Source organism: Acinetobacter sp. 1294596, from assembly GCF_000582925.1.
Taxonomy (GTDB): domain Bacteria; phylum Pseudomonadota; class Gammaproteobacteria; order Pseudomonadales; family Moraxellaceae; genus Acinetobacter; species Acinetobacter radioresistens.
The window spans coordinates 1-52,533 of record NZ_JFCC01000018.1; the positions used below are offsets into that span (position 1 = coordinate 1).

General features: G+C 41.6%; 46 protein-coding genes, 1 other RNA gene and 3 pseudogenes. 30 read left to right on the top strand and 20 right to left on the bottom strand.

Annotated features, from left to right (window positions below; all coding sequences use genetic code 11):
- Window positions 1-397: 397 nt before the first annotated feature.
- Entirely contained in the window at window positions 398-787 is a 390-nt protein-coding gene (locus J502_RS08285) for a hypothetical protein (protein ID WP_005405446.1), read from the top strand.
- Window positions 788-1,127: 340 nt separating this feature from the next.
- Here the strand turns inward: J502_RS08285 and brnQ are convergent, their stop codons facing one another.
- On the bottom strand, window positions 1,128-2,429 hold the full coding sequence (gene brnQ / locus J502_RS08290) for a branched-chain amino acid transport system II carrier protein (RefSeq protein WP_034683790.1): 1,302 nt from the start codon (window positions 2,427-2,429) through the stop codon (window positions 1,128-1,130).
- Window positions 2,430-2,818: 389 nt separating this feature from the next.
- Here brnQ and map point away from each other — a divergent pair, with 389 nt between their 5' ends.
- On the top strand, window positions 2,819-3,613 hold the full coding sequence (map, locus tag J502_RS08295) for a type I methionyl aminopeptidase (RefSeq protein WP_005405579.1): 795 nt from the start codon (window positions 2,819-2,821) through the stop codon (window positions 3,611-3,613).
- 385 nt (window positions 3,614-3,998) lie between these two features.
- Here map and J502_RS08300 read toward each other — a convergent pair whose 3' ends face one another.
- Complete coding sequence (locus tag J502_RS08300; protein ID WP_005014656.1) at window positions 3,999-4,901, bottom strand: LysR family transcriptional regulator; 903 nt, start codon at window positions 4,899-4,901, stop codon at window positions 3,999-4,001.
- A 287-nt stretch (window positions 4,902-5,188) separates the two neighbouring features.
- Here J502_RS08300 and J502_RS08305 point away from each other — a divergent pair, with 287 nt between their 5' ends.
- Window positions 5,189-5,515: a hypothetical protein gene (locus tag J502_RS08305; protein WP_005404183.1), complete on the top strand. Its 327-nt coding sequence runs from the start codon at window positions 5,189-5,191 to the stop codon at window positions 5,513-5,515.
- Between the two features lie 14 nt (window positions 5,516-5,529).
- Here J502_RS08305 and J502_RS08310 read toward each other — a convergent pair whose 3' ends face one another.
- Window positions 5,530-6,465 (bottom strand): LysR substrate-binding domain-containing protein, encoded by a 936-nt coding sequence (locus J502_RS08310; RefSeq protein ID WP_034683794.1) that lies wholly within the window; start codon window positions 6,463-6,465, stop codon window positions 5,530-5,532.
- 230 nt (window positions 6,466-6,695) lie between these two features.
- Between J502_RS08310 and J502_RS08315 the strand changes: the two genes are divergently transcribed.
- The 3 genes from J502_RS08315 to J502_RS08325 all read left to right on the top strand — a co-directional run bounded on the left by J502_RS08315 (window position 6,696) and on the right by J502_RS08325 (window position 10,714).
- Window positions 6,696-7,919, top strand: a complete 1,224-nt coding sequence (locus J502_RS08315) for an acyl-CoA dehydrogenase (RefSeq protein ID WP_005014653.1) — start codon at window positions 6,696-6,698, stop codon at window positions 7,917-7,919.
- 214 nt (window positions 7,920-8,133) lie between these two features.
- Window positions 8,134-9,447, top strand: coding sequence for an MFS transporter (locus J502_RS08320; RefSeq protein WP_005014652.1), 1,314 nt, complete (start codon window positions 8,134-8,136; stop codon window positions 9,445-9,447).
- A gap of 37 nt (window positions 9,448-9,484) precedes the next feature.
- Window positions 9,485-10,714 carry a CaiB/BaiF CoA transferase family protein gene (locus J502_RS08325; protein ID WP_034683797.1) on the top strand — a complete coding sequence of 410 codons (1,230 nt, stop codon included), beginning with the start codon at window positions 9,485-9,487 and terminating at the stop codon, window positions 10,712-10,714.
- 65 nt (window positions 10,715-10,779) lie between these two features.
- Here J502_RS08325 and J502_RS08330 read toward each other — a convergent pair whose 3' ends face one another.
- From J502_RS08330 to J502_RS08340, 3 genes are read right to left on the bottom strand one after another with little or no spacing between them, the layout of a single operon-like run.
- Window positions 10,780-11,391: an OB-fold-containig protein gene (locus J502_RS08330; RefSeq protein WP_005014650.1), complete on the bottom strand. Its 612-nt coding sequence runs from the start codon at window positions 11,389-11,391 to the stop codon at window positions 10,780-10,782.
- A 14-nt stretch (window positions 11,392-11,405) separates the two neighbouring features.
- Complete coding sequence (locus tag J502_RS08335) at window positions 11,406-11,714, bottom strand: Rieske (2Fe-2S) protein (protein ID WP_005404182.1); 309 nt, start codon at window positions 11,712-11,714, stop codon at window positions 11,406-11,408.
- 16 nt (window positions 11,715-11,730) lie between these two features.
- Window positions 11,731-12,735, bottom strand: coding sequence for an adenosine kinase (locus J502_RS08340; RefSeq protein ID WP_005014648.1), 1,005 nt, complete (start codon window positions 12,733-12,735; stop codon window positions 11,731-11,733).
- Between the two features lie 346 nt (window positions 12,736-13,081).
- Here J502_RS08340 and J502_RS08345 point away from each other — a divergent pair, with 346 nt between their 5' ends.
- Both J502_RS08345 and J502_RS08350 read left to right on the top strand, forming a co-directional pair.
- Entirely contained in the window at window positions 13,082-16,021 is a 2,940-nt protein-coding gene (locus J502_RS08345) for an insulinase family protein (protein ID WP_005014647.1), read from the top strand.
- A gap of 25 nt (window positions 16,022-16,046) precedes the next feature.
- Window positions 16,047-17,120 (top strand): phospholipase A, encoded by a 1,074-nt coding sequence (locus J502_RS08350; RefSeq protein ID WP_034672309.1) that lies wholly within the window; start codon window positions 16,047-16,049, stop codon window positions 17,118-17,120.
- A 43-nt stretch (window positions 17,121-17,163) separates the two neighbouring features.
- On the opposite strand, the gene J502_RS08355 is transcribed toward J502_RS08350, so the two are convergent.
- The 3 genes from J502_RS08355 to ilvA all read right to left on the bottom strand — a co-directional run bounded on the left by J502_RS08355 (window position 17,164) and on the right by ilvA (window position 20,947).
- Complete coding sequence (locus J502_RS08355; RefSeq protein ID WP_005014643.1) at window positions 17,164-18,510, bottom strand: TrkH family potassium uptake protein; 1,347 nt, start codon at window positions 18,508-18,510, stop codon at window positions 17,164-17,166.
- 1 nt (window position 18,511) lies between these two features.
- Window positions 18,512-19,162 (bottom strand): potassium channel family protein, encoded by a 651-nt coding sequence (locus J502_RS08360; RefSeq protein ID WP_005014642.1) that lies wholly within the window; start codon window positions 19,160-19,162, stop codon window positions 18,512-18,514.
- Window positions 19,163-19,408: 246 nt separating this feature from the next.
- On the bottom strand, window positions 19,409-20,947 hold the full coding sequence (gene ilvA, locus J502_RS08365) for a threonine ammonia-lyase, biosynthetic (RefSeq protein ID WP_034683800.1): 1,539 nt from the start codon (window positions 20,945-20,947) through the stop codon (window positions 19,409-19,411).
- Between the two features lie 105 nt (window positions 20,948-21,052).
- On the opposite strand from ilvA, the gene rpiA reads away from it, so the two are divergent.
- The 7 genes from rpiA (at window position 21,053) to J502_RS08400 (ending at window position 27,485) form a co-directional block, all read left to right on the top strand.
- A complete protein-coding gene (rpiA, locus tag J502_RS08370; RefSeq protein ID WP_005014640.1) occupies window positions 21,053-21,724 on the top strand; it encodes a ribose-5-phosphate isomerase RpiA in 672 nt (223 codons plus the stop codon).
- The gene (locus J502_RS08375) at window positions 21,724-22,398 is read left to right on the top strand and encodes a M48 family metallopeptidase (RefSeq protein ID WP_034683802.1); all 675 of its coding nucleotides are present in this window, start codon (window positions 21,724-21,726) and stop codon (window positions 22,396-22,398) included. The genes rpiA and J502_RS08375 overlap by 1 nt, the downstream gene beginning before the upstream one ends.
- 80 nt (window positions 22,399-22,478) lie before the next feature.
- Window positions 22,479-23,534 (top strand): N-acetyl-gamma-glutamyl-phosphate reductase, encoded by a 1,056-nt coding sequence (gene argC / locus J502_RS08380; protein WP_171053870.1) that lies wholly within the window; start codon window positions 22,479-22,481, stop codon window positions 23,532-23,534.
- A gap of 76 nt (window positions 23,535-23,610) precedes the next feature.
- Window positions 23,611-24,360, top strand: a complete 750-nt coding sequence (locus J502_RS08385) for a DUF6776 family protein (protein ID WP_005404179.1) — start codon at window positions 23,611-23,613, stop codon at window positions 24,358-24,360.
- Window positions 24,361-24,376: 16 nt separating this feature from the next.
- Complete coding sequence (clpS, locus tag J502_RS08390) at window positions 24,377-24,790, top strand: ATP-dependent Clp protease adapter ClpS (protein WP_034683804.1); 414 nt, start codon at window positions 24,377-24,379, stop codon at window positions 24,788-24,790.
- Window positions 24,791-24,799: 9 nt separating this feature from the next.
- A complete protein-coding gene (gene clpA / locus J502_RS08395; RefSeq protein ID WP_034683805.1) occupies window positions 24,800-27,076 on the top strand; it encodes an ATP-dependent Clp protease ATP-binding subunit ClpA in 2,277 nt (758 codons plus the stop codon).
- A gap of 55 nt (window positions 27,077-27,131) precedes the next feature.
- On the top strand, window positions 27,132-27,485 hold the full coding sequence (locus J502_RS08400; RefSeq protein ID WP_005014632.1) for a YnfA family protein: 354 nt from the start codon (window positions 27,132-27,134) through the stop codon (window positions 27,483-27,485).
- 35 nt (window positions 27,486-27,520) lie between these two features.
- Here the strand turns inward: J502_RS08400 and J502_RS08405 are convergent, their stop codons facing one another.
- The 3 genes and pseudogenes from J502_RS08405 to J502_RS08415 all read right to left on the bottom strand — a co-directional run bounded on the left by J502_RS08405 (window position 27,521) and on the right by J502_RS08415 (window position 29,748).
- The gene (locus tag J502_RS08405) at window positions 27,521-27,988 is read right to left on the bottom strand and encodes a hypothetical protein (RefSeq protein ID WP_005014630.1); all 468 of its coding nucleotides are present in this window, start codon (window positions 27,986-27,988) and stop codon (window positions 27,521-27,523) included.
- 94 nt (window positions 27,989-28,082) lie between these two features.
- Window positions 28,083-29,003 carry an ornithine carbamoyltransferase gene (argF, locus tag J502_RS08410; protein ID WP_005014629.1) on the bottom strand — a complete coding sequence of 307 codons (921 nt, stop codon included), beginning with the start codon at window positions 29,001-29,003 and terminating at the stop codon, window positions 28,083-28,085.
- Window positions 29,004-29,106: 103 nt separating this feature from the next.
- Window positions 29,107-29,748 (bottom strand): annotated as a pseudogene (locus tag J502_RS08415) (TetR/AcrR family transcriptional regulator).
- Window positions 29,749-30,014: 266 nt separating this feature from the next.
- On the opposite strand from J502_RS08415, the pseudogene prpB reads away from it, so the two are divergent.
- Window positions 30,015-30,898: pseudogene (prpB, locus tag J502_RS08420) on the top strand (methylisocitrate lyase).
- Between the two features lie 4 nt (window positions 30,899-30,902).
- Window positions 30,903-32,045, top strand: coding sequence for a bifunctional 2-methylcitrate synthase/citrate synthase (prpC, locus tag J502_RS08425; protein ID WP_034683807.1), 1,143 nt, complete (start codon window positions 30,903-30,905; stop codon window positions 32,043-32,045).
- 62 nt (window positions 32,046-32,107) lie between these two features.
- Here the strand turns inward: prpC and J502_RS08430 are convergent, their stop codons facing one another.
- From J502_RS08430 to glnL, 3 genes are all read right to left on the bottom strand, one after another.
- Complete coding sequence (locus tag J502_RS08430; RefSeq protein ID WP_034683809.1) at window positions 32,108-32,743, bottom strand: hypothetical protein; 636 nt, start codon at window positions 32,741-32,743, stop codon at window positions 32,108-32,110.
- Window positions 32,744-32,942: 199 nt separating this feature from the next.
- Window positions 32,943-34,418 carry a nitrogen regulation protein NR(I) gene (gene glnG, locus J502_RS08435; protein ID WP_034679903.1) on the bottom strand — a complete coding sequence of 492 codons (1,476 nt, stop codon included), beginning with the start codon at window positions 34,416-34,418 and terminating at the stop codon, window positions 32,943-32,945.
- Window positions 34,405-35,514, bottom strand: a complete 1,110-nt coding sequence (gene glnL / locus J502_RS08440; protein WP_005014623.1) for a nitrogen regulation protein NR(II) — start codon at window positions 35,512-35,514, stop codon at window positions 34,405-34,407. Before glnL ends, glnG begins: the two co-directional genes overlap by 14 nt.
- A gap of 366 nt (window positions 35,515-35,880) precedes the next feature.
- Here glnL and rimO point away from each other — a divergent pair, with 366 nt between their 5' ends.
- From rimO to lpxA, 12 genes and pseudogenes are all read left to right on the top strand, one after another.
- Complete coding sequence (rimO, locus tag J502_RS08445; protein WP_034683811.1) at window positions 35,881-37,224, top strand: 30S ribosomal protein S12 methylthiotransferase RimO; 1,344 nt, start codon at window positions 35,881-35,883, stop codon at window positions 37,222-37,224.
- Between the two features lie 58 nt (window positions 37,225-37,282).
- The gene (gene pyrH / locus J502_RS08450; RefSeq protein WP_005014620.1) at window positions 37,283-38,011 is read left to right on the top strand and encodes a UMP kinase; all 729 of its coding nucleotides are present in this window, start codon (window positions 37,283-37,285) and stop codon (window positions 38,009-38,011) included.
- Window positions 38,012-38,088: 77 nt separating this feature from the next.
- Window positions 38,089-38,643 (top strand): ribosome recycling factor, encoded by a 555-nt coding sequence (frr, locus tag J502_RS08455; protein WP_005014619.1) that lies wholly within the window; start codon window positions 38,089-38,091, stop codon window positions 38,641-38,643.
- Window positions 38,644-38,646: 3 nt separating this feature from the next.
- Window positions 38,647-39,396 carry a polyprenyl diphosphate synthase gene (uppS, locus tag J502_RS08460; protein WP_005014617.1) on the top strand — a complete coding sequence of 250 codons (750 nt, stop codon included), beginning with the start codon at window positions 38,647-38,649 and terminating at the stop codon, window positions 39,394-39,396.
- Between the two features lie 3 nt (window positions 39,397-39,399).
- Window positions 39,400-40,224 carry a phosphatidate cytidylyltransferase gene (locus tag J502_RS08465; RefSeq protein ID WP_005014616.1) on the top strand — a complete coding sequence of 275 codons (825 nt, stop codon included), beginning with the start codon at window positions 39,400-39,402 and terminating at the stop codon, window positions 40,222-40,224.
- The gene (gene ispC / locus J502_RS08470) at window positions 40,225-41,421 is read left to right on the top strand and encodes a 1-deoxy-D-xylulose-5-phosphate reductoisomerase (RefSeq protein ID WP_005014615.1); all 1,197 of its coding nucleotides are present in this window, start codon (window positions 40,225-40,227) and stop codon (window positions 41,419-41,421) included.
- A gap of 2 nt (window positions 41,422-41,423) precedes the next feature.
- A complete protein-coding gene (rseP, locus tag J502_RS08475; RefSeq protein ID WP_005404177.1) occupies window positions 41,424-42,779 on the top strand; it encodes an RIP metalloprotease RseP in 1,356 nt (451 codons plus the stop codon).
- Window positions 42,780-42,803: 24 nt separating this feature from the next.
- Window positions 42,804-45,308: an outer membrane protein assembly factor BamA gene (gene bamA / locus J502_RS08480; RefSeq protein WP_005014612.1), complete on the top strand. Its 2,505-nt coding sequence runs from the start codon at window positions 42,804-42,806 to the stop codon at window positions 45,306-45,308.
- 46 nt (window positions 45,309-45,354) lie between these two features.
- A pseudogene (locus J502_RS08485) lies at window positions 45,355-45,852 on the top strand (OmpH/Skp family outer membrane protein).
- 3 nt (window positions 45,853-45,855) lie between these two features.
- Window positions 45,856-46,926, top strand: a complete 1,071-nt coding sequence (gene lpxD, locus J502_RS08490; protein WP_005014609.1) for a UDP-3-O-(3-hydroxymyristoyl)glucosamine N-acyltransferase — start codon at window positions 45,856-45,858, stop codon at window positions 46,924-46,926.
- Between the two features lie 6 nt (window positions 46,927-46,932).
- Window positions 46,933-47,409: a 3-hydroxyacyl-ACP dehydratase FabZ gene (gene fabZ, locus J502_RS08495; RefSeq protein WP_005405310.1), complete on the top strand. Its 477-nt coding sequence runs from the start codon at window positions 46,933-46,935 to the stop codon at window positions 47,407-47,409.
- Window positions 47,410-47,416: 7 nt separating this feature from the next.
- A complete protein-coding gene (gene lpxA, locus J502_RS08500) occupies window positions 47,417-48,205 on the top strand; it encodes an acyl-ACP--UDP-N-acetylglucosamine O-acyltransferase (RefSeq protein ID WP_034683812.1) in 789 nt (262 codons plus the stop codon).
- 80 nt (window positions 48,206-48,285) lie between these two features.
- On the opposite strand, the gene J502_RS08505 is transcribed toward lpxA, so the two are convergent.
- Window positions 48,286-49,113 (bottom strand): YbgF trimerization domain-containing protein, encoded by an 828-nt coding sequence (locus J502_RS08505; protein ID WP_228127189.1) that lies wholly within the window; start codon window positions 49,111-49,113, stop codon window positions 48,286-48,288.
- Between the two features lie 335 nt (window positions 49,114-49,448).
- On the opposite strand from J502_RS08505, the gene ffs reads away from it, so the two are divergent.
- An RNA gene (gene ffs / locus J502_RS16430) (signal recognition particle sRNA small type) lies at window positions 49,449-49,545 on the top strand.
- Window positions 49,546-49,554: 9 nt separating this feature from the next.
- On the opposite strand, the gene J502_RS08510 is transcribed toward ffs, so the two are convergent.
- From J502_RS08510 to J502_RS08525, 4 genes are all read right to left on the bottom strand, one after another.
- Complete coding sequence (locus J502_RS08510) at window positions 49,555-50,040, bottom strand: regulatory protein RecX (RefSeq protein WP_005014602.1); 486 nt, start codon at window positions 50,038-50,040, stop codon at window positions 49,555-49,557.
- 53 nt (window positions 50,041-50,093) lie between these two features.
- A complete protein-coding gene (gene recA / locus J502_RS08515; protein ID WP_034683813.1) occupies window positions 50,094-51,140 on the bottom strand; it encodes a recombinase RecA in 1,047 nt (348 codons plus the stop codon).
- A 148-nt stretch (window positions 51,141-51,288) separates the two neighbouring features.
- The gene (locus J502_RS08520) at window positions 51,289-51,729 is read right to left on the bottom strand and encodes an RNA-binding S4 domain-containing protein (protein ID WP_005014594.1); all 441 of its coding nucleotides are present in this window, start codon (window positions 51,727-51,729) and stop codon (window positions 51,289-51,291) included.
- On the bottom strand, window positions 51,713-52,399 hold the full coding sequence (locus tag J502_RS08525) for an HAD-IA family hydrolase (RefSeq protein WP_005014592.1): 687 nt from the start codon (window positions 52,397-52,399) through the stop codon (window positions 51,713-51,715). The genes J502_RS08520 and J502_RS08525 overlap by 17 nt, the downstream gene beginning before the upstream one ends.
- Window positions 52,400-52,533 lie beyond the last annotated feature (134 nt).

Sequence of the window (52,533 nt, forward strand, 5' to 3'; positions counted from 1 at the left end):
TTTTAATTAAAATTTAGATAAAACAAAAAGTTATAATAAATTCAATTTCTAATGTACTATAAGAAAAATAATTTTAAATTGGCATTTTGAAAATTAATTTAGCTCAACTGATCTTAAGTAAAATCTGAATATAAATCTGACTTTTTAATTTAAAATGTTTAAACGATTCTTAAGATTGTATATTTTATATACTTTAAGTAATAAAATATTTCAAGTCATGAGGTAAAATTTTAGTTTCTATTGTAGCTACTACAATTAGCTGCGTTATTTAAGGACTATTATATAGCGTTCTTAATAGCTGATTTTATTACAAGTTTTTAACAATTAATAATTTTTTTCCTGAAAAAAATATGCTTAGATCAAAAGTATCTGAAGACAAGAGAAAAGGATAAATAATATGAATAAGTTAATGGCAGCTATGGGCTTAATTGCCGTATTTGGAATCACAGGATGTGATAACCGTGAAACAGGAGCGACTGCTGGAGAACATTTAGGTAAAGCGGCCGAGCAGGCGGGGTCAGATATTAAAGATGCAACTTTAGCAGCAGGCGCTGAAGCAAAAGAAGCTGCTGACGATGCAGCAGTCAAGATGGATGCGGCGGCAGAAAAAGCTGAAGTTGAAGCTCGTGAGGCAACCGCAGATGCTCGTGAAGCAACCGCAGAAGCTGCAGACCGAGCGGAACAGAAAGCTTCAGAGGTGGAAGCAGATGCCCGTAAAGCCACAGCAGATGCTGCTGACTCTGTAGAAAAGACAGCTTCACGTGTGGAAGCAGATGCCCGTAACTAAAATTTTTTTGCTATGCAAAAGCCAGCACTGTCTGGCTTTTTTATATTTTTAAAATTGCAGAATACTCAGAGTTTATGAGACAGGTGATAGATCAGAGATAGAGAAAATTTTTATTAAAATTAAATAGATAAAGAAAGGTAGAAATAAAAAAATAACAGACTTTATGATAATTCTTAAAGGTTAAAATAGCATAAGCCAAGTTTCTGTATATAAAAATAAAACTATAAGCATTCAATTCTAATAAGAGGCGTAAACAAAAAATGCCAGTTGGGTAAACTCGGCATTTCTGATCACCAGTAAAATCAGCTCTGGGTAAGAATTGATTTTAACGACTCATAAGTTAACTGTTTGAATGTTTAACCCGGTCGACAATAATAGAAATGGCTAGAACAATTAATGACGGGATAAGCCATGCAAGATTTTGTTCATTGAGTGGTAAATGTTGAACCGCATCTGGTAACAGATCAGAGAATCCAGCTACCTTGATTCCATCGATTATTCCAAAAATGAAAGCCATTGCTGCTACAGGCGTAATTACATAGCCCGGTTTTTTCCAAAATTTCCAGAAAAAGCTCAGCATGATCACTACAATTGCAGGTGGATAAATAGCACTCAAAACAGGAACAGAAACAGCAATCAGCTTAGTTAGTCCAAGGTTTGAAATTAAAACCGAAAATAGAACTAAAATAAGCACCAGAATCTTATAAGGAATCTTGGTAAGTTGAGTAAAGTATTCTGCACAGGCACAGGTCAAACCAATTGCCGTAACTATACAAGCTAGAAAAATGAGCAGACTCAGAAAGAGTGAACCTAAATCACCAAAAGCATGCTGTACATAAGCATGTAGAATCTGTGCCCCATTGGCTGCGTTAGGGGCTGCTTCATGACTTCCTAACCCCAATTTGAACAGGCTGAGATAAACTAGGGTCAGACCTACACCAGAGATCAGACTTGCAATCACTGCATATTTGGTCACGAGTTTACTATCGGTTACACCACGTGAGTGGATCGCCTGAATAATCACAATACCAAAAACTAAAGCACCCAGCGTATCCATGGTCAGATAGCCATTAACAAAGCCTTCAGACACTGGGCTATTGATATAATGGTTAATAGGAGCGGGAATAAAACCTGCCGGTATACAGAACGCAGCAATTCCAAGAACTGCTAACGCAGCAATTTTCATAGGAGCAAGAACATGACCTATCGTATCGAGTAATTTATTTGGATATAGCGAGACCAGTCCTACTATCGCAAAATAAATTAGACTGTAGATCAGTAAACTGCTACTTGAAGTGCCGAAATAAGATGAAAAGCCAATTTCATAAGACACTGTCGCTGTACGCGGTGTTGCAAACAGAGGTCCTACTGACAAATAGCACACCACAGTTAAAACCAAACTGGCTATACGGCCAAGCGGTGAACTCAATATTTCAATTGACCCTTGCACACGCGATAGTGCAATAATGGTAATTACAGGCAAACCGACTGCTGTAATGAGAAACCCGAGGGCTGCCCACCAGACATGTTCACCTGCCTGCTGTGCAACAATGGGTGGAAAAATGATATTACCGGCGCCAATAAAAAGCGCGAAGGTCATAAAACCTAGAGCAATAATATCCCGAGTACGAAGATTATTCATATCATATAAAGGGAGAGGGACTGTAAAAGAAGCAGCGATTCTAATTTAAAAAATAAATTTTGTGTAATTTCTCTAATATAAATTATGAAAAAAGCTGATGATAAAAATTTTTCAAAAATATAGTTTATTTCCAATGTTATAATTAATTATTTGAAAACAATTGTCTTATATAAAATAATCAGATAAAAATTTCTAAGGGTACAAATTTTTTATATCAGAAAAAAATAATTAAGAGAGTGATTTTTATGGATAAAAAACAGCCATTCTAAAAATTTTATAAACAGAATAATCAATTGTTATCGTTTCTGGTGACTTGAAATGCCAGTCTTAATCAGGAAATTTTATATAAAAAACGTTATACTTGAGTCACTAACAGAGAGGATAGGTCAATGAGAGCTTCAGCTGTAACTATCAAGACAGAACAGGATATTGAAAAATTACGTATATCCGGGCGTTTGGCTGCACAAGTTTTGGAAATGATAGGGCAGTATGTCAAGCCAGGCGTTTCGACCGAATATCTCGATGATATTTGCTATGACTATATCGTAAATACTCTAAAAGTCATTCCTGCAAATGTGGGCTATCATGGTTTTACTAAAACCACCTGTATTTCACCAAATGAAGTGGTCTGTCATGGTATTCCTTCAGCGCGGACTATTTTAAAAGATGGCGATATTATCAATATTGATGTAGCAGTAATTAAAGATGGCTATTATGGAGATACCAGCCGAATGTATTATGTAGGGCAAGTCAGCCCTCAAGCTAAACATTTGGTAGAAACAACCTATGAAGCAATGGTAGCAGGAATTCATACAGTCAGACCCGGTGCCACATTGGGTGATATTGGCTATGCGATTCAAAAAGTCGCCCAGCGCGAGGGCTATACCATCGTACGTGAGTATTGCGGTCATGGAATTGGAAAAACTTATCATGAGCAACCTAATGTACTGCACTATGGTCAACCTGGACAAGGGTTGATACTGCGTAAAGGTATGGTGTTTACCATTGAGCCTATGGTGAATGCAGGTAAGGCACGTGTCAAAGAATTGAATGATGGCTGGACTGTGATTACAAGTGATAGGTCGCTTTCTGCGCAGTGGGAACATATGGTGGCGGTAACTGATAATGGATTCGAACTCTTAACACCATGGCCAGAAGGGACAGGTTCATATCCCAAAATTTAATTTTGTTTAAAAAGTAATCAAACAGTTTAATTTTATGGAAATTTAGATAAAAATTTCCATAAATTTTTATCTATTTATTTGAATTATTATTGTATTTATTTGTAATTTTTTAAAAATATATTATATATACAACAACATAAATATAACAATTGATAGAAAATAAGTAACTTTTAAGATGTTTTATGTATTTGTTTTTAATTGGTTATTTGTATATTATTGTTTTTAGATTCTATCGCTGTAGTTTCTTTTTAGTTGTTCGTTTTTATAAGCTTACCTTTCTACAGGGTAAGCTTTTTTTTATCCATAAAATTTATTTCAATATTCAGCCGGACGACGCATAACAAAAATTTTGTCTCTTGAGTGTATTGAGCTCACAGATAGCTAGTTAATGGGCTTTGTATAAATGCTCAACCAAATACTCAATAAAAACCCTAACTGAAGGAAGCTGACCACGACGTGATGGGTAAACAGCATGGAAAACTCCATGGGGTGTGTTCCAGTCAGGAAGAACGCGAACAAGTTCTCCGTGTCTAACCAGATCAGCAGTTACACTGTCGGGGAGTAAAGCGATACCGCAGCCCTGACGTGCCAGTTGTGCCAGCATCATCAGGTCTGAACCCATGACGACAGGATTAATTTTAAATTTTCGCGATTTATTTTCCCGGTCATGCAGGGTGAGCTGCTGGTCCAGGTGATCATCAATCATGCTCAGGATTCTATGTTCTGCTAACTGGTCAGGATGGGTTAAATTGCCATATTCGTTGAGGTAAGCCTGACTGGCAACCAAATGCTGTTCAATTCGTTGAAACTGGCGAATAATCAGATTAGGGTCATTGTCCAGATTAAAACGTACCCTTAGAGCAACATCAATCCCTTCATTAATCACATCAATGCGGCGATTAGTGACACTAAGCTGAACCTTGATCTCTGGATACTGTTTTAGAAAGTCGGGTAGAATCTTCGCAATTTCATTTTGGGCTATACTGACCGGTAAACTGACTTTAATCACTCCACGCGGTTTACTGCTTAAATGATCTATCAGGTCATGGGCAGCCTGTGCTGCATTCATCATGTCCTGTGCATGCTGATAGATATCCATACCAATATCAGTGACAGCAAAATGTCGTGAGCTTCGTTGAATGAGGCGCACGCCAAGACGTTCTTCCAGATTATATACCCGCCGGCTGAGTTTGGATTTGGGAATATCAGTTGCGCGCTCAGCTGCACTAAAACCTCCATGCTCGACAACTAAGGCAAAGCAGTAAAAATCATCCAGATCAGTCAGCATGCAGATTTCCGTTAAAGATTATGAAAAGATATCGTTGTAGCCCGCTGTATTTTATAGCGGATTTACTTCAAGAGTTCTATTTTAAATTGCAGGTTTACTGCCATTTCAAGTTATATCTAAATAGTTAATTTAAAGGAGCTTATCAGGCTATCTGTTATCAAATTAAATTTTTTCATTTTAAACACATAATAAAATTCTACTATTTGTATCGCTATCCTCTTGATGCCCTCTATATATTGTTCTTTAAAATCTTTTACAATAGTTAAAACACACACCTGATGAACGCAATGACCTATCAATTAATTCAACTTGATGACCCGATGCAGAATGTTAGCTGCCCTTATTGCCAGCAGCATATTATTGACTGGCAGCAGGAACAATATATACAGCCTTGTCAACACACTTTATTTATAGCGATGGATTTGGGCTTTGAGTTTATTGCTGATCATTTTGAAGCCAAAATGTCTCGAACAGTAGATATAATTCATGAAGACCCAGAAATGAATATCTTTCAGGAAATTACTGCTACGGACTGGCCTGATTTAATCGTTTATAAAGCTGATCTTGGTGTAGAGGGGCTTTACCGTTATATTGGTTTATCTCAAGTGGCTTAAATAAAGCTAACGGTTTAATCTGTCCGGGTTTCCTGTTCAAGCCATTGAATAAATTTATGAATTAATGGGTTAGGCTGCTGCTGGGAATATACAAAATAATAGGATCGGGCACCTTTGAGTTTAATATCAGAAGCAATAACCAGCTCACCCGAACCGAATTCTTTTTCTAGTAGCATCTGTGGAATTAACGCAACGCCCATATGATGAGACGCCGCTACAGCCAGCATTGAAAATAGTTCATGTCGCTGACCTTCCATAGCATAAGGATAATCTGCTCCAGCAACTTCAAACCATTCTTTCCAGATGTATGGCCGGGTTGTCTGTTGCAACAGGTGCAGGCTGGCAATTTGCTTGACGGAAAGTGTGCCTTGAAATGGGCCGGATACAGGCTTGAGTTCTGGGAAATTCCGATAAATCAGGTCTGGTGAACATACTGCAACTACATCTTCATGCATCAGGTAATGCGCTTGTGTACCCGGCCAGTTTTGTACCTGTGTTTCGGTTCCTGCATAAATAGCAGCATCAAAAATATGGTCACTAAATAAAAATGGTTTGGTACTGGTTTCCAGATGTACATTAATTTCAGGATAAAGAGTATTAAAGCGATGTAGGCGAGGTACCAGCCAGCGTGTAGCAAACGTTGGTACAACTCCTAGTTTGAGTGTTCCGCCTAAGCCTTTATGCGACATCAGGTCCAGAGTACTTTGTTCCAGACTGAGTAGATGAGTGCGGATATCTTTATAGTACTGTTCACCTGCATGCGTTAACTCAACTCCATGTCTTGTCCGGTTAAATAATGGAAGATCCAGATATTCTTCAAGTTGCTGGATCTGACGTGAAACTGCACTCTGCGTGACAGAAAGTTCTTGTGCAGCATGAGTATAACTACGATGCTTGGCTGCTGCTTCAAAGCAGATGAGTGTCTGTAATGAAGGAATCATTCTGCGCATAAAATTCTCCCGAAGAGCGAGATAAAATAAAAAGTTCCTAGCCAGTCTGTAATTTTTGCCAAGACTTGAGCTATCAGGGTAATTACTCTTCTTATCTGTAAAAAAAACTTATAACACGATACAAGATATGCGTAAAAGGAATATCTGAATGAAAAATTATCGTTTGAAGCCTGTTCTGAACAGGAATAGCATGAAATCAATATAAGATATTCAGCAAGGCAAAGGACGCAATGAATCAGATGATCAACACTGAAAAAAAAGCTAAAGTTCATTTTAACTGGCAAGATCCGTTTTTATTAGAACAGCAACTGAATGAAGAAGAACGTATGGTTCGCGATACAGCTGCTGCATATTGCCAAGATAAGCTTATGCCACGTGTTTTGGAACAGTTTCGTCATGAAAAAACCGATCCTGCTATTTTTCGTGAAATGGGTGAGCTAGGACTACTCGGGCCAACTATTCCTGAACAGTACGGTGGTGCCGGTTTAAATTATGTCAGTTACGGTCTGATTGCACGTGAGATTGAGCGAGTGGATTCAGGCTATCGTTCTATGGCCAGTGTACAAAGTTCATTGGTGATGGTGCCAATTAATGAATTTGGCAGTGAAGAACAAAAACAGAAGTACTTACCAAAACTGGCTACAGGTGAATTCATTGGCTGTTTTGGTCTGACTGAACCGGACCATGGTTCTGACCCGGGCAGCATGTCAACTCGTGCTAAAAAGGTAGAAGGTGGATATCGCCTCTCAGGCGCAAAAATGTGGATTACCAATAGCCCGATTGCTGATGTATTTGTTGTGTGGGCAAAAGAAGTTTCTACTGACGGAAATGTTGGCCCAATTCGCGGTTTTATTCTAGAAAAAGGTTGGGAAGGGTTATCTGCACCGGCGATACATGGCAAGGTAGGCTTGCGTGCATCGATTACTGGCGAAATTGTTATGGATAATGTGTTCGTACCAGAAGAAAATGCATTTCCAGAAGTACAGGGACTACGCGGCCCATTTACCTGCCTGAATAGTGCCCGTTACGGCATTGCCTGGGGGGCCATGGGAGCTGCTGAATTTTGCTGGCATACGGCGCATCAGTATACGATGGACCGTAAACAATTTGGCCGCCCGCTTGCGGCTAACCAGCTGATCCAGAAAAAACTGGCAGATATGCAAACTGAGATTGCCCTTGGTTTACAGGTAGCTTTACGTTTTGGTCGTATGAAAGATGAGGGGATTGCTTCAGTTGAAGGCACTTCATTGATTAAGCGTAATAACTGCGGTAAGGCACTTGATATTGCCCGTTTGGCACGTGACATGCTGGGTGGTAACGGTATCAGTGATGAGTTTGGGGTAGCGCGTCATCTGGTTAACCTGGAAGTTGTAAACACCTATGAAGGTACTCATGATGTACACGCCTTGATTTTGGGTCGTGCCCAAACTGGTATAGCTGCTTTTTCAAACTAAACCATTCCAAGAAATTTGCTGAAGATGCCTGAGTGCATCTTCATGGCGAAGCTTTGCCTGAAAATGAACCTGACACGGACTTAAGGATTCATCATGAGCTTCTCTTGGCAAGGATTCCATACACGGATATGTACTTAAAGAAAAATAATAAAAGTCTTCAATGGAACACAAGATAAGACATCGATGACTCATTTGAGAAAATGAGGAATATTAAATGAATAATGAAGTACAAGTAGCGATCAAGCCTATAAAAGGAAATCTACCGTCTAATCTGGGTACTTATGAAAAAATAGGACCGCATACCTGGAAATTTGCACTGTTATTTACTTATTTTGCCATGGTGGTCGATGGTATCGATATTATGTTGCTCTCTTACAGTTTGACCAGTCTGAGAGCTGATTTTGGTCTGAGCGCTTTTCAGGCAGGAGCCTTAGGTAGCGCATCACTCGCTGGTATGGGGGTTGGTGGTGTGTTAGGTGGATGGGCCTGTGATAAATTTGGTCGGGTACGTACCATTGCTCATTCAGTGACCTTCTTTTCAGTTGCTACCTGTTTGCTCGGATTTACTCAAACCTTTGAACAGTTTATGGTATTGCGTTTTATCGGTGCTCTCGGGATAGGCGCATTATATATGGCTTGCAATACCCTGATGGCTGAGTATGTGCCAACAACTTACCGTACCACCGTACTCGGAACATTACAGACCGGGCAAACTGTGGGCTATATCGTAGCCACTTTATTGGCCGGCTCTATTATTCCTGAACATGGCTGGCGGGTTTTATTTTTTATTACCGTTATTCCGGCATTTATCAATATTTTCTTGCAGCGTTTCGTGCCTGAACCTAAATCATGGCAACTCAATAAAATTGCAGTGCTACAGGGAACTGCTCAAGTCCAGGATCAAGAAGTAGCACCAAAAAGCGGCAGTATCTATAAACAGATTTTTAGAAATTTTAAACATCGAAAAATGTTTTTACTGTGGATGACGACAGCATTTTTTCTGCAATTTGGCTATTACGGTATTAATAACTGGATGCCTAGCTATCTGGAAACTGAAGTTCATATGAATTTTAAAAACCTGACCAGCTATATGGTGGGTTCGTACACTGCAATGATTCTTGGGAAAATTCTGGCAGGCTTCTTGGCTGACAAGTTTAACCGTCGGTCAGTTTTCGTATTCGGTACTATTGCCAGTGCAATCTTCCTGCCGGTCATTATTTTCTTTAATACCCCAGATAATATTTTATATCTGCTTATTACCTTTGGCTTTCTTTATGGCATTCCGTATGGAGTCAATGCGACCTATATGGCGGAGTCGTTCTCAACGGATGTGCGTGGTACAGCCATTGGTGGTGCCTATAACATTGGACGTGTTGGGGCAGCAATTGCACCTGCAACGATTGGTTTCTTAGCCTCGGGCGGTACTTTTACGATGGCATTTATTGTCATGGGAGCAGCTTATTTTATTGCAGGCGTATTACCGGGACTGTTTATTCGTGACCGACAATATGATCCACAACAACAGTAAAAGGCAAGCATAAATTCTTTGATATAAGGAGACAAACATGGGTGCATTGCAGGGAATAAGGGTTCTGGACCTGAGCCGTGTACTGGCCGGACCATGGTGTGGACAGATTTTGGCAGATCTGGGAGCAGAAGTAATTAAGGTTGAACGACCAGGTACAGGTGATGATACTCGTATGTGGGGGCCACCCTGGATGCCTGATCAAAACGGAGAACAAACTCGTGAATCGGGATATTTCCAGTGTACCAACCGTAATAAACACTCAGTCGCTATTGATATGGCCACTCATGAAGGCCAGGAGCTGATCCGGGAGATGGCTAAAACAGCCGATGTAGTAATTGAAAATTATAAGGCAGGTTCACTGGTACGTTATGGACTGGATTATGACAGCCTTAAGGTTTTAAATCCTCAACTTGTATATTGTTCAATCACTGGTTTTGGTCAGGATGGACCACGAGCTGCTGAACCTGGCTATGATTTTATTATACAGGGTATGGCCGGCCTGATGAGTATTACTGGGGAACCAGACAGTATACCAGGTGGTGGTGCACAGAAGGTAGGCGTTGCAGTGGTAGATCTTCAAACCGGGTTATATGCCACAATTGCGATTCAGGCTGCATTACTGGCGCGTCAGCACACTGGACGGGGACAATACATTGATATGTCTTTACTGGATGTGCAGATTGCCGGTCTGGCAAATCAGGGGATGAATTACCTGAGTTCAGGTAAAGCGCCCCAGCGTATGGGAAATACACATCCAAATATTGTTCCCTATCAGACTTTCAGGGCGAAAGATAAAGAGTTTATTGTAGCCTGTGGAAATGATAGGCAATTCAGGGAACTATGTATTGCTATTGACCGGAAGGATTTATTAGGGCGCTCTGAGTTTTTAACCAACCAGATCCGGGTAAAACACCGGCATGAACTGGTGGGTATACTTTCAGATTATTTTCTGCAAGAAAATGCCCAGTATTGGGTAGAGCGAATCCATGCAGTGAAAGTACCAGTCGGTATGATAAATTCGATAGAAGAGGCATTTGCCGAGCCGCAAGTGCAGGCAAGACAGATGCTGGTCAAGCTGCCCCATGTGCTTAATCCTGCATTCAGAGTTATAGGCTCGCCAATCAAATTATCAGATACACCAGTAGAATACTGGCAAGCACCACCACGACTGGGTGAGCATACTGGCCAGATTCTCCGAGAGTTTAAAACCGAAGAGCAATTACAGCTTTTGCGTGAGAATAAGGTCATTGATGGACTGGACTTGTAATTTTATTACCATGCAGTGGTAGAAGAATTATATATATTTTACTTTTTAAATGGTTTATCAGGACTCTATAATTCCGGATTGAACAGGCGGTTTGATTCGGAAATTTTCTTGGCCATATAATGTGATTTTTTAAACCGAATCAAGATTACTTGTGACTGAAATTCCAATTCACCAAATTCTGGCTCAACCTGTACATAATGTAGCTGTCCAAACTCATCTCTGACTCTGGCCTGGGCTGAGAACCCTGGTCTTGCGCTACCACTAGAGATCGTTGCCAGTCGTCCCAGCAGGCTGGTATTTTTTTGGTTCAGCTTGGGTTTAATCACCTGATCCAGGCAATGGATCATGAACATGGTAAAGAAAATTGCAATAATCAGAGCAGGTAAAATAATATAAAAAGGTGAAATCAGCTGCTGTTGATTGGCGAAGTAAACGAACTGCAAAAAATACCCTGCAAAGCTAAAGTTCATGAGCAAAAATACAAAGATCAAAACCTTAGAAAACTTTACATCGAAGAGGGGGGAGTTCGAGATCCAAACCGGTATAAAGCGTTTGAGTAAATCGCTGGGCCGAAAACCGAACTGCATGCCGATAGTTTCTGCCATGCTGAGCAACACTAAAGCCAATAAACTGACATTAAATGGCATCAAATAATAATTAAGCAGCAGCGCAGCCATGACAGAACCTTTAATTAATCTTCTAGATAAATGCCGCCGTCAGAATGGACCTTAATGGCAACTTTCTCAAGCGACTGACCCTGACAAGGACCAGAAATACACTCTCCTGTCTCGACCAGGAACAATGCACCATGAGTCGAGCATTCTATGAATTCCTGATCACGGTCGAGAAACTGGTTCTCTAAAAATTCAAGCTCGGTTTGCAGATGCGGACAAAGATTCTGGTAAGCATAAAAACATCCATCGCGCTGGGTGATAAAAATATTATCACCATTAGCCGTTTCATAGCTGCGGGCTTCACGTTCTGGTATATCTTCAGTCAAGCATATTCTTTCCATATTATGGAGTTTCCTGTTTAAATTTTTGCAAGAGCTGACGGTATTGCTCCAGAGTTAACCGGGGGCCAAAATTTGCAACCACCTCACTAGAAATTAAAATAGCCAGCTCTGCCGCAGTTTTTATATCCATACCTGCATTCATAGCATAAAGTAGAGCGCCAGCAAATGCATCACCTGCGCCATTGGCATCTACAGCGATTACGCTACGACCTGGTACCTGCAAGTGCTGTTCGGCTGTAGCAAGTATTGCACCCTGTGCGCTGCGGGTAATAACAACATACCGACTTTTAAATTTCAATTTTTCTAAGGCCTGCTCTGCAGTTGAGGCGCCGGTATACATCATGGCTTCATGCTCATTACAGAATAGCAGGTCTACACCGTCATCAATCATTTCGTCCAGTCCTTCACGTGCATACTGCACCATAGCCGGATCAGATAAAGTCAGCGCAATTTTTACCCCATGTGTACGGGCAATACGACGTGCTTCACGTACAGCGGCACGTGCAGTGGGGCTGGTTGACAGATAACCCTCAATATATAACCACTTTGCAGTTTGAAGAGGCGAGAAATCAATCTGGGTTTCCGAGAGTTCAGCAGTAATCCCAAGATAGGTTTGCATGGTACGTTCAGAATCTTCACTGATGAGTACCATGCAAGTACCGGTTACACCATCACTAATTGACTTGGCACTGGTTTTTACATCGGCTGCATTTAAACCGTTAAGATAGACTAGGCCAAGCTCATCATTACCTACACGACAGGCATAAAATGCTTTACCGCCTAGGGCGCTAAATGCCACCGTTGTATTGGCTGCTGAGCCACCGCTTGCCTGACCTTTATAAACTTGGGTTGCTTTCAGATTCTCATATAAGGCTGACTGAACATCACCTTCGGCCAGTTGCATGGTACCTTTTTGCAGATTCTGCTGAGTGAGGAATTCATCAGTAACTCTAAATTCTTGGTCAATTAATGCATTGCCAATTGCAAAAAGGTCAACAGTCGCCATGTTTCTTGCCATTTATCATATAAAAAAACAAGTTTACCTTAATGCTTATGTTTCTTATAGATTAATGAATAAAATTCAATACGTTTATTAAAAGAAGGGGTGCGTTCTTCATTCCTCCCTATTGAAATAGAGGGTTAGCAACTATTTTACTTTAGCTGAACTGGAATTAGGACCATACTGAATCTAGCCATCTTGAAACCTACTGTTTATTTGAGACAAGGTTGAAAAAACCGATCATGCCATCATTAAAAATCTATTGTTTTAGTCAGGTTTAAAACGTGAATTGTGACTAAAACTATAGGTATAATGCAATTTATTGAATATTTTAAAAGTATGAGGAGATCACATGACTGTCGATGTCACTGAAACCATTAATCAAACTGTTCATCCCGCGTTTCAGTTGGTACGTCAACACCATGTCGAGGCCCTAGACATTTTAGTGTCTGAATACAAACACAAGGTTACAGGGGCGGTGCATTACCATCTAGCCACTGACTATGATGAAAACGTATTCTTGGTAGCTTTTCGTACCCAGCCCATGGATTCAAAAGGTACTGCTCATATTTTGGAGCATACTGCTTTATGTGGCTCAGAAAAATTTCCGGTCCGTGATCCATTCTTTTTAATGATCCGCCGTTCATTAAATACTTTCATGAATGCTTTTACAGCGGCAGACTGGACAGCCTATCCGTTTGCGACCCAAAACAAGAAAGATTTTCAGAACCTGTTATCTGTTTATCTCGATGCAGCCTTTGCTGCAAACCTGAATCCTCTGGATTTTGCTCAGGAAGGTATTCGGGTAGAGCTCGAAGATGACCAGCCTGTCTATAAAGGCGTGGTTTTTAATGAAATGAAGGGGGCGATGAGTTCACCTTCAGATCAGTTGTATCATCAGCTGGCAGAACATTTATTCCCACAAACCACTTATCATTATAATTCAGGTGGTGATCCTAAAGACATTCCTGATCTGACTTATGAGCAGCTAGTCGATTTTTATAAGTCGCATTATCATCCAAGTAATGCAGTCTTTATGACTTTTGGTAATCTTTCGGCGTATGAGTTGCAGGAACAGTTTGAAACACTGGCTTTAAACAAGTTTAAACCTGGAAAAACACTCTATTCTACTCCGGAAAAACGCCTGTCAGCCCCTATAGAGGTTACTGAAACTTATGCAGTAGATGGCGATGAGCTAACAGATAAAACTTATCACGTATTGGGCTGGTTGTTACCTCAGGCTAGTGACATCAAATTGCGTTTAGGTATGCGTCTGGTTGAAGGCATATTACTGGAAGACTCGGCTTCACCCTTACGGCATTATCTGGAAACCTGTGGATATGCACAGTCTACAGGCCCGTTTATGGGAGTAGATGACAGCAACTTTGAGATGACTTTTTATTGTGCAGTGCAAGGTTCTAATCCGGAGCATGCACAGACATTTAAGGAAGGCGTACTTAATATCTTGCAGGAAGTGGCATCAAAACCTGTAGAGTCAAAACTGATTGAAGCAATTTTGCATCAGATCGAACTGCATCAGCGTGAAATTGGTGGTGATGGTACACCTTATGGCCTCAGTCTAATCTTGAATGGTTTGAGTAGTGCTATTCATCACAATGACCCAATTCATGTATGGGATGTCGACAGCGCGATTGAACAGGTAAGAGAAGAACTAAAAGATCCAATGTGGCTGTCTAGCCTGATCCAGACTTATCTGCTTGATAACCCGCATCGTGTTCAACTGACGCTGGTTCCTGATGCTGAAAAGTCTCTAAAGGATGAGCAGGCTGAAAAAGCTCGTCTGGCTAAACTCGCTGAGACATTGTCTGAAGCAGACCGTAAACAGATTCTGGAAAATACAGAAGCATTGAAGCAACGTCAGAATATGGAAGATGATCTGGACCTGTTACCTAAAGTAGGTTTGGAGGATGTGCCTGAAGAGCTGCACATTGTACAGGGTCAGCTGCGTGAAATTATCTGTAATAATCTGGATACCCCTTTAAATCTTTACCATGCTGGAACAAATGGTATTTATTATCAGCAGGTGCTGATCCAGATTCCTGACGAGATAATAAATTCACCTTACTTTAACTTGCTGTCAGTCCTGATGGGTGAGGTGGGTGCAGGAGAGTATGGCTATCTTGAACTGCAACAGCTGCAAACTGCAGTGAGTGGTGGGTTAGGCATGGGTGCTTCATTACGCAGCAAAGTTAATGATAAAGGTCGTATAAGTGCCTGGCTGACATTAACCACTAAGTCACTGGTTAATAAATTTGATGCGATCCATCTACTTAAGCTAGCTTTTGAGCAGCTTCGTTTTGATGAAAAAAGCCGTATCATAGAACTTCTGCAACAGCGTAAAACCCGTTGGCATTCACGGATTTCCGGCTCAGGACATAGTTATGCGATGCAAACAGCGTCACGTAACATGAGTGCACTGGCTCGTCGTGATTACCATACGACAGGACTGGGTGCGCTCAACTGGATGACAGATCTGGTCAGCAAGATTGAAAAAGATGAGGCAGAGTATCATCGCCTTATTGATGAGTTGAAGTTAATTCATCGCAAATTATTACAGGCTCCTAAACAGTTTTTACTGGTGTGTGAAGAACACCAGACTGAACGCTTGTTGGAAGAAATCCAGGAAGTATGGAATAAACTGGCTGTAGATCAAACTCAAGCTGAGCTGACTCAGGTTAAATTCGAAGATAATAACGCGGATGAAGCCTGGTTAATCCAGTCTAATGTTCAGTTCTGTGCCTCAGCTTATCAGGCTGTTGAAGTCTCCCACCCGGATGCTGCACCGTTAATGGTATTGGCTGCATACTTGCGTAACGGCTTTTTGCATAGCGCTATTCGTGAAAAAGGTGGGGCTTATGGTGGAGGAGCCAGCTATGATGGTAATGCTTGCAGTTTCCGTTTCTATAGTTATCGCGATCCACGTCTTGCAGAAACTTTCAACGACTTTGATTCAAGCTTGAACTGGTTATTTAATGCTGAACAAAAACCACACCAGTTAGAAGAAGCTATTCTTGGTTTGGTCGCCAGTATGGATAAGCCGGGTTCTCCAGCGGGTGAAGCTATTACAGCATGTTATGCATTACTGCATGAACGTACGCCAGCCTTTAGAAAAATCTTGCGTCAGCGTATATTACAGACTACTTTTGATGATCTGAAACGGGTTGTAAATATTTATCTGACCGGTCAGAAACCGGTTAGAGCGGTGGTTGCACCATTTGCAAAGCGTGATGAATTAGTACAACTCGGTTTTGAAATTAAACAAGTCAAATAAATAAAACTGAAAACTGGAGAATAAAATGTCGTTCAAAGCCTTTGAACGGCCCTCACTTCAGCTGGGTATCCTTGCGATACTTGGCGTGGTGGTGGTGTCTACAAGCCATGCGGAAGATCCTGCGGCGGCTAAACCTGCGAGTGCACAAGCGTGTGTAGGACTTGCTTCCAATGCAGATCGTCTGGCCTGTTATGATGCATTGTTTGTGGTACCCGAAGCAGAAAAACCCTTAGTGGTGGCTCAACGCAAAGCAGTAGAAGATCCGAAAATTGATCCGAATGTTTCATTGCTGGACCGCCGTTGGGAGCTTTCTCCAGAAAGCAAGCTCGGTACATGGAATATTCGTGCGCCCCAGCCAGTCTATTTGCTGCCAGCTTATTGGACCAGCGATAAAAATGAAACACCTTCGAGTCCAAATCCTGAAAATACAGTCTCTGCAGAAGATGCACAGGACCTTAAGTCAATTGAAGCCAAGTTCCAGATTTCCTTTAAAACCAAAGCGGCAGAAAATATATTTGGTGATAATGGCGACCTATGGTTAGGTTATACCCAGTCGTCACGCTGGCAGGTATATAACGAAGATGAATCCCGTCCGTTTCGGGAAACTAATTATGAGCCTGAAGTCAGCCTGATGTTCCGCACGAATTATAATTTGCTAGGTTTAAACGGCCGGTTACTGGGTTTGACTTTTAATCACCAGTCTAACGGCCGTGCAGATCCTTTATCGCGTAGCTGGAATCGTATCATTATGAATGTCGGGCTTGAGCATGAAAATTTTGCTCTTATGCTGCGGCCTTGGTACCGTATTGAGGAAAATGCAAGTGATGACAACAATGCAGATATTGATGACTATATCGGCCGTGGAGATTTAACGGCCTTCTATCGCTGGAAAGATCACGATTTCTCTTTGATGTTGCGGCACTCTCTAAAAGGAGGCGATGACTCACATGGTGCTGCCCAATTTGACTGGGCATTCCCGATTAGCGGCAAATTGCGTGGACATTTTCAATTGTTTGATGGTTATGGCGAGAGCTTGATTGATTATAATCACCGTGCTACCTATGTGGGTCTGGGTGTTTCACTCATGAACTGGTACTAGAGCCCTACTGTAAAAAACCACTCTCAAGAGTGGTTTTTTTAATTTAACCGATCTGGATATCGGTTGGCGGGTGCTTAAGCCGGCTCTTCTTTGGAGTTGCAATCAGATATGCTAATGTTAAAGGACCAAGCCGTCCGGCATACATCAGGAAAATAAGGATCATTAAGCTGCCAGGACTCAGTTCACTGGTAATCCCGCGCGATAAACCTACAGTACATGCAGCAGAGACAATTTCGAATAGCAGATCCAAAAAGTTTTGCCGGGGTTCCAGCAGAAGAATCAGGAAAAATCCTCCAAAGATTAAAATGCAGGTAATCATGGCGACGGCCAGTGCCTTCACTGTGGTTTCCTGTGAGATTGAATGGTTAAAAGCACGGACTTCCTCATTACGGCGCAAGAAAGAAATTACGCTGAGCAGTAAGACTACAAATGTACCTACTTTAATACCCCCCGCCGTGCTGAGAGAGCCACCTCCAATAAACATCAATAACATCACCACTAACGTCGAAGTACTCGTCATTGAACCTGTATCAATGGTATTTAGGCCAGAGGAACGTGGCGCAGTGGCCTGAAACCAAGCATGTACAGCCTGTTCACCCAGATTTAGCTGACCGAGCGTCTGATAATTGGTTGCTTCTAACATCCAGATCACTATAAAAGCCAACAGATTGATAATGGCAATGGAACTCAATACCAACTTGCTGTTGGCGCTAAGTTTGCTCCAGCTTTTGGAGCGTTTTATATCCATGAGTACAATAAAACCGATTCCCCCAATGATATAGAGCAGGCTAATAACCAAGTAAACCAGATATTGCCCTTCAAAGCTCATCAGGCTATCGCCAAAAATAGAAAAACCGGCATTGTTAAATGAAGAAATACTGTAAAAAATTGCATAATGCAGGCTAGTTGGAAAGCCGTATTCAGGCGTAAATAATACCGTTAATATGACTGTGCCGATGAGCTCAAAAAATAAAGTATAGAAAAAAACGCCTTTGGCTACAAAAGTGACCTTAGACAGATTGGTTTGTCCGGTAGCAGTTTGTGCCATCATCTGCTGTCTGAGACGTACTTTAGGAGAAAGGCTCAGTGCTGCCAGAATGGCAAAGGTCATAAAACCTAGGCCCCCGCTCTGAATAAGGAGCAAGAGTACTGTCTGGCCAAAACCTGTTAGAGAGTCATGAACACTGATGGTGGATAAACCAGTAATCGTGACTGCCGATGTAGCAGTAAATAATGCATCCATCCAGCTCAAATGGCCGTGGTGAGAGATAGGCAGGCGCAACAACAGGGTTCCAACCAGAATGAAACTTAAAAATCCTAAAGCCAGAAGTGTAGGAGGGCTCAGGTTAACAGTTCGTTGTGTGAGATGTCTAAAATTAGGAAAATGCATATTAGAGAAAACGCATTGAAAGTCTTTGGAGCTGCTCCAGAGAGCCTTCTATGATTAAAATATCTCCATACTTTAAAGTGAAATCTGGAGCAGGCTCATAAAAAATTTCTTTGCCGCGCTTTAAAAGCAGCAGATGAACTTTTGCGACCTGGTTAATCAGGCCAAACAGATGCACACCTTCAAGTTTATTTTCAATATTGATCCGAACTATAAAATGATCATCCTCAAGTGCCATGTAACGGCTGACCATAGGATAATTTAAAGCTTGGGCGACCCTGACCCCCATATCTTCTTCAGGGTGAATGATCTTGTCGATGCCTAAATGACTCAGAATCATATGATGTGCCTTGGTCTTGGCTTTCACCCAGATCTTGTTTACCCCCATGTTTTTCAGGTGTAGAACACATAAAATACTGGCTTCAATATCCTCACCAATTGCCACTACGACAGCATCACAATCCTGAATATTAAGCTCTTCGAGCACATGTTCATCAGTCGCATCGGCAATCACTGCATGTGATAACTGGTCACCAATATTTTCAACGTGACGTTTAACCAGATCTATACCAATCACGTCATGCTTGAGGCGGGTAAGTTCGGTAGCGACAGTAGCTCCAAAGCTACCCAGACCAATTACGGTAAATAAAGCCATTCAGAAAACCTGCTATCTTTCTTCTAAAGTCTGCACTGTAAAGAGTACAAAGCTTAATCTATTATACAGCGTGATAATATCACTTTAGTTTTAATTATTTTGAGGTTGCTGTGTTACAAAAAATACAGGGTATTACCTTAATAAAAAAGAAAATTTTAAAGTGTTTTAAAACCCCAAACGGATAGGTTTAAATAAAATGATATAAAATAAAAAACCGGCTCTAGGCCGGTTTCTATTTACCAGAAACTATTTAAGAAAACGCTTATAGCCAATATTATGAGTTATTTCTTCATACGGATAAGTGATTGTTTTCAAGGTTTCAATTATTCCATCCGGATTCTGCTTGGCATCTGTCGCTTCCATACCCACCAGAACCCGTCCTTCAGCTGCGCCATGGTTGCGGTAGTGGAACAGGGTAATATTATGAGTCGGGCCAAGGCGTTCAAGGAACGTCAGCAGGGCACCTGGACGTTCCGGAAACTCTACCCGGAACAGGCGCTCATTTTCAATATTGGCATGGCCACCAATCAAATAGCGGATGTGCAGCTTGGCAACTTCATCATAGGACAGGTCATCCACCTCGTAACTTTCTTTTAGCAGGTTATGGATTTCATGGCGTTCTGCTTCACCACCTTTTAAACTGATGCCCACAAAAACCTGTGCCGAGTCACTTTCACTGGCGCGGTAGTTAAATTCAGTAATATTACGACCTTGCAGGGTCCGGCAAAATTGTAAAAAGGCACCTTTCTGCTCAGGAATGGTTACAGCATAGATTGCTTCACGACGTTCACCCAGTTCTGTACGTTCAGCGATATAGCGTAATCGGTCAAAGTTCATGTTTGCACCGCAAACAATAGACACAATATTTTTACCAGTCAGTTTATGCTGTTCAATATACTTTTTAATACCTGCCAATGCCATTGCACCAGAAGGTTCGACAATACTGCGGTTTTCATCAAATGTTTCTTTAATTGCTGCACAAATTTCGTCTGTATTTACCAGAACAACCTCAGGCTCAACAATCGGGCCCGAATTATCAGATTTCTGCAAGCGGATTACTTCAAAAGGCTTTTCACCAATCTGTGCTACTGCTGTACCATCTGCAAACAGGCCTACCGATGGCAAAATTACACGCTCACCAGATTCTAGGGCTGCCTTTAAACAGGCTGATTCATCATATTCGACAGGAATCACTTTTACATGTGGCGCAACATCACCTAAATAGGCAGCTATACCTGCTATCAGGCCACCGCCACCTACTGCAACAAATACATATTCTACATCACGCCACTGGCGCAAAATTTCATTGGCGATGGTCCCTTGTCCGGCCATAACCAGTTCATCGTCATAAGGCGGGATAAAAGTCATACCTTCTTCTGATGCACGTTGAATTGCATATTTGTTGGCAATATCAAAAGAATCGCCGTGTAGAACCACTTCACCACCAAGGCGTTTTACAGCCTGAATTTTAATATCTGGTGTGGTTTTTGGCATAACAATAATGGCACGAATTCCCAGTTTCTTTCCAGACAGGGCAACACCTTGGGCATGGTTACCTGCTGAAGCTGTAATTACGCCACGTTCTAGCTGAGTTTTGGGTAATTGGCTAATGCGGTTATAAGCACCGCGCAGCTTAAATGAAAAAACTGGCTGTAAGTCTTCACGTTTAAAGCGAATATTGTTGTTTAGTTTTTCACTAATTCGTGGCGCTGCTTCGAGTGGGGTTTCGATTGCAACATCATAAACCGTTGCTTGTAAAATTTGTCGAACCAAACGAGACAGCATGTTAATCTTCCATCTAACAGTTTAAAATAGGGGCTTATTGTAACAAACCCCTGTACATTTGCGCCGTTTAATTGGCCAATTTGCTAAAAATAGTTGAGTGAAGTCATGAGTCTGTATACCACCCAAGATGAAAAAAAACAGGCAGCTGCCAAAGCGGCGCTAAAACATTTGCCTCGAGGCGGTATTTTGGGCGTAGGCACAGGGAGCACGGTTAATTTCCTGATCGAGTTATTGCCAGAGCTGCAACTTGAAGCAGCAGTGGCCAGTTCTAATGCAACAGCAGAGCGACTGAAAAAACTGGGCATTGAAGTGGTTGACATGAACCATGTTGGCGGTTTGGATGCCTACGTCGATGGTGCAGATGAAATCGACCGTCATATGCATATGATTAAAGGGGGCGGTGCAGCACTGACTCGTGAAAAGATTGTTGCTTCAATTGCTAAGAAATTTGTTTGTATTGTAGATGACTCGAAGTGGGTAGAACAGCTGGGCCGTGATTTTCCTTTGCCTGTAGAAGTCATTCCTATGGCACGTTCTGCGGTAGCACGTAAACTGGTAAGTCTGGGCGGCGATCCGGTATATCGTGAAGGGGTGATTACAGATAATGGTAATGTGATTCTGGATGTCTATAATCTGAATATCTTGAATGCACTCGAACTTGAAAAAACCATCAATAATATTCCGGGAGTAGTAACCAACGGTATATTTGCGATCAACAAAGCTGATATTGCAATTGTGGCTACCAATAATGGCATTGAAGAACGTACAGCCATTTAATGCAGCAGGCTGAATTACCTGAAATCAGAATTGTTCGGCATGCAACAGCAAAACGCTTGCGCTTGCGTGTCGAACCACAAGGGGTGCGGCTCACTGTACCTCTGCGTTGTACTAAGAAACAGATAGAACAGTTTTTATCTCAGGCAGAGAACTGGTTATTAGAGACATGGCATAAACAGCAGAGCCAGATACCAGATCTGTTTTCTATTCCAGAGTCTATAAAATTTTTTAATTGCCCTGCCGAGCTTGCAATAAAGCAATGTGCGCAAAAAAACTCTTTTATTTTAAATATAGAGCAGCAGATTCTTATTAATCAGAATCACCCTGAACATAGCTTAAAAGCCTGTGTAATAGATCAGGCAAAGCAGCTTCTACCTGATTATCTCGAATCCATAAGTCAGGAAATTGGGTTGCCTTATAAAACATGCAGTATTCGCCAGCCCAAGACCCGTTGGGGGAGTTGCAGCAGCGTACATGATATTATGCTGCATGCAGGCGCGATATTAATGCCAGAGCAACTGGTGCGCTACCTGTGTATTCATGAACTGGCACATACCCGGCATTTTAATCATAGTCCTCTGTTTTGGGCAGAAGTGGCGCGGCATGATCCAGATTATCTGGTGCACCGTCAGCAGCTTAAGAGTTATAAGTTACCTGGCTGGTGGTATGTATAGACTGTGATCCGATGCAGTTGCACATTGTAGAAAATGAGATGAACTGCCATACTAGCCGGGTTTAGGTAAACCTTGAGGAAATAAGAGTGATTTCTGTCGGAATTGTGGGTGGTACAGGTTATACAGGCGTTGAATTGCTACGTCTTTTATTACGGCATCCCGATGTTCAAGTCAGTGTACTCACCTCACGTACAGAAGCAGGCAAGCGTGTAGATGACATGTTCCCAAGTCTGCGCGGCCATACCGATCTTCAGTTTTCAGATCTGGATATGAATGTCCTGAAACATTGTGATGTGGTGTTTTTTGCTACACCGCACGGTGTTGCCATGAAGCACGCTGCCGAGCTGGTTGCTGCTAATACCAAAGTGATTGATCTGGCAGCTGACTTCCGTTTACAGAACTTGCAGCAGTTCGAGAAATGGTATGGTCTGGAACATAGCTGTCCGGATATATTGACTGAATCAGTTTACGGTTTAACCGAACTTAACCGTGAAAAAATCAAGCAGGCTAAGGTAGTAGGAAATCCGGGCTGTTATCCAACTACGGTTCAACTTGGTCTGGCGCCACTATTTAAATCTGAACAAGAGCTGGTTAAACCAGCCAGTATTATTATTGATGCTAAGTCTGGCGTTTCAGGGGCGGGTCGTAAAGCCAGTCTTGGCATGATTTACAGCGAAAATGCCGATAATTTTAAAGCTTATGGTGTTGCCGGTCACCGTCATCATCCAGAGATAGTAGAGGCGTTAGAGAACATTTCTGGCCAGAGCGGTGTATTTGACCAGATTCTGTTTATTCCACATCTGGTACCGATGATTCGCGGTATGTTCAGTACTATTTATGTTGATTTAACTGAACAGGGACAAAATACTGATCTACAGTCACTTTATGAAATCTTTTATGCCGATGAACAGTTTGTTGATGTAATGCCATCCAGTAGCTCACCTGAAACTCGTAGTGTACGTGGTGCCAACCAGTTACGTATTGCCCTGTATAAGCCACAGCCAACAAAACTGGTTATTTTAGTGGTTCAGGACAATCTTGTTAAAGGTGCAGCGGGTCAAGCGGTACAAAATATGAACCTAATGTTTGGTTTTGCTGAAAATGCTGGTCTGACCGGTATTGGCTTATTACCATAAAAAACGCTTTTGAACTTCACACATATTTATTTTTAGATTTAAATGTGTGCTTTGAAAAAATTTTTGTATTTTAGAGATGACGATGCAAAACACAGAACCTAATACCACGTCACATAAAGTGAAGAAGCCATTTTTGCAAACCAATATACCATTGGTTATGGGAGGAGCACTTCTGACATTAGGAAGCCTGGCATTAGGATATTCAGTTGGCCATCGTCAAGGCTTGTCAGTGGTCGGTTATGATGCAGATGCCGAGCAACTGGTTGAAGTGGTCCAGAAGCAGAAAACTGCTCTAAATGCCTTAAACAAGAGCTTGAATGCAGCAATTCAGGAGCGCGATGTGGCGGTAAGCAATTCTAACGATTTGTATACTGCATTAAATGAAGCCCGTGCCAAGCAGTCTCAGGTTGAGGGTATGAGCCTGATCTATCGTGAAGTACTACGTGACCGTGGTGGCCTGAGTCTGACTATACAAAATTTGGGAATTAAACCGCTTCCTGAAAATGCTTATGAGTACCAGCTTGATCTGGTACAGGTCAGCCCCAATAAACGTCGTGCTTCAGGTTCGGTTGAGCTGCGCCTGATTCAGGGCACAGAGGTGCTGGTTGTACCTCTTGAAGACAATAAATTTAATTTCGAAGACTTTGAGCGTCTGACCGGGCGCTGGACTATGCCAAAAGGCTTTACACCTCAATTTATTGAGGTCCGTTTAACTGGAGCAGGCACGCCAGTCATCAAGCGTTTCAGCTGGCAACGTGGAAAACCTGTTGAAAATTCATCAGCATTTATTTCTGAAATTCCTCAAGCAGAAGCAAATGCACAGTAAGTGAAATAAAGATTGTATGCGAGCTACTAAGCGTAAAATAACCTTAAACGAAGTGAAAGCCTCTTTTTGTCAGACCGGCCTAGTTGATTGGCATCTTAATCCACGCTTAAGCGATTCGCAAAATGATGAAGCTGATGGAGAAATTGCAGTTAAACCTGCACCTCCGCAGTTAAAAAAACCACCCCTGTATGCCGTTGTTTTACTAAATGATGACTACACCCCAATGGACTTTGTAATTGAAATTTTACAACAATACTTTGCATTAAATCTTGACCAGGCAACTCAAGTAATGCTAACAGTACATTATGAAGGAAAAGGGGTTGCTGGCATCTATCCGCGAGATATTGCGGAGACCAAGGCAAACCAAGTAAACAATTATGCTCGGTCGCAAGGTCATCCATTACTTTGCCAAATTGAGCCAAAATATTAAGGGGGTCGCATGCTCAGTCGTCAACTCGAAGTATCCTTACGTTTGGCTGTAAGCATGGCTCGACAAAAGAGACATGAGTTCCTAACGGTTGAACACCTATTGCTGGCTTTGCTGGACAATGATTCTGCAGTCAATGCGTTAAAAGCATGCGGTGCAGATATCGTTTTACTGCGTAAAGAGCTAGAAGAATATGTAGAACAACATACCCCTAAACTTGGTGAAAACAGTGACCAGGCACCACATCCGACAGAAAGCTTTGACCGGATTCTGCAACGTGCTATTTTTCATGTACAGTCCAGTGGCGGTGACCGTAATGTAGAAGGTGCCGATGTTTTGGTTGCAATGTACTCTGAGCGGGATTCCTTTGCAGTCTATTTGCTCAAGCGTCATCAGATTAACCGTTTGACCCTGACTCAATATCTTTCGCATGGTACTCGAAAAGACGAAGTACATATGGAAGAAGAAGCTGAAGATATTGAAGGCGAGGCTACCAGTTCTGCCAATGCAGGGCCGCTGGAACTCTATACTACAAATCTGAATATTGAAGCTCAAAAAGGTAAAACTGATCCACTGATTGGTCGTGAAAAAGAAATCGAGCGTGCCGCACAAATTTTATGTCGTCGCCGTAAAAATAACCCGCTTCTGGTGGGTGATCCAGGTGTGGGAAAAACTTCAATTGCTGAAGGTCTTGCATGGCTGATCGTCAATAACAAGGCGCCTAAGCCGCTGGCGAATGCTGAAATTTACAGTCTGGATATTGGTGCGCTAGTCGCAGGCACCAAATACCGTGGAGACTTTGAAAAGCGTTTAAAACAGCTGTTAAATGCCCTGAAGAAAAAACCGGAAGCTGTGTTATTCATTGATGAAATTCATATGATTATTGGTGCTGGCTCTAGCATGGGCAGCACGATGGATGCATCAAACCTGATTAAGCCAGCGCTGGCAAATGGTACTTTACGTTGTATTGGTTCAACCACGTTCCAAGAATACCGTCAAGTATTTGAAAAAGATCATGCCTTATCACGTCGATTCCAGAAAATTGATGTAAACGAACCGACAATTTCAGAAAGTATAGATATTCTACGTGGCTTAAAACCTAAATTCGAAGACTTTCATCATGTAGAGTATGAAGATAGTGCCTTGGTTGCTGCGGTAGAGCTATCATCCAAGTTTATTAATGACCGCTTTCTGCCAGACAAGGCAATTGACGTAATTGATGAAGCGGGGGCACAGCGGAGATTAAAAGCTGATGCAGACAATACCCTGATTACAGTTGAAAATATTGAAGATATTATTTCAAAAATTGCCCGTATTCCACCCAAAACTGTCTCTAAAGATGATAAAACAGTACTGAGTCATTTAGAGCGTGATCTAAAACGTGTTGTTTTTGGACAGGATGAAGCAATTACTGCACTGGCTTCAGCAATCAAGCTATCGCGGGCCGGCCTTAAGTCGCCAGATAAGCCGGTTGGCAGTTTTGTATTCGCAGGACCAACAGGTGTTGGTAAAACTGAAGTGACCAAACAGCTGGCAAAAATTTTAGGGCTTGAGCTGGTACGCTTTGATATGTCCGAATATATGGAGCGTCATACGGTTTCACGTCTGATAGGTGCTCCTCCTGGTTATGTTGGTTATGATCAGGGTGGTCTGCTGACTGATGCAATCCATAAAAATCCGCACTGTGTATTGCTTCTGGATGAAATTGAAAAAGCTCATCCGGATGTATTCAACCTGTTATTACAAGTGATGGATCATGGGTCACTGACAGACAATAATGGCCGTAAATCAGATTTTCGCAATGTGATCCTGGTTATGACTACGAATATCGGTGCAGAAAGTATCTCGCGTACTAGTATTGGTTTCGTAGAGCAGGACAACAGTAATGATAATCAGGAAGCAATGAAGAAAGCGTTCTCACCAGAGTTCCGTAATCGTCTGGATGGCGTAATTCAATTTAAGCCATTACCAACTACGATTATCGAATCTGTAGTAGACAAGTTCCTGACAGAACTGCAAGCACAATTGGATGAGAAAAAAGTTGTGCTGGAAGTGGATCAGAGTGCGCGTGAATGGTTAACAGAACAGGGTTATGACCGTCTGATGGGTGCACGTCCAATGCAGCGCTTGATTCAGGAACATCTGAAAAAACCGCTTGCAGAAATGATCCTGTTTGGTGAGCTGGCTGAACATGGCGGTAACGTTGCGGTATCCGTGAAAAAAGAAAATGGACAGGCTGTTGGACTGAAACTGGAAGTCTTTGAAGACCAGACAGCTGAACCTGCTTAAGCTCTATTTAAAGCTATAACCCGTGTTTCGACACGGGTTATTTTTTGGAAATTTTATGGACTTACAGTTTACCAAGATTTTAACAACTTTCTTTTTATTCTTTATGACAGCGTTGGCTGAAATTCTTGGCTGTTATTTTCCCTATCTGATATTAAAAGACGGTAAGTCAGCCTGGTTGTGGCTACCCGCAATAATCAGTCTGGCAATTTTTGTATGGTTGCTGACTTTACATCCGGCAGCCTCAGGACGAATTTATGCAGCCTATGGCGGAATTTACATATTCACAGCGCTCTTATGGTTACGCTGGGTTGACCAGGTCATACTGACGCGCTGGGATCTGTTAGGCGGAGCAATTGTGCTTTTGGGTGCAAGTATTATCATTTTACAGCCTCAAGGGTGGCTACGTTAAAGCACCTATAGTAATTTGCCCCTTGAGTCTTTATTTTAAAACTTGCATTGGGTATTTTTCATTTTAATCTGATATCGTCCATAGTCAGAATTAAGTGTCATGTTTAATTCATATGGGTTAACGCGCTGAAACTCATGTTCAAAAAAGTGCGAACAGTTGTTGATGACTCCTTTTCTAAATAATTGTTCTACTTTATTTTGTCCTACAGACTGGGCAAACTGCCTAAAATCAGGTGTAACAATTAGTCCCTGTACCTCTATATGATCTGCATAGCTCATGACCTGTTCAAGTACAGTATTTTCATCGACCTGATAAGGTAGAACACGTGAATTTTCTTCACTCAAAGCTTGTAGCACATCATTCAGACGGTTTTTATCAGTAATCTTATAATCGGAGCTTATAATGCGCTCTTGTATTAAGTACTGATCTAGACTGGTGGGCTGTGCGTATAGAGTAAAACTAGACAATAGGGCAGAAAGGAAAAGAGTCGTTTTAATCAGCATTATAAAATCACATATAAATATTATAGTTTTTATTATATGAAGATCAAGGCTTAAAAAAGCACCCGAGGATGCTTTTAATACAAAAAGATACTTATTAAGACTGTTTCATATTTTCATTGAGCAGGAACTCTACCAATGCTTTTTGAGCATGCAGACGATTTTCGGCTTCATCCCATACTACTGCATTTTTATGATCCAGCATGTTCTCTGAAATCTCTTCACCGCGGTGAGCAGGTAAACAGTGCATAAACAGACAGTCCGGATGTGCAAGTCCCATCAATTTTTCATTTACTTGAAACTGTGCAAACGCCTGTTCACGGTGTTTCTGTTCTTCTTCCTGCCCCATGCTGGCCCAGACATCTGTTACGATCAAATCGGCATTGACGGCAGCATCTTCTGCATTGTTAAAGACTTCAACACAATGTGCAAATTCGGTAAGAAATTCTTCTTTAGGTTCATAACCTGCTGGAGATGCAATCTTGAGTTTAAAGCCCATCATATGTGCAGCTTCAATATAGGAGTTACACATATTATTGCCATCACCGATCCACGCTACAGTTTTGCCTTCAATCGAACCACGATGCTCGATATAGGTTTGCAGGTCTGCTAGTAACTGACAAGGATGATGATCATCGGTTAAGCCATTAATTACTGGAACTTTGGAGTAAGAAGCAAACCGTTCGACAATGTCATGACCAAAAGTACGGATCATGACAATATCGAGCATACTTGAGATTACACGGGCTGAGTCTTCAATAGGCTCACCTCGGCCAAGCTGGGTATCACGTGAAGACAGAAAAATTGCATCGCCACCAAACTGGCTCATACCGGCTTCAAAAGAGATACGGGTACGGGTGCTTGATTTTTCAAAGATCATTCCCAATACTTTACCAACAAAGGGTTGATAGACTTCATTGTTGTGCTGCATGCGCTTGAGTTCGCTGGCGCGTTCCAGGATGCGGTTGAGTTCCAGACTTGATAAGTCGCGTAAAGTAAGAAAATGCCGTAGAGTCATGTTTGCTCCACAATAATTGCTGTATAAAACAACAATTAGTTGCTTGCTGTTAGTGGAAAGGAAACGAATTAATATACTATAAGAGAATCAAAATGCAAAAGAACTAAGCCTTTTGATGGCCTTTTAAGAATAAATCTACACAGTAATGAATATATTCCATCATTTCCTGATGATCTTCAGCAGGTGCAAGGCCCATCAGGATCCGCCATTCAAAATTTCTCAAAATTCCAAAAAACATCATCGCAGAATAATTAGGATTAGGACAAACCAGTTTACCTTGCTGATGGCCTTTATCTAAAGCGACCGCAATACACTGCTGGATATGTTGTGGGCCTTAAGTATGTAAATAGAGTGCCAGCTCAGGGTTACGCTGAGCCTGTTCAATCACCAGACGCATAAATGCCATATTTTCAGGCTGTATCAAGTGTTGATAGAAATTGATGAGTGTATGCGCAAGATAGTGACGTAACTCGCTAATATGAAAGTCGAAAGGAATACAAATATCTTTAAAAAATAATTCCCGGCGATAGTCACAAATCGCTGTAAACAAACCTTCCTTATTACCAAAATATTTATAAATTGATGCTTTTGAACCTCCGGCATGTTGGACAATATCATCAAGCGATACCGCATCATAACCCTTATCAAGAAACAGCTCATTCGCACTAAGCAACAAAGCCATTCGGCGTTCCTGTCCTCGACGGGTTTGCGGTTTTTCGCAATCAGTAGATGCAAGATGGACCAATGAATGATACCTACAAAGAAACAGTAAGAAAGGAAGATAACAATAAGTTTAAAATAGTATAGCAAAACTATGCGCTAATTTCTGTAACGCTGTGTGGTCTCAAAAGCTTAATGTCAGTCATAATTTAATAAACAAAAAAATGAAAATGGATTCATTTTTCTTTGACTAAAGTTTTAGAGTCTGTATTCTAAAAGGCCATACCGGTTTAAAAGATTAAACCTTATACTGAAAATTCAATAACGATAGAAAGAACTGTGGAAGAGATCATGACACAACAAATGTCTGCAGGTTTAAGATTTAGACAAGCATTGGAAGCAGAGAAACCGCTACAGATCATGGGCACAGTGAACGCCTATGCAGCCATGCTGGCAACCCAGGTAGGCTATAAAGCAATATATTTATCAGGTGCAGGTGTTGCGAACTATTCATACGGTTTACCTGATCTGGGCATGACCAGTCTAGATAATGTTCTAGAAGATGTATGCCGTATTACTGAACGTGTAGATACGCCACTTTTGGTCGATATCGATACCGGCTGGGGCGGCGCTTTTAATATCGCCCGTAGTGTCAAGCAAATGATCCGTGCTGGTGCAGCAGCAGTACATATTGAGGATCAGGTTGCCCAAAAACGTTGTGGACACCGTCCAAATAAAGAAATTGTGTACAGCAGGAAATGGTTGACCGTATTAAAGCTGCAGCCGATGCAAAAATTGACCCCAATTTTGTCTTGATGGCACGAACCGATGCGCTGCAAAAAGAAGGCCTGCAGGCAGTAATTGACCGGGCCTGTGCTTGTATTGAAGCAGGTGCAGATGCAATTTTTGCCGAAGCCATGACCGATATTACCATGTACCGCACTGTATGCGATGCTGTGGGTGTGCCAGTGCTTGCCAATATAACCGAGTTTGGTGATACGCCGTATTATACAACGGAAGAGCTGGCTGAGCAGGGCATTCGTATGGTGCTGTATCCGCTTTCTGCAACACGCGCCATGCAAAAAGCAGCGCTTGAAGTGATGCGCTCCGTTCGTGAACAAGGTACACAGGTGCATGTTTTAGATAAGATGCAACCACGAAAAGAACTTTACGAATTTTTAGATTATCACTCTTTTGAAAATACCTTAGACAAACTCTTCAAGCAGGAGAATTAAAACAATGGCTGAAGGAAAAGTACTGACAGGCGCTGGACTGCGCGGACAGGTTGCTGGTAAAACTGCACTTTCAACTGTAGGAAAAAGTGGAGCAGGCCTGACTTATCGTGGTTATGACGTACAGGATCTGGCAGAAAACTGTCAGTTTGAAGAAGTAGCTTATCTGATTTTCTTTGGTGAGTTGCCGACTGCTGAGCAGCTGGCTTCTTACAAGGCGAAGTTAAAGTCTTTGCGCCAACTGCCCCAAGCTTTAAAAGAAGTACTGGAACGTATCCCGGCTGATTCACATCCGATGGATGTTATGCGTACTGGTGTTTCAATGCTGGGAAATCTGGAAACAGAAGAATCATTTGACCAGCAGCAGGATATCGCGGACCGTATCCTGGCGACTTTACCAGCAATTATCTGCTATTGGTATCGTTATAGTCATGATGGTGTACGTATTGAAGAAAGTACTGATGATGATTCTATTGGTGCACAGTTCCTGCATTTGTTACATGGTAAAAAACCCAATGAACTGCATGAACAGGTGATGAATGTATCGCTCATTCTGTATGCAGAGCATGAATTCAATGCTTCAACTTTTACTGCACGTGTCTGCGCTTCTACTTTATCTGATATGCACTCGTGCATTACTGGCGCAATTGGTTCATTACGTGGTCCGTTGCATGGTGGCGCCAATGAAGCCGCTATGGATATGATTGAAAACTGGCAGTCTCCAGAAGAAGCTGAGCGTGAGATGCTGGGTATGCTGGAACGTAAAGAAAAAATCATGGGCTTTGGTCATGCCATCTATAAAGATAACGATCCGCGTAATGGGATTATTAAAGTCTGGTCTGAGCGTCTTGCGAAAGATGTCGGAGATACTGTTCTATATCCGGTATCGGTACGTTGTGAAGAAGTCATGTGGCGCGAGAAAAAGCTATTCTGTAATGCGGATTTCTTCCATGCCTCTGCTTATCATTTTATGGGTATTCCAACAAAGCTGTTTACACCGATTTTTGTAATGAGCCGTGTTACTGGCTGGGGGGCTCATGTGGTGGGGGAGCGGGCAGATAACCGTATTATTTGCCCCAGCGCTGATTATATCGGTCATGAACTGCGTAAAGTTATACCTATTGCTGAGCGTAGCAAGCAGTCTGCTTAATACTGAAATATAAAAAGCAGAGGCATAATGCCTCTGCTTTTTTATGAAGTATAAATTTAGCGTTATATTTTACTTTTTACTGTTAAAGAAATCGGGTCTTCAGTGGTATAGCCCGTTTCTTCAGGAAATGCCAGATAACGTACTGTTACCAAGACTTGGTTTTGTGCAGGAATATAATATGCTTGTTTGACTGAAAGTGAAGGTTTATAGCTGACAGCCTGCTGTAGCTGACTGTTGAACCATATAGAACTCACTTTATATTGATAAGTGTATTGAGGTACTTTGAGAGTTTTATCTATCCAAATTGCTGGCACATTCGTTTGCTGTTTTTTTAAAATATGAATATTAAAAATTTTGGGAGTAATAAGCTGTAAAGGTTGAAGTCGTTGTTTTATTTTATTGAGCTCAGGCTGAAGTACATCGATTGACTGGTCATAATCAATCTTCCGGGTGCGTTGATTAATGTATAAAGAATTTACTTTAAACAGCTTGGGTGGTTGATTAGCTTTATAAAACTGATAGTAATAAAGTTGCGGCAGGCGGCCACGTCCATCTTCATAATGGCGTATCAAATAAACTTTTTTGTCGGTAGGTTCATACCCTAAAAATTCAATATACTGCCCACCACCAACTGTAGCATGACTGATCATAGGTATAGCTATACATAAAGGTATAGTAAATAAAATAGGCTTTAACATAGCTTTTGTCCTACCAGATAGTCATAAGCTATAAATGCCATAAACTGGTAAATTTTTAAAGAAGACTTTTACATGGGGACTATCAGCAATAAAACAGATTTTTACTTATTCTTTTAATTATTCCAAGCTGGTTATGAGCAATAAAAAGTAAATAATTTCAATAGCACTTTAAAAAAGTGCTATTGATAACAGGAAGAAGTTAATCTTCAATTTCTTCTTCGATCTCATCGTCGGCTGTACTCATACCCAGTTCTTTAAGTTTACGAGTCAGCGTGTTACGACCCCAGCCTAAAAGCTCGGCAGCATGACGTTTACGTCCACGAGTTTGTTGCAGTGCTGCCTGAATCAAAGTACGTTCAAACAGGGGTGTGGCAATATCCAGAATTTTCATTTCACCATTTTGCAGTTTCTGAATCGCCCACTGACCTAACAGTTCATCCCACTGCTGGCTGGAGGCACGCTGTATGCTAGGAGATGAAATGGAGGCGTCTTCAGCCCTCTGGATGGGTATCTGTTTAAGTTCTGGAGGAAGATCTTCTGGATAAATTTCTCGGCCAGTAATCATGACCGTTAGCCAGCGGCAGGGATTTTCAAGTTGACGTACATTACCCGGCCAAGGAAGTTGCTGCATATACTGTACGGTTTCCTGTCGCAGTATTTTTGGGCTAACTCCCAGTTCTTTACCTGCACGCGCCAAGAAATGCTGAGCCAGCATTGGAATATCTTCACTACGGTGCGCAAGTTTAGGAATATGAATCCGAATAACATTTAAACGGTGAAATAAGTCTTCACGGAAACGGCCATCGTGAACCAGTTTTTCCAAATCCTGATGAGTTGCAGTCACAATACGGACATCAACTTTTACTGATATATGTCCACCCACCCGATAAAATTCGCCATCGGCCAATACCCGTAAAAGGCGGGTTTGTGTTTCAAAAGGCATATCTCCAATTTCATCAAGAAAAAGAGTTCCGCCATTGGCCTGTTCAAAACGTCCCTGACGCTGACTGTTTGCACCGGTAAAAGCACCCTTTTCATGACCGAACAGTTCAGTTTCAATCAGATCTTTTGGAATAGCCGCCATATTCAGGGCAATAAATGGTTTGTTTTTTCGTGGTGAATGCTTGTGTAAAGCATGTGCTACCAGCTCTTTGCCTGTACCCGATTCACCATTGATTAAGACAGTAATATGAGACTGTGTTAAACGGCCAATTGCACGGAATACTTCCTGCATCGCCGGCGATTCACCTATTATTTCGGTTGACTGGATAGGAGCAGTGACTCGGGATTCCTGTTGCTGCAATTTACTGATATGCAAAATTGCACGCTGTACCAGAGCCAAGGCTTCATCGATATCGAAAGGTTTGGGTAAATATTCAAAAGCACCTGTCTGGTAACTTGATACTGCAGATTCAAGGTCAGAATGTGCAGTCATAATAATGACTGGTAAATCGGGGTTACTCTGTTTGACTTTGCTTAGAAAGGTGAGCCCGTCAATACCAGGCATGCGTATGTCGGTTAAAATAACATCTGGTGGTGCCAGCATAAGCTGATCCAGGGCAGACTGGGCCTCTTCAAAGCTTGTTACCTCGAAACCTTCTTCTTTGAAAGTTTTTTCCAGTACCCAGCGCATGGTGCGGTCATCATCAATAACCCAGATTTTATTTTGCGGCATGGTTTAACTCCCAAGGTAAATATAAGCTGAATATGGTTTGTCCTGGAACAGACTGGCATTCAATCATGCCGTTATGCTGGTGCATAATGTTCTGTGCAATGCTTAAACCTAGTCCAGTGCCTTTGGCACGTCCGGTAACAAGTGGATAAAAAACAGATTCCTGTATCTCTTCTGGAACACCTGGTCCATTATCTTCAATATCTATACGTATAGCAGAGCGATGTAATAATCCATTAATTGTCACCAGTCGCTGTATGCGTGTTCTAAAAATAAGTTCAGGCCGGTGATGCACAAAAAAATCCCTGTTTTCTGATATTGCCTGTACTGCATTTGCACCAATATTGAGCATAACTTGGATTAATTGATCGCGGTCAGCATGAACTTCAGGTAAGGACAAATCATAATCCCGCACAATCTTGATTTTATTTTTAGTTTGATTGGCAATTAATGAGCGTACACGTTCTAATGGTTCATGAATGTTGACATTTTCATAGCTTGGTAGCTGACGCGAACCCAGCATGATATCTGCCAGATTTCTAAGCCGGTCTACTTCATTAATAATAATATCGGTAAATTCTGCATATTGCGGGTCATTCAGGCTGCGTGCCAGTAGCTGGGTGGCCCCTCTGATACCTGCCAGCGGATTTTTTATTTCATGTGCTACACCACGGATCAATTGCCGTGCGACCTGATGCTGCTGAATAAAGTTCTCTTCTTTGGAAATTTTGAGCATGCGGTCAATCGGATTAATCTCGATTATGAGCAGGGGGTGATAGGATTTACCCGAATTTAGCTCTGAAACGGTATAATCTACATGAATATCCTTAAAATTGACGCTAACAATTGCCTCACGGCGGGTATAAGGCTGGCCTGTTTTAAAAGTGTTGAGCAGTGCTTCTTCTGTATTAAAAGTATCATCCGGTGTTTGCAGTAAATTAATAACAGGAAGGCCACTTGCACGTAACAGGCTAATATCAAACAGTGCTTCACAAGAAGAATTCAGGTAGAAAATATCGAGATTGCTATCGACAAGTAAAATTGCTGTAGTCAAGTGGTCTACAAGTAAACGATAGTCAATTTCTGTATATTGCTCCATTATTTGATCATTCCTGTATTAAAATAGCGCAAAGCTTTCTTCATAAAACTCTTTCATGACTTCATTTAAGTAAAATTAAGCAAAATATAAGCCAACTCTAAAAGATTTGAAAATTTTTTAGTTTATGAGGGCTAATAATTTGAAATATATAATTAAATTTTTAAATTTAAAAACATAAAAAATACTTAAATTATAAAATGTCTACTTATTTAAGTAAAAAATATTATGAACCAAATTGGTGCAACTATAACATTTATATATAATGTTGGATGTATATTGGTGCATTGCATAAAGAGTCGGGATTTAACCTATGCTTGGAACAAGAAAAGACATACAATACGCGCATTCTAGTGGAGCGCAGGATTCATGAAGTCCCCCAAAGTCGGTTTTGTTTCTTTAGGTTGTCCTAAGGCATTGGTAGATTCTGAACGAATCTTAACTCAGTTGAAAACTGAAGGTTATCAAGTAGCATCAGATTACGATGGTGCTGATTTAGTTGTTGTAAATACCTGTGGTTTTATCGAATCGGCAGTACAAGAATCCTTGGATGCGATTGGCGAAGCCATGAGTGAAAATGGCCGGGTCATTGTAACCGGTTGTCTTGGAAAAGATGAAGACAAGATTCGCCAAATGCACCCGAATGTCCTGAAAGTGACTGGTGCAGCAGCGTATGAAGATGTTATGTCTGCAGTACATCAGTATGTACCGGCACCACCCAAGCATAATCCTTTTATTGATCTGGTTCCTGAACAGGGCGTTCGTCTGACCCCTAAACATTATGCATATTTAAAAATATCAGAAGGGTGTAATCATCGTTGTACATTCTGCATTATTCCAAGTATGCGCGGTGATCTGGTTTCACGTCCGGTTGGTTCTGTGCTTGAAGAAGCTGCTGCACTTAAGCGTGCCGGTGTAAGAGAAATTCTGGTCATTTCTCAGGATACTTCAGCCTATGGTGTCGATACCAAGTATAAGCTTGATTTCTGGAATGGACAGCCGGTAAAAACCAAATTCTTTGACATGTGTGAAGCACTAGGGCAACTGGGAATTTGGGTGCGTCTGCATTATGTCTACCCTTACCCACATGTGGATGCTGTTATTGACTTAATGGCGCAAGGTAAGATCTTATCTTATCTGGATATCCCATTCCAACATGCCAGTCCGCGTATTCTGAAGTTGATGAAACGTCCCGCGCATAGTGAAAATACGCTAGAACGCTTAAAAGTATGGCGAGAAAAATGTCCTGATCTCGTGATTCGTTCGACATTTGTAGTAGGTTTCCCCGGTGAAACTGAAGAAGATTTTCAAATTTTGCTGGAATGGCTCAAAGAAGCTCAGCTTGACCGTGTAGGCTGCTTTACCTATTCACCTGTAGAAGGTGCAACTGCAAATGATCTGCCAGATCATGTGCCAGAAGAAGTAAAGCAGGAGCGTTATGAGCGTTTTATGCAGGTACAGCAGGAAATTTCAGCTGCAAAACTGCAAAAGCGTATTGGTCAAACTATGACGGTGCTAGTTGATAATCTGGAAGAAGAATTTCCAGTTGCTGTTGCCCGCTCTTATGCTGATGCGCCAGAAATTGATGGTAATGTATTTGTAGAAGATATTGATAAGAGCCAGATCAAGTCCGGCGATCTGCTTGAGGTGGAAATTACAGATGCAGATGAATATGACCTGTTTGCAAAGCTGATCCGTATCAAGTCGGTTTAAACACAGTAGCTTAATATACAAAAAAGAATTTAATTTTAAACCGATTTGGAGTGAAATTATGGCAGATAGTAATAGCCCGCGTTATTCACGCATCCTGCTTAAATTGTCAGGTGAAGCCCTGTCAGGTAATAAAGACATGGGTATCGATGCGAATGTGCTTGATCAAATGTCTTTATCTATTGCGCACTTGGTAGGTCTGGGCGTACAGGTAGGTATTGTGGTAGGTGGCGGCAATCTTTATCGTGGAAGTCAGCTGCAAAAAGATGGTTTGGTAGGTCGTGTAACAGGGGACCAAATGGGCATGCTGGCTACAGTGATGAATGGCCTGGCCCTACGTGATGCTCTGGTGCGCCGTAACATCAAAACCCGGTTAATGTCAGCATTACCGATTGGTACGGTGGTTGAGTCTTACTCTAGTCGTGATGCGATTCGTCATCTGGGCCAGAACGAAGTATGTGTATTTGTAGCAGGTACAGGTAACCCATTCTTTACAACTGATACAGCGGCTTGCCTGCGTGGTATTGAAATTGAGGCTAACCTGATTCTAAAAGCTACTAAAGTTGATGGGGTTTATAATAAAGACCCAAGCAAATATGATGATGCGGTCCGTTATGATCATTTAACTTTTGATCAGGTATTGGATGAGAAGCTAGGTGTGATGGATTTAACAGCAATCTGTCTATGCCGTGATCACAATGTACCGTTACAAGTATTTGATATGAATAAGTCAGGTGCTTTACTTTCAGTGGTAATGGGTGAAAAAGAAGGTACGCACGTTACGAACTAATGTACGTGTGACCTAAAGCTCTTTATACTATTGCTATTTATACTCCTTTGATTCTATTAAAGTAAGGAAAATCACATATGATTAACGACCTTAAAAAAGACAGCGAACAGCGTATGCAAAAGTCCCTGGAGTCTTTGGAACAGGGTTTTGCTAAAGTCCGTACTGGCCGTGCCCATCCGTCTATCTTAAATGGCGTTATGGTTCCTTACTATGGTTCTGATGTACCATTAAACCAGGTTGCAAACGTTGGTGTTGAAGATTCCCGTACTCTGGTGGTTCAGCCTTTTGAACGTACGATGGTCTCTGCAATTGATAAGGCAATTCGTGAAAGTGATTTGGGTCTGAACCCGATTACTGCAGATGCTATTCGTGTTCCAATGCCTGCACTGACTGAAGAAACCCGTCGTGATATGCAGAAGGTTGCGCGTACAGAAGCTGAAAATGCTAAAGTTGCTATCCGTAATATTCGACGTGACGTTCTAGGTGATATCAAGGCATTATTGAAAGAAAAAGAAATTTCTGAAGATGATGAGCGCCGTGCTGGTGAAGAGATCCAGAAAATTACTGACAAATATGTTGCTGAAGTTGATAAACGTTTGGCCGCCAAAGAAGCTGAATTGATGAAGGTCTAATTCATGACCGCATCCGAAGAGAAACATCTTCCTGAGCATGTTGCCATCATTATGGATGGCAACAACCGCTTTGCTAAAAAGAATCAGATGCAAAAAGGTGAAGGACATCGTGAAGGTAAAAATGTCCTCGATCCTATTGTTGAGTGCTGTGTAGAACAGGGTGTAAAAGCTTTAACTGTTTTTGCGTTTTCAAGTGAAAACTGGAATCGCCCGCAGTTTGAGGTCGAGTTGCTCATGTCTCTTCTTGAAGAGACAATTCATGACCAGATGCCACGGATGGAAAAGTTCGATATCTGTCTGCGTTTTATCGGAGATCGCTCACGGTTACCTGCACATTTGCGTGAATTAATGTTGCAAGCTGAACAAAGGACTGCTAATTTCAGCACAATGACGCTTGTTATTGCTGTCAGTTATGGTGGTATGTGGGATATTGCAGAAGCTGCAAAGCAGATTGCTCAAGATGCAGTAAACCAGAAAATCCAGATTGAAGATATTAATGTTGATTTGTTCGGACAGTACGCCTCGCTTGGAGATTTACCTCCTGTTGATCTGCTGATTCGTACCGGCGGAGATTATCGGCTTTCGAATTTCCTGCTTTGGCAGGCTGCTTATGCCGAGCTATATTTCACCCCGACGCTATGGCCTGAATTTACCGTAAATGAGTTCAACCACGCGCTCAACATTTTTAATAGCCGTGAACGGCGCTTTGGCAAAACTTCAGAGCAAATCCAACAAAAGAAACTTGAGAATTAATAAATGTTAGAGCGGATAATTACCGCATTGGTGTTGGTAGCAGTAGTACTGAGCTGCATGTTTGCTACCCAGTCAGATTATCCAATGTTAGGGCTTATGGTGTTGGCAGCGGGGGTCGCAGGATATGAGTGGTTTAAGCTCATGCCCAGAACTACAAAATATGTGATAAAACCGATTGCTTGGTCCTATGGTGTTCTCAGTGCCGCCATCTCGGCTCTGGTTCTCTATTTAAATGATATTGCCCTGTTACTGTGGGCTGCCTCTATTTTAACCTGGATTTTTAGTATTTACTGGGTAAAGTCATACCCTGAATACGATAACTGGTACAATGCTACACTTAAGGGTATTGGTATTATTCTTATATGTGCGGCAGTTACAGCAATTTTTGCAGTCTGGCATAGCTCACCTTGGTGGCTGATGTATCTGTTTCTGCTGGTCTGGGGTGCAGACAGTGGTGCTTACTTTGTTGGTCGTAAGTTTGGACGAAAAAAACTGGCCCCCTCGGTTAGCCCAAATAAATCGGTAGAAGGCCTATATGGCGGAGTAAGCGTAGCCGCTATTATTATCGTTGTGGTGGCATGGATCTATCTCGATCTTACACTGATTCAATATCTGCTCTTCATTATACTTTCTGTAGCTACGGTACTAGGTTCAGTACTGGGTGATCTTTTTGAGTCCATGATTAAACGCCGCGCAGGCATTAAAGATTCCGGTCGTGTTCTTCCAGGACATGGCGGTGTACTCGATCGTATTGACTCTCTACTGGCCGCTGCACCTATATTTGCAGCGGGTATGTATCTGTTAAAACTTATTGGTGTAGATTTATAGATGTCACAATCTGTTTGTATATTGGGTGTTACAGGCTCTATTGGTCAGAGTACTTTAAAAATATTGGAGCAGCATCCAGATCAATATTCGGTGTTTGCAGTAAGTGCTTATAGCCGTATAGATGAGCTTGCCCAGATATGCAGACAATATCAGCCTAAAATAGCTGTAGTGCCCGCTGACCGTGTGGATCAGCTTAGCCGGCATTTAAAGGATTTGCAGCTCAGCCATATTCAAATCTTGAGTGATGAGGCAGGCCTTATAGCCGTAGCTAAACATCCGGAAGTTGATGTGGTAATGGCAGCAATTGTCGGAGCAGCCGGGCTTTTACCGACTTTATCCGCTGTTAAAGCAGGTAAGCGAGTACTGCTAGCCAATAAAGAAGCACTCGTTATGTCCGGTGATATTATGATGCGTGCAGCGCGAGATCATCATGCTTTACTTTTGCCGGTAGACTCTGAGCATAATGCCATTTTTCAATGTTTGCCTCATGACTATATGAATGCTGATGCGCATGGCAAACCTGTAAAAGGGGTGTCGCGTATTTTGCTTACTGCATCAGGTGGCCCATTCCGTCAGCATAGTCTTCAACAGTTGCATGAAGTCACTCCACAGCAGGCCTGTAAGCATCCAAACTGGTCAATGGGACAAAAAATTTCAGTTGATTCAGCTACCCTAATGAATAAGGGGCTGGAATTAATTGAAGCCTGTCATCTATTTTCAATTGCTGAGCACTTTGTGACAGTTGTGGTTCATCCGGAAAGTATTATTCATTCCATGGTGCAATATGTAGATGGTTCAACTTTGGCACAAATGGGGAATCCGGATATGTGCACACCGATTGCTCATGCATTAGCTTGGCCTGAGCGTATACAGACTCATGTACCTGCACTTGACTTGTTTGCACAGCAGCAATTGAATTTTCAGGAACCGGATATCGTACGTTTCCCCGCGTTAAAGCTCGCAAGAGAAGCAATGAAAGCGGGAGGCGTAGCCCCTGCAATTTTAAATGCAGCCAATGAAGTGGCAGTCGCAGCTTTTTTAAAAGAACAAATCCGTTTTACTCATATTGCTGAAATAGTTGAGCAGACCTTAAATACCGTTCACAATAGGTCTGCAGAACAGCTTGAGACCATACTTGAGGCTGATACGCAAGCGCGTGAAGCTGCATTTGACTCTATTGGAAAAATGAGAAGCTGATGATGAATGCTTTGTTTATGATTGTCGCAGCCATACTTTTACTCGGACCGCTGATTGCAATTCATGAGTTTGGACACTATTTTGTGGCACGTAAACTGGGTGTAAAAGTTCAGGTTTATTCGATTGGCTTTGGGCCAACCCTGATCAAGTGGAAATCAAAAAAATCAGGTATTCAGTATCAGCTTTCAGCCTTGCCTTTTGGTGGCTACGTCAAAATGCTGGATGAGCGTGAAGGAAATGTTGCTGAAGAAGACTTGCCGCAGGCATTTAACCGCCAGTCTCCCTGGAAGCGTATTGCTATTGTTGCGGCGGGGCCGCTCATTAATCTGGTATTTGCGATTGTACTTTTCTGGATTTTATTCCTGCCTTCACAAGAGCAGTTAAATACACGTGTAGGCAAGATTTTTCCCGGTACCCCCGCTGCAGCTGTGCAAATGCAGACCGGTGACAAAATTACTGCTATAGACGGCACACCAGTGAGCACTTGGGAAAAATTAAATTACGCTATAGTAGATCGTGCTGGTGAAACTGGAGTGATTCAGGTTCAGGTTGAACGGCAGGGACAATTACAACAGTTTAGTCTACCAATACAGAATTTCCTAAAAGATCAAAGTAAATCTCCTTTGGAAACTTTGGGTTTTATTCCTTATCGTCCACAGATTCCGGCAGTGGTGACCAAGCTGAGCGAAGATGGTGCAGCGATACGTCAGGGAATAAAGGAAGGTGACAAGATTGTTGCAATTGATGGCGTAAAAATGAAGGACTGGTTCGATGTAGTTGAAATCGTGCAAGCATCACCAGAGAAGCTTCTAAAGATAGATGTATTGCGTAATGGCGAAATCAGGCAGCTTGATGTGATGCCACAAGGGCAACGAGACAATATGGGAAATGTCATTGGCATGCTGGGAGTACAAAGTACGCCAGGTAAAGTTACAATTCCTGACGAATATAAACAAACAATTCAATATAATCCTGCACAAGCTTTAATGATGGCAGTAGATAAAACTGGTCAAATCTCCGGGATGATTTTGAACTCGATGGCTAAAATGGTTCGAGGGCTGATCGGTCTGGATAATTTGTCTGGTCCAATTACAATTGCCAAGGTGGCAGGCCAAAGTGCCGAGATGGGATGGCAAACTTTTATTTCTTTTATGGCTTTAATGAGTATAAGCTTGGGAATTTTAAATCTGCTTCCAATACCAATGCTTGATGGCGGACATTTAGTCTATTATTTTATTGAAGCGATTCGTGGTAAGCCCGTTTCTGAACAAATACAAATATTTGGTTTGAAAATTGGTATGGTACTGCTCGGTAGTATGATGCTCCTGGCATTATTTAATGATTTTATGCGTTTATGACGTAGATGATGGAATAAACTAACTATGCGGCACACACATCTATTTATGCCTCTAGCTCTTGTTAGCGCTATGGCAGCAGTACAACAAGTATATGCAGCAGACGAGTTCATTGCTCGTGATATAAAAATACAGGGACTTGTACGTCTGTCGCCTGCAAGTGTCTCTACCATGTTACCCATTAACAGTGGTGATCGGGTAGATGATGCAGCGATTTCAAATGCTGTACGGGCACTTTATGCTACCGGCCTGTTTGATGATATTAAAGCTTCCAAAGAAAATGACATACTGGTATTTAATGTGGTCGAGAGACCAATTATTTCTAAAGTAGAGTTTCAGGGTAATAAGCTGATTCCAAAAGAAGCACTGGAAGATGGCTTAAAAAGAATGGGCGTGGCTGAAGGAGAAGTATTTAAGAAGTCTGCAATTCAGACAATTGAAACTGAACTTGAGCAGCAGTACACCCAGCAAGGCCGTTATGATGCAGATGTACGTGTACAGACTATTGCCCGTCCAAATAACCGTGTAGACCTGAAACTTGAGTTCGTTGAAGGCACTGCAGCAAAAGTGGTTGATATCAATATCATTGGTAATACCGTTTTTAAAGAAGACGAGATCAAACAGGTTTTTGCAGTACGTGAAAGCAGCTGGAGCTCAATTGTTACACGTAATGACCGTTATGCACGTGAGAAAATGGCTGCAAGTTTGGAAGCTTTACGCGCTCTATATCTGAATCGTGGTTATATCAATTTTAAAATCAATAACTCTAACCTGAACTTGAGTGAAGATAAAAAACATATCTTTATTGAAGTTTCTGTAGATGAAGGCGAGCAGTTTAAATTTGGCCAGACCAAGTTCTTGGGCGATGCGCTTTATAGTCCTGATGAACTCAAAGCACTAAAAATCTATAAAGATGGCGATACATATTCACAAGAAAAAGTAGATGCAGTCAAACAACTATTACTTCGTAAGTATGGTAATGCTGGTTACTACTTTGCCGAAGTGAATGTTGCACCGCAAATTAATAATGAAACTGGTATCGTAGATTTAAACTACTATATTAATCCAGGCCAGCAGGTTACTGTACGGCGTATTAACTTCTCCGGTAACAGTAAAACAGCAGATGAAGTACTGCGTCGCGAGATGCGTCAGATGGAAGGCGCATTAGCAAGTAATGAAAAAATTGATCTTTCTAAAGTACGCCTTGAACGTACCGGATTCTTCGAGAATGTTACGATTAAGCCGGCACGTATACCGGGTGCACCGGATCAGATTGACTTAAATGTCGATGTAAAAGAACAGCACTCTGGTACTAGTACACTAGCAGTTGGCTATTCACAAAGTGGCGGTATTACGTTCCAGGCCGGTTTAAGCCAAACTAACTTTTTAGGTACGGGTAACCGTGTATCTATCGACCTGTCCCGTTCGGAAACTCAAGATTACTATAATCTGAGCGTAACTGATCCATACTTTACCATTGATGGCGTCAGCCGCGGTTATAACCTGTATTATCGTAAAACCAAACTTGATGATGACTATAACGTCAATAACTATGTAACTGATAGTTATGGTGGAAGCCTGAGTTTTGGATATCCGATTGATGAAAACCAGAACCTGAGTGCTTCTTTAAATATTGATAATACAGAAGTAACTACAGGACCATACGTTTCTACTTATGTTCGTGATTATCTGCTTGCCAATGGGGGTAAAACTCTAGATACCACCCAATATTGTCTTGTTGATCGTGTAAAAGATGAAGCCACGGGGGCTTATAACTGTCCTGAGGGTCAACTTTCAGATCCTTATGGAAATAAGTTTGGGGGTGAATTCCTGACCTATAACCTAAATTTAGGCTGGTCTTATAATACTTTGAACCGTCCTGTATTCCCAACCAATGGTATGTCGCATCGTATTAATGCTGAAATTGCACTTCCAGGCAGTGATGTGGAATATCAGAAATTGACTTATGATGCCCAGGCATTCTTCCCGTTAGGTAAGGATTTTACTTTACGTACCTATGGTAAGCTTGGCTATGGTAATGACTTACCATTTTATAAAAACTTCTATGCGGGTGGTTATGGTTCGGTCCGTGGTTATGACGTAAGTACTTTGGGTCCTAAATATCCGGGTGTAACCTATTCTGAAACTAAAGTAGAAGATCCGTCTCCTGAAGAAGTCGGGGGTAATGCTTTAGTACAGTTTGGTACTGAACTGGCATTGCCACTTCCATTTAAAGGCGACTGGACCCGCCAGGTGCGGCCTGTAATCTTTGCTGAAGGCGCACAGGTATTTGATACACAATGTGACGTTTCAAACTCAACCATTTTCTATAAAGGGCAAAGTTTAGACAGCAAAAAATACTGTGAAGATAACTTTGGCTTTGATTTGGGCGAAATGCGTTATAGTGTGGGTGTAGGCTTTACTTGGATTACCATGATTGGTCCTATTTCGCTCAGCTATGCATATCCTCTAAATGATAAAGAGGGTGACGAGACCCAAGCTGTACAATTTGAAATTGGCCGTACTTTCTAAGTACGGTTTGATACTAACTACATTAAATATGACAGGGATGTTCTACATGAAAATAATAAGACCACTGGTGGTAAGTTTAGGCCTGAGTCTGGCTGGTCTTACTCATGCGGCAGGATATGGGGTGATTGATCTGGAGCGTATTGTTGAAAACAGTACCTATCTGAAGCAGCAAAATGCCAGCTTGAGCCAGTCAGTCAAACCTTCTAGCACCCGTCTGGAACAGATTGGTAAAGAGATTGAAGCTTTACGCCAGAAAGCACAAAATAATAATAAAATCAGCGAGACTGAAGCACAGAAACTAAGTGCGCAGTATCAAGCTAAAATGGGCTAATTTAATACACTGCAGCAATCTTTACAGACACAAGTGCAGAATACACTTCAAACTATGAATAGAACCTTTGAGGCTCGTGTCAAACAGGCTGCTGAACAATTGCGCCAAGAAAATAACCTTGATCTTGTTTTGAATAAAAACTCGGCACTTGCCTATGACCCTAAACAGGATTTAACTGATAAAATGATTCAAAAGGTCAATGCAATTAAATAATCAATGAAACAACAACGTTATCGTCTGGAAGAGCTGGCTCATCTGGTACAGGGGCAGCTTGTCGGACAACCGCAATTCGAATTGCAAGGGCTTGCCAGTCTGGAAAATGCCCAGAATAATCAGATTGCTTTTGTAAACGGGCATAAATATCTTGAGCAGGCACGTTCTTCCAAGGCGGGCGTGCTGATTACCACTGCAGAGCTACAGGCACAGCTTCCAGAGCATCAGAATTTCTTGATTGTGCCTAATCCCTATCTAGCTTTTGCCATCTTAACCCATGCTTTTGAGAGAAAAACAAAAGCAGTAGGTATTGAAAATACGGCTCAGATTCACTCTTCCGCAATTATATCTGATACGGCTTATATAGGTCATTATGTGGTTATTGGTGAGGACTGTGTAATAGGTGATCATACAGTTATACAGTCACATGCAAAGATTGATGATGGTGTGGAAATTGGCAAGCAATGTTTTATTGACTCCCATGTGACCATTACCGGTGAATCTAAAATTGCTGACCGTGTCAGAATTCATGCTAATACTGTTATTGGCAGTGAAGGTTTCGGCTTTGCACCTTATCAGGGAAAATGGCACCGAATTGTACAGCTAGGCTCAGTTCATATAGGGAATGATGTGCGGATCGGTTCAAATTGCAGTATCGATCGGGGCGCACTTGACGATACAGTTATAGAGGAAGGTGTAGTTATTGATAACCTTGTGCAAATTGCACATAACGTTCATATTGGTGCACATACTGCAATTGCGGCCAAATGTGGTATTGCAGGAAGTACCCGAATTGGCAAAAACTGTATACTGGCTGGAGCATGTGGGGTAGTAGGACACCTGACTATTACTGATAATGTGACTCTGACGGGAATGTCAATGGTCACAAAAAATATTTCTGAGCCTGGAACGTATTCTTCAGGTACAGGTATTTTTGAAAATAATCATTGGAAACGTACAGTTGTACGGCTAAGACAATTAGCAGATGTGCCATTGACCCAACTGACCAAACGACTTGATCATATGCAATCTCAAATTGAGTCTCTTGAATCAACTTTTAAATTGCGTAAATAGAATATGATGACCGAGTCTAAAATCCCAGCATTTGCTGTGCCTGAATTACCAATGCACATTCAAACCATCCGCGAATATCTTCCACACCGTTATCCTTTTCTGCTAGTAGACCGGATTACTGAGGTGACAGAAAATGGAATTGTCGGATATAAAAATGTATCGATTAATGAAGAATTTCTCCAGGGACATTTTCCTAACTATCCACTTATGCCGGGGGTACTGATTGTAGAGGCACTCGCTCAAGTATCTGGTATTCTTGGCTTTATCATGAATGAACAAAAGCCATCAGAAGGTTCTCTGTTTCTTTTTGCAGGAGCTGAGAAAGTAAGATTTAAAAAACAGGTGGTTGCGGGTGACCAACTCGTATTAAAATCAGAGTTGGTAATGCAAAGACGCGGCATTTATAAATATCAATGTACTGCCAGCGTCGATGGTATAGTAGCAACTACAGCGGAAATTATGGTTTCGCATCAGCAAGTATAGAGCAGGCATGAGCAATAACGACTTCATTCATTCTACCGCTATTATTGACTCATCTGCAGTAATTGCTCCAGATGTACAGATTGGACCTTATTGTATTGTTGGTCCAAATGTGACTATTGGAGCTGGTACAAAACTCCACTCACATGTTGTAGTGGGGGGCTTTACCCGAATTGGCGAGCAGAATGAAATATTTCAGTTTGCCAGTGTCGGAGAAATATGTCAGGACCTGAAGTATGCAGGTGAAGAAACTTGGCTTGAGATTGGGAATCATAACTCGATTCGTGAACATTGCAGTTTACATCGGGGGACTGTTCAAGATAAAAGTTTGACTAAAATCGGTGATCATAATCTGTTGATGGTGAACACCCATGTTGCTCACGACTGTGTTATTGGTGATCATAATATTTTTGCAAATAATGTAGGAGTAGCAGGTCACGTTCATATCGGTGACTTTGTAATTGTTGGTGGAAACTCTGGTATCCATCAGTTCTGCAAAATTGATTCTTATAGCATGATTGGCGGCGCATCGCTTATTTTAAAAGATGTGCCTGCATATGTAATGGTATCAGGTAATCCTGCACATGCATTCGGTATGAACGTTGAAGGTATGCGACGTAAAGGCTGGTCAAAGAGTGTAATTCAAGGGCTTAGAGAAGCTTTTAAGCTGATCTATAAAGCCAGTCTGACGACAGAGCAGGCTATTGAGAAAATTCGTGCAGAAATTCTTCCTGAAGTTAGTGAAGTACAATTATTGATTGATTCACTGGAACAGTCAAAGCGTGGTATTGTGCGCTAAGCATGAGCTGTTATAAAAAAAGACACCAAGTGGTGTCTTTTTTTATAAGCTGGTTTAGCTAATTTAGCTAAAATAATTTTCTATGATTTAAAATAGCCTGCTTCTTCAGATTTTGGATAGGTGCTAATGAGTTTGTTTTTAAATCGGTTAGCAGAAGCAGTATCTTTATCGACATCCTTGGCAATGCTGTAGAGTTGATACAACGCTCGTGAGGCTTTGGCTGAGGTCGGGTATTGGTCTGCTACTATGGCATAGTTTTTCTTGGCTTCTTTATAATTTGGCGGCTCTACTGCCAGATTAAACTCAGCCAGCCAGAAGTAAGCATTTCCCGTATAAATACTGTTTGGATGGTTCTTGATAAAATTCTGCATTGGGGCTATAGCTTTCTTGGCACCGCCCTGTTTGTATGCATCCAGAGCGACTGTATAAGCTGCTTTTTCTAAGTCGCTCGGTGCCTGAGTAGAACTATTACCTTGAGGCAAATTGCTAGAAGTACTATTAGATGCGATAGGGCTTACTGGAGTAGCAGTTGCTGGTTGAGCCTGTGTTTCTTCACTACTTGTCTCTTCATTTGCATTAGCGCTTTCAGGGTCAATTTTTTGAAGTAATAGTTCAATACGCTGATCAAGATCTGTATAACGATTTGTTAACTCTTTTTTGAGCTGGTCAATTTCATTTGCTTGTTCTTCAAGCTGACCACGTAAAGTACGTATATCATTTTCCAGATTCTGGTTTTTCTGTACCAAATCCCAAGTCGGATTACTGTTGACAGTTGGTGTGGCAGTAGAAGAAGTACTGTTATAGCTAGAGGATTGCGAGAGGCCTCTCGATTCAATTGGAACGGCTGCGTACAGTTGAGTTGTACAAAGCAGGGCAATGAAAAGAAGGGAATGCTTATTGAGCATAATTTTGGTCCATCATATCGAGTGATTGGTCATCACTTTATTGTCTTGTCCAGCTAGGATCTAAAAATATCTAGCTGAAGTTCTACAGTATGCAGTCATTAAAAACGGCTGGCTCAAGAATTGCAATAACTCTTTACAATGTTCAGGCATATTTGGCGAGCATGAGCTTTTCCGGCTAACCTATAATATTAATAGTTATACCTGTAAATGAGTTTCATTGTTTAAATCTTTAAGATCGTTGAGGAAATAATCAATTGAACGCTCAAGGTGCGAAAATAAGGAGCAGAGACTTGCAACTTGGTTAAAAAACTCTATACTTGGTTTTGCAATGGTAGCCCCGCTGGTAGCCTCGCAATTGTACTCTGTGAACCCCGCCAGGACCGGAAGGTAGCAACGGTAGCAGATCTATGATGTGCCGAAGTTTTGCTAGTGGGGTTGCCACCACTATTCTTCATCAGCCATTCGGTTGACTGCTTTCATAATTGCTTCCATTTCAAAACCACGATATTGTAAAAAGCGGATCTGTTTTGCTTTGAGTTTTGGTTCCTTTTCAACCTCAAAACCAAATTTTTTCACTTTCAGACGATAAGCTTGCTCCGCCCAGTCTATATCAGATAAATCATCTTGAATTAATTCAGTATCCAGCTGCTTGGTTTTAAGAGCCAGTTTAATTCGATTCGGGCCTTTGCCTTTGCGTAATTGACTTGATAGCATCGCTTCAGCTACCCGCTGGTCACTTTGATAAGAGTTTTCACTCAGTTCTTCAACTAATGTTCTTACTTCATCTGGATTCTCTGCATAGAGACAAAGTTTTTCAATCAGTTCGCCTTTTGAATATTCGCGTTTAGTCAGTAGGGCAAAAGCATAAGAGCGTAAACGTATTCCGGTTAAAGGTTTTCGTTGAGTTTGCTGATTTCTTTGCTTAAACATGCAGTCCTTCCTTAAATGGAAAAACGCCCCGTAGGGCGTTTCTTTCAGTTCAATTAACTTTCTAGGAAGTCCGGGACTTCTTCTGCTTCATCTTCTGCCAGCGGCGCATTATTAGTAGTTAAGAGCAGCTCACGAATAAGACGCTCAACTTCTACTGCCAGCTCCGGATTTTCTTCCAGATGGCGAATCACATTATTCTTGCCTTGGCCAATTTTATTACCTTGGTAGGAGTACCATGCACCAGCTTTCTGGATGATTTCTTGCTGAACGGCTAAATCAATCAACTCGCCGAGATGGTTAACCCCTTTGCCATAAAGAATCTGAAATAGTGCTTCTTTAAATGGAGGCGCCATTTTATTCTTGACGACTTTAACTTTGGTTTCAGAGCCAATAATTTCATCGCCTTCTTTTACCTGACCGATACGACGAATATCCAGACGGACTGATGCATAGAATTTTAATGCATTACCACCAGTTGTGGTCTCAGGACTACCAAACATTACACCGATTTTCATACGAATCTGGTTAATGAAGATTACCATACAGTTAGAACGCTTAGCATTACCGGTAATCTTACGCAGTGCCTGGCTCATCAGTCGAGCTTGCAGCCCCATGTGTGAATCACCCATTTCGCCTTCAATCTCGGCACGTGGGGTCAAGGCAGCAACGGAGTCGACTACGATCAGGTCAATTGCTCCCGAGCGTACCAGCATGTCTGCAATTTCTAATGCCTGTTCACCATTATCTGGCTGGGAAACCAGCAGGTTATCAATATCTACGCCAAGTTTACGTGCATACTGCGGGTCAAGTGCATGCTCTGCATCAATAAACGCACAAGTACCACCAGCCTCCTGACACTGGGCAATTGCCTGCAATGTCATAGTAGTTTTACCTGAGGACTCAGGACCGTAAATTTCAACAATACGACCCTTAGGCAAACCGCCAATACCCAGCGCAATATCTAATGTTAAAGAACCGGTTGATACAGCTTCTACTGCCTGCACGGTATTATCACCCAAGCGCATTACCGTATTTTTACCAAACTGTTTCTCAATTTGGCTTAATGCGGCATTGAGCGCTTTGCTTTTGTTCTCATCCATCTCACAACCTCAAAACTTTCGTAATATCACTATTCACTCAAGTGGATGTATCAAAGTAAAAACTTGTTTCCACCAGATTATAGTGACAGATTTATAATGACGTTTCTATGTGTTTTCCGGTCTGGGCGACACAATATGACGTGTAATTTTAACCATCATTATATGACCAGGAGTGGTCATTCTGATGATCATTTCCTTGTTTAAACTTGTTGATATCGCGACGATCTTTTTTGCTCGGACGATGATCTGGTCGTGCTAGATTATGCAATTTTCGTTGCGATGCAATCAATTCACGACGAGCGATACTTACGGGTGTTTCTTCATAAAGCATCTGGGCAACTGGTGCAGGACCACGAATGTTTGACAGGGCTTTAATAGTTACGGTTTTACGGTCAAATCCTTGCTGAATGGTTAACTCCATTCCTATCCGTATTTCCTTGGAGACTTTTACCCGTTCACCCTCATGGTGGACTTTACCACCTTCAATGGCTGCTTTCGCAACTGAGCGGGTTTTAAAAAAACGCGCTGCCCATAGCCATTTGTCTACGCGCATGCTTTCAACGGCAACATCTTCATGCTGTTTTAACATTGATTTCCTTGTAAGCAGTTTCTGAAATAAAAGGAAAGAGTTCAATTAAATTATCTATGGCAGGATAACCTAGTTGTTCTTGCAGGCGAGGTGCTTGCAAACTTGAAGGTTGAAGAATAGTGAACAGGTTTTTAATTCCAAATTGCTTGGCACTGTGTAAGACCTGAGCTGTATCATCAATCAATACGGCCTGTTCCGGATTGAAAGAATGCTGTTGCTGCAGGTGCTTCCAGAATGCTAGAGTTTCTTTAGGATAGCCAATCTGTTCACTGCTGATGATTAAATCAAAATGAGGGCGCAGTGGTATATTTTCAAGTTTTAATTCTAGGCTTTTACAGTCAGCATTGGTGACTAGCCAGCAGACATGCCCAGCAGCCTTTAGCTGCTCTAAAAGCTCTAAACTCCCAGCTCTGAGACAAATTTTACTTTCATGGTTTTGCTGCATTTTTAGTATATTGATACCAGTTTGTAGGCTCCAGAATGCAGAAGAATACCAGCTCAAAGTGTGTTTATGATCTAGATAAAGCTGCTGTAGATATTGATGGCTTTTCTCTAAGGAGTAGCCATGAAACTGGGCATAGTGCTCAGGCAAGCATTGATTCCAGATATAGTCGTCAAAAGCCAGATCCAACAGTGTGCCGTCCATATCAAACATTATTGGTTTAAGCATAGTTGTCCTGAATAAAGTTATTTTTTCCTCAAAATTATAACTTAAATACAAATAATTTTTATTTAAGCTGACTTAATTAGCTAAGATTTTAAAATATATAATTTTTGAATTTATCTTCTAATAAAAAATATTAA

Excerpts from the sequence above, each read along its gene's own strand:
- J502_RS08285 (WP_005405446.1), top strand. The coding sequence starts at position 398 with ATGAATAAGTTAATGGCAGCTATGGGCTTAATTGCCGTATTTGGAATC.
- brnQ (WP_034683790.1), bottom strand. The coding sequence starts at position 2,429 with ATGAATAATCTTCGTACTCGGGATATTATTGCTCTAGGTTTTATGACC.
- map (WP_005405579.1), top strand. The coding sequence starts at position 2,819 with ATGAGAGCTTCAGCTGTAACTATCAAGACAGAACAGGATATTGAAAAA.
- J502_RS08300 (WP_005014656.1), bottom strand. The coding sequence starts at position 4,901 with ATGCTGACTGATCTGGATGATTTTTACTGCTTTGCCTTAGTTGTCGAG.
- J502_RS08305 (WP_005404183.1), top strand. The coding sequence starts at position 5,189 with ATGACCTATCAATTAATTCAACTTGATGACCCGATGCAGAATGTTAGC.
- J502_RS08310 (WP_034683794.1), bottom strand. The coding sequence starts at position 6,465 with ATGCGCAGAATGATTCCTTCATTACAGACACTCATCTGCTTTGAAGCA.
- J502_RS08315 (WP_005014653.1), top strand. The coding sequence starts at position 6,696 with ATGAATCAGATGATCAACACTGAAAAAAAAGCTAAAGTTCATTTTAAC.
- J502_RS08320 (WP_005014652.1), top strand. The coding sequence starts at position 8,134 with ATGAATAATGAAGTACAAGTAGCGATCAAGCCTATAAAAGGAAATCTA.
- J502_RS08325 (WP_034683797.1), top strand. The coding sequence starts at position 9,485 with ATGGGTGCATTGCAGGGAATAAGGGTTCTGGACCTGAGCCGTGTACTG.
- J502_RS08330 (WP_005014650.1), bottom strand. The coding sequence starts at position 11,391 with ATGGCTGCGCTGCTGCTTAATTATTATTTGATGCCATTTAATGTCAGT.
- J502_RS08340 (WP_005014648.1), bottom strand. The coding sequence starts at position 12,735 with ATGGCGACTGTTGACCTTTTTGCAATTGGCAATGCATTAATTGACCAA.
- J502_RS08345 (WP_005014647.1), top strand. The coding sequence starts at position 13,082 with ATGACTGTCGATGTCACTGAAACCATTAATCAAACTGTTCATCCCGCG.
- J502_RS08350 (WP_034672309.1), top strand. The coding sequence starts at position 16,047 with ATGTCGTTCAAAGCCTTTGAACGGCCCTCACTTCAGCTGGGTATCCTT.
- J502_RS08355 (WP_005014643.1), bottom strand. The coding sequence starts at position 18,510 with ATGCATTTTCCTAATTTTAGACATCTCACACAACGAACTGTTAACCTG.
- J502_RS08360 (WP_005014642.1), bottom strand. The coding sequence starts at position 19,162 with ATGGCTTTATTTACCGTAATTGGTCTGGGTAGCTTTGGAGCTACTGTC.
- ilvA (WP_034683800.1), bottom strand. The coding sequence starts at position 20,947 with ATGCTGTCTCGTTTGGTTCGACAAATTTTACAAGCAACGGTTTATGAT.
- rpiA (WP_005014640.1), top strand. The coding sequence starts at position 21,053 with ATGAGTCTGTATACCACCCAAGATGAAAAAAAACAGGCAGCTGCCAAA.
- J502_RS08375 (WP_034683802.1), top strand. The coding sequence starts at position 21,724 with ATGCAGCAGGCTGAATTACCTGAAATCAGAATTGTTCGGCATGCAACA.
- J502_RS08385 (WP_005404179.1), top strand. The coding sequence starts at position 23,611 with ATGACGATGCAAAACACAGAACCTAATACCACGTCACATAAAGTGAAG.
- clpS (WP_034683804.1), top strand. The coding sequence starts at position 24,377 with ATGCGAGCTACTAAGCGTAAAATAACCTTAAACGAAGTGAAAGCCTCT.
- clpA (WP_034683805.1), top strand. The coding sequence starts at position 24,800 with ATGCTCAGTCGTCAACTCGAAGTATCCTTACGTTTGGCTGTAAGCATG.
- J502_RS08400 (WP_005014632.1), top strand. The coding sequence starts at position 27,132 with ATGGACTTACAGTTTACCAAGATTTTAACAACTTTCTTTTTATTCTTT.
- J502_RS08405 (WP_005014630.1), bottom strand. The coding sequence starts at position 27,988 with ATGCTGATTAAAACGACTCTTTTCCTTTCTGCCCTATTGTCTAGTTTT.
- argF (WP_005014629.1), bottom strand. The coding sequence starts at position 29,003 with ATGACTCTACGGCATTTTCTTACTTTACGCGACTTATCAAGTCTGGAA.
- prpC (WP_034683807.1), top strand. The coding sequence starts at position 30,903 with ATGGCTGAAGGAAAAGTACTGACAGGCGCTGGACTGCGCGGACAGGTT.
- J502_RS08430 (WP_034683809.1), bottom strand. The coding sequence starts at position 32,743 with ATGTTAAAGCCTATTTTATTTACTATACCTTTATGTATAGCTATACCT.
- glnG (WP_034679903.1), bottom strand. The coding sequence starts at position 34,418 with ATGCCGCAAAATAAAATCTGGGTTATTGATGATGACCGCACCATGCGC.
- glnL (WP_005014623.1), bottom strand. The coding sequence starts at position 35,514 with ATGGAGCAATATACAGAAATTGACTATCGTTTACTTGTAGACCACTTG.
- rimO (WP_034683811.1), top strand. The coding sequence starts at position 35,881 with ATGAAGTCCCCCAAAGTCGGTTTTGTTTCTTTAGGTTGTCCTAAGGCA.
- pyrH (WP_005014620.1), top strand. The coding sequence starts at position 37,283 with ATGGCAGATAGTAATAGCCCGCGTTATTCACGCATCCTGCTTAAATTG.
- frr (WP_005014619.1), top strand. The coding sequence starts at position 38,089 with ATGATTAACGACCTTAAAAAAGACAGCGAACAGCGTATGCAAAAGTCC.
- uppS (WP_005014617.1), top strand. The coding sequence starts at position 38,647 with ATGACCGCATCCGAAGAGAAACATCTTCCTGAGCATGTTGCCATCATT.
- J502_RS08465 (WP_005014616.1), top strand. The coding sequence starts at position 39,400 with ATGTTAGAGCGGATAATTACCGCATTGGTGTTGGTAGCAGTAGTACTG.
- ispC (WP_005014615.1), top strand. The coding sequence starts at position 40,225 with ATGTCACAATCTGTTTGTATATTGGGTGTTACAGGCTCTATTGGTCAG.
- rseP (WP_005404177.1), top strand. The coding sequence starts at position 41,424 with ATGAATGCTTTGTTTATGATTGTCGCAGCCATACTTTTACTCGGACCG.
- bamA (WP_005014612.1), top strand. The coding sequence starts at position 42,804 with ATGCGGCACACACATCTATTTATGCCTCTAGCTCTTGTTAGCGCTATG.
- lpxD (WP_005014609.1), top strand. The coding sequence starts at position 45,856 with ATGAAACAACAACGTTATCGTCTGGAAGAGCTGGCTCATCTGGTACAG.
- fabZ (WP_005405310.1), top strand. The coding sequence starts at position 46,933 with ATGACCGAGTCTAAAATCCCAGCATTTGCTGTGCCTGAATTACCAATG.
- lpxA (WP_034683812.1), top strand. The coding sequence starts at position 47,417 with ATGAGCAATAACGACTTCATTCATTCTACCGCTATTATTGACTCATCT.
- J502_RS08510 (WP_005014602.1), bottom strand. The coding sequence starts at position 50,040 with ATGTTTAAGCAAAGAAATCAGCAAACTCAACGAAAACCTTTAACCGGA.
- recA (WP_034683813.1), bottom strand. The coding sequence starts at position 51,140 with ATGGATGAGAACAAAAGCAAAGCGCTCAATGCCGCATTAAGCCAAATT.
- J502_RS08520 (WP_005014594.1), bottom strand. The coding sequence starts at position 51,729 with ATGTTAAAACAGCATGAAGATGTTGCCGTTGAAAGCATGCGCGTAGAC.
- J502_RS08525 (WP_005014592.1), bottom strand. The coding sequence starts at position 52,399 with ATGCTTAAACCAATAATGTTTGATATGGACGGCACACTGTTGGATCTG.